Origin of the sequence: Megasphaera massiliensis (genome assembly GCF_000455225.1) — a bacterium.
GTDB lineage: Bacteria > Bacillota > Negativicutes > Veillonellales > Megasphaeraceae > Megasphaera > Megasphaera massiliensis.
In genome coordinates this window covers 733,844-791,514 of the sequence record NZ_HF954537.1, presented here as the reverse complement: position 1 = coordinate 791,514, position 57,671 = coordinate 733,844, and the positions used below count along the sequence as shown (strand labels likewise).

Sequence of the window (57,671 nt, the reverse complement as noted above, 5' to 3'; positions counted from 1 at the left end):
AGGATCATGGCTTCTTCCCGCTCCGTGCCGTTATAGCGGATGAAGGCCAGGCTTTCGCGCTGGAGTAAGGTGTTTACCAATCCTTGCGTACGATACCATTTATCCCAGATCTCTACGCGCTTGGCCAAACGCAGATCTGCCGTTTTACAGTGGGTGGCAAAGTCAAAATAAGGGTCGTTGAAAAATATATCTCTTGGCCGCAATTTGGTCATCATAATCATCCTTTCTTTCTATCTATTCATTATAACGTTTTCTGTAACGGATGTAAAAAAATATTCTTCAGGAAGTGCGGAGGCGAACAGGTACGTCGGAATTTTTTTTAGAAGGACAGAACTCATGTTTGCTATACCAAAAAAGAACTTGCAAAATAGAGGGGTTTGAATTATAATGAACCAGTAAATCAAATAAAGAACCATCAAGAGACGACGGAGGGACTGGCCCTATGATGTCGCAGCAACCTTCATAAGTGAAAGGTGCTAATTCCAGCAGTCTTATACTGGCAGATGGGGATTGGAAGCCCCTCTCATGACAGTCATGAATGAGGGGAATTTTTTTTAAGGAGGAAACCTCATGGTGAAAAATCGTGAATTCTTTACATCTGAATCCGTAACCGAAGGGCATCCGGATAAAATGGCTGACCAAATTTCTGACAGCATTTTGGATGCCATTCTTGCAAAAGATAAAAATGCCCGCGTTGCTTGTGAAACCTTAGTGACCACCGGGATGGTCCACGTCGTCGGTGAAATTTCGACGACGTGCTATGTCGATATTCCGCACATCGTTCGTGAAACCATTCGTTCCATCGGTTATACCCGTGCGAAATACGGCTTTGACTGCGATACTTGCGGCGTCTTGGTATCCCTCGATGAACAGTCGCCGGATATCGCCATGGGCGTCGACGATGCCCTCGAAAAGAAGGAAGGCAATACGGACCAGTTCGACACCATCGGTGCCGGTGACCAGGGGATGATGTTCGGCTATGCCACGAATGAAACGGATGACTACATGCCCCTTCCTGTTTCCTTAGCGCACCGTTTGGCACGCCGCCTGGCCAGTGTTCGTAAAGACGGAACGCTCTCTTATCTACGTCCGGACGGCAAGACCCAAGTCACCGTCGAATATGAAGACGGCAAACCGGTTCGCATCGATACTATCGTCATTTCGGCGCAGCACAGCCCGGAAATCACGCGTGAACAGATTGAAAAGGACCTCCTCGAATTCGTCATCAAACCGGAACTCCCGCAGGGCTTATTCGATGATAAGACGAAGCTCTTCATCAATCCGACGGGCCGTTTCGTCATCGGCGGTCCTCAGGGTGACTCCGGTCTGACCGGTCGTAAGATCATCGTCGATACCTATGGCGGCATGGCTCGTCACGGCGGCGGTGCTTTCTCCGGGAAGGATCCTACAAAGGTCGACCGTTCGGCCGCCTATGCCGCTCGTTACGTCGCTAAGAACGTCGTCGCTGCCGGCCTTGCCGATAAGTGCGAAATCCAGTTGGCATACGCCATCGGCGTAGCTCGTCCCGTTTCAATCCACGTTGAAACGTTTGGTACGGGCAAAGTCGAAAATGAAAAAATTGTCGGACTCATTGAAAAGAATTTTGACCTTCGTCCGGCTGGCATCATTGCCATGCTCGACTTACAGCGGCCGATTTACAAACAGACTGCTGCTTATGGCCACTTCGGCCGCAACGATCTCAACCTGCCTTGGGAACAGACCGATAAAGCGGATACGCTCCGTAAAGAAGCCGGCTTATAATTGAGATGCAGAGACTGCCGCAGGGACGGCAGTCTCTTTCTGTTTTTGGGCGTATGCCCTCGGACGGCAGCGACGAACTTCGGCTGCAGCCCTGATGAGGAGGTATGTCCGTGATTGCTGAAATTATCATTAATACGACGGCCAAACGGTTACAGCAGACCTTTTCGTATACCGTGCCGGATCACCTGGCCGTTCGCGTCGGAAGCCGCGTCATCGTTCCCTTTGGCTTTCGCCGGGAAGAGGGGATTGTCGTCGCCCTCCATGAGGCGCTGGACGAACCGGCCGACTTTACCTTAAAGCCCATTGAGGGCCTCCTGTCATCACAGACCGGATTTCGGGAAGAAATGATTGAAACGGCCCTTTGGATCCGCGACTACTACGTCTGTAATCTTTCCGATGCCCTGCGGCTGTTCATGATCGACAAGCGCGGTCTCGTCCGCCGGGAAGTCCTGTCCCTGGGACCGACACCGGCGACGACGGCAGAAGGCCGGTCGGTTCAGCTCTATGTCGCCGATAAGGGCAGGGTGGAAAAAGGAGCCCTCGGCCGTAAATTTGGTCGTGACCTCGTGTCTCGTCTCTTAGCCGAAAACGGTCTTTGCAGTGAGAGCTTTTTAAAGAATAAGATTGCCGATAAAATGGAGGACTGGCTGGCCTTTGAAAAGGATGACCTCGATGGTACCCTTCACGGCCGGCCTAAACAGCAGGCCTTATTGGCGGAACTGAAAGAAAAGAGAACGGCGCCGGCTGCCTACTTCCAGTCCAAGGGCTATACGCGTGACCTCATGCGCCGCCTGGCTGCGACGGGCCTTGCCCGTTGGGAGCAGCATCCGGCAGGGACGACAAACATCCTGCCGACGCTTGAACCGGATGAAGCCCTGCCGCTGACGGCGGAACAAAAAGATGCCCTCCATGTGATCGAAGGCGATGAAGGCGGAAAAACCTACGTCCTCCATGGCATTACGGGCAGCGGCAAGACAGAAATCTACATGCAGCTTGCCGAGAAAGTACTGGCTAAGGGACAGCAGGTCATCGTCTTAGTGCCGGAAATCGCCTTGACCGGTCAAATCGTGCGCCGCTTCCTGCGCCGTTTCGGCGACGATGTCGTCGTCATGCACAGCCAATTGTCTCAAGGCGAAAAACGAAATAACTGGCTGCGCATGCAAAACGGGACCAGTCATATCTGTATCGGTGCCCGATCGGCCGTCTTTTCGGCGGCCCGGTCCATCGGCCTGTTCATCGTCGACGAGGCCCACGACAGCTCATATAAGCAGGATGAGGCGCCGCGCTACCATGCCGTCGCCGTAGCCCGGAAACGAGCGGCTTACTATGGCTGTCCGGTCATCCTCGGCAGTGCGACGCCGGCCTTAGGCGATTATTATAAGGCCCTTCAAGGGGACTACGTCTTGGTGGAACTGAAGGAACGCGTCGGCCACCGCCCCTTGCCGGAAGTCACCGTTGTCGATATGAGGGAGGAATTGGCCCGCGGCAATTACCGCGTCGTGTCCGATTCCCTGTACGGACTGCTGAATGAAACCCTGGCAGCCCGTCAGCAGGCAATCATCCTCCTCAACCGGCGGGGGTATTCGACATTCATCATGTGCCGCAAATGCGGCTACGTCGTCAAATGCGATACCTGTGATGTGGCCATGGTCTATCACCGCCAGTCGTCCCATTTAAAGTGCCATTACTGTGATGCCGAAAAGCCCGTGCCGACGGTTTGCCCGTCCTGCGGCAGCAAATACATTAAATTTTTTGGCAGCGGCACAGAAAAGGTGGAGCTGCAGCTCCACGAGCTCTTCCCCGAGGCTCGTATCGTCCGCCTCGATCAGGATACGACGAGCCGCAAACACAGCGGCGACCGCATCATCGAAGCCTTCCGCCGCCATGAATACGATATCCTATTAGGGACGCAGATGGTCGCTAAAGGCCATGATTTTCCCGGTGTCAGTGCCGTCGGAATCTTGTCGGCCGACAGCCTGCTCAACCTGCCGGCTTACTGGGCCGGGGAACGGACCTTTCAGCTACTCACTCAGGCCGCCGGCCGGGCCGGCCGAGGCGACGTTCCCGGCCGCGTCGTCATGCAGACCTATGCGCCGGATCACTACGTCATCCAATGTGCAGCCCGCCAGGATTACCGCGCGTTCTATGATCAGGAAATCCAGTTTCGTAAAGAATTGGCCTATCCGCCCTTTCAGGAAATGACGAAGATCCTGGTCAGCGACAGCGACGAACAAGAAGTCTGGCGCAAGGCCAACGACGTGGCAGCGGCTCTTTCGAGCTGGAATAAGGATCACGGAGAGGCGGTTATTATCATCGGTCCTTATGAAGACGTCATCAAAAAGATCCGCAATAAATATCGCTTGGTCTTGTCGCTGACGGCGGCAGACCTGGGACCGATAAAGAAAGGGATGCGTCAGCTTCCGGCCTGTTGGCAGACCGGTGTCGTCATCGATGTCGATCCGTCGATGTAGCAGATTTTTAACTTTTTTTAAACATTTTTGACATAAAAGCCTGTGTGATGCCACACAGGCTTCGCTTTTTGCAGGGCTTTGCCGGGTCATAGAAAAGGGAAGCATCGCTGCCCCGGGCCTTGTATGAATCTGATATAATAGAAGGGGAAGGATTCTCTTTCTCACTCTTGGTGACGGTTAATTTGAATTCTTACAGTAGCCTTTTGGCTCTTTTTCCGCTATAATAAGACGGATAAGCGTTTTACTATAACAATGAGGTGAAAGATATATGGCATTACTCAAAATCATAAAAGCCGGAGATCCCGTCCTGAAAGCGACGGCAAAACCGGTTGCAAAAGTGAATAAACATATAAAGAAAATTCTCGATGACATGGCCGAAACGATGTATGCAGCCGACGGCGTCGGCTTGGCGGCGCCCCAGGTCAATGAATCGCTGCAGCTCATCGTCCTCGATGACGGCAACGGATTGATTGAACTCATCAATCCGGAAATCCTTGAAATGTCGGAAGAAACGAACATCGATACGGAAGGCTGCCTGAGCGTTCCTGGCTATTACGGTAAAGTTCAGCGGGCTTCTAAAATTAAGGTCCGTTCCTTGACGCGCCACGGCAAGACGGTCATTTATGAACCGGAAGGTTTCTTGGCCCGTATCTTCCAGCATGAAATGGATCATCTCTACGGCCATTTATTTATTGAAAAAGCGACGGATTTACAGAAAGTAGGGGAATAATGGAGAGCTTACGCATCGTATTCATGGGAACGCCTGATTTTTCCGTTCCGGCCTTAGCACAGTTGGCTCAATCGCAGCACGACGTAGTCGCCGTCTATTCTCAGCCGGATAAACAGCGGGGACGAGGGAAGAAGGTGACCTTTTCGCCGGTGAAGGAAAAAGCCGTCGAACTCGGGATTCCCGTGTTCCAACCCGATTCTATGCGAAGCGATGAAGTTATTTCTGAACTGAAAAGCCTTTCTCCGGACGTCATTATCGTCATTGCTTACGGCAAGATTTTGCCCAAGGCCGTTCTCGATATCCCAAAATACGGCTGCCTCAACGTTCACGGCTCCCTCTTGCCGAAGTATCGAGGAGCTGCGCCCATCCAGTATGCCATCAAAGAAGGCGAAGCTGAAAGCGGCGTTACCATCATGCTCCTCGACGAAGGGATGGATACGGGGAAGATGCTGAAAAAAGCCGTCATCCCTTTAGACGCCAAGGAAACGACGGGCACCTTGTTCGATAAACTGGCCTCTCTGGGGGCCTCAACCTTGATGACCGTCGTCGACGACCTGGATAACTATGAACGAAATGCCGTCGCCCAGGATGAAAGTCAGGCCACGTATACGGCGAAGATCACAAAAGAAGAAGCGGCCCTCGATTGGACGGCTGATGCCGTCGTCTTAGAACGGTTGATCCGGACCTTAGATCCGCATCCCGGTGCCTATACGGTGTGCCGCGACGGAAAACGGCTGAAAATATGGTCCGCCGACGTCGTCGAAGGGGCGGATGCCGTGCCGGGAACGGTCATTGCCGTGACTAAAAAATCCTTTACCGTCCAGACCGGAAAGGGCGCTCTTCGCATTACTGAAGTTCAGCCGGAAAGCCGCAAGCGTCTGATGGCGGCCCAGTATCTGCAAGGGGTTACGCTGACCGTCGGAGAACCGTTATAACCGGCATGCCGCATGCATGGCCATACGTTTTATTTAGGAGGATTCATGAACGTACGTGAAATTGCCTTTCAAAGCCTGCTGACCATTTGCAGGGATGAAGGGTATAGTAATATCGTCGTCTCGAAGGCGATACAGGCCCATAAATTTTCTGATCGGGATCGGAGATTTTATACGGAACTTGTTTATGGGACCCTGCGCTGTCTTAATTATTTGGACTGGATCATTTCCCAGCTCAGTACGCGCAAATTAAATAAGCTCGATCCGGTTTGCCTGGCCATCGTCCGCTTGGGGCTCTATCAGATTTTTGGCATGGATAAGGTGCCTGAATCGGCAGCCTGCAACGAGTCGGTCAAGATGGCGACGAAGTTTGGCAATAAGGGCATGGCAAAATTCGTCAATGCCATGCTGCGAAACAGCATTCGCAACCGCAATTCCTTCGTCATTCCGGATAAGGAAAAGGATATGACAGCCTACTTGGCCTTGACGTATCATCAGCAGGACTGGCTCATTCGCCGTTGGCTGAAAGATTACGGCCCGGAGGAAACGGAACAGCTTTGTCAGTATTTCGATACCATCCCGCCTCTGTGTCTTCGGGCCAATACGCCCCGTACCAGTCGGGATGAGCTTCTTAGAGACCTCATCGAACAAGGGATTCAGGCTCGTCCGACGCCGGTTTCGCCGGACGGCATCTACATCGACGGTCACTTGGGGATTCACGAACTGGAGTGCCTTAAAGACGGGCGGGCCATCATTCAAGACGAACCGTCTCAGCTCGTCGCCCATATCGTCGACCCTCAGCCCCATGAACTGGTCCTCGATGTCTGCGCTGCTCCCGGCGGAAAGACGACCCATTTAGCGGCTATCGGCGGTCCGTCGTGTATCGTCTACGGCGGCGACATCCATGAACATAAATTGAAATTGATTGACTATAATGCCCAAAAATTAGGCCTTAAAAACGTCCGCACCCTCTTGCAGAATGCCTGCACCATCGGTCAGAAGTACGGCGGTCGGGCAGACCGCGTCTTGATCGATGCGCCTTGTTCCGGTCTCGGAGTCCTGCGCCACAAGATCGACCTTCGCTGGCGCAAGCAGTTGAGCGATCTTCGTACTTTACCGGCCCTGCAGCGTCGCATTTTGGAAAGTGCGTCTCAGTGCGTGAAGCCCGGCGGCGTTTTGGTATACAGTACGTGTACTCTGAATGATGACGAAAACAGCGGCATCGTCAACGAATTTCTACAGAAGCATCCGGAGTTTCATGTTGAAAACGCTGCGGAGAAACTGGCCGTTCCGGGACATGAAGGCCCCTTTATCCAGCTTCTTCCTCAGCGTGACGGCATGGACGGGTTCTTCATTGCTCGCATGAAGAAGGAGTCTTGATATGATGAATCTATTCGATATGACAAAAAAAGACCTGCAGGACTTCCTCGTCGCCCAAGGGATGAAAAAATTCCGGGCCGATCAGATTTTTCATTATATATATAAGCAGTCGTTTTTTTCCTGGGATGACATGGTGCTCCTTCCGCAAAAGGATCGGGACCTTTTAAAAGAAGTCCTGCCTATTCAGATGCCCGACGTCGTGTCGCGCCTTGATGCACCGGACGGACGGACCGTTAAATTGCTTTTGCGCCTTAACGACGGGCAGACCGTTGAAACGGTGCTCATGATGCACGATTACGGAAATTCGATCTGCGTTTCGTCGCAGGTCGGCTGTGCCGTCAACTGTGCCTTCTGTGCTTCGGCGAAAAACGGTTTTGTCCGCAATCTGTCGGCTGGAGAGATGGTGGCGCAGTTATTGGCGTTCCGTCAACACGTGACACCGGAGCTGCACTCCATCGTCATCATGGGGACGGGAGAACCGCTGCTCAATTACGACAATGTCATCGCCTTCATGAAGCTCATCCACGAAAAGGATACCCTCTACTTAGGCTATCGCAATATGACCTTGTCGACGTCGGGCATCGTGCCTAAGATGTACCAATTGGCGAAAGAAGGGATGCCCATTACGTTGGCCGTATCCCTCCACGCTCCCAATGATGCTCTTCGTCGTCGTATCATGCCGATTACCGACAAGTATCCCCTCGATGCCGTCTTGACGGCGGCCCATCATTATTTTGAAGAGACAGGCCGGAAGGTTACCTATGAATATATTCTCATCAAAAATCTGACCTGCACCCATGCTTGTGCCAAAGAATTGGCCCGCCTTTTCAGTGGTAAAAATATTCTCATCAATGCCATTCCCATTAATGACAACTATGACGTCGGTCTCTATCGGCCTGATGATAAGTCAATCAGTGAATTCGTTACCTACCTCCAGCGCCACGGCGTGCCGGTCACGCTGCGCCGGGAAATGGGCAGCAAGATTCAGGCGGCCTGCGGCCAGCTGCGTATAAAACGTGAAAATATTTGACAGGTGACAGGGAATATGATATGAATTAATGTGTACCTATAACGAAACACCGTGAGAGGACGTGAGAATTTGGGCACATACGGTGAATCCAAAATCGGCCTGGTTCGGAAAGTAAATGAAGATTCTTTTTATATCAGCCATGAGCGAAACGTGCTGGCCGTAGCCGACGGTATGGGCGGCTACGTCGGCGGCGAAATCGCCAGTAAGACGGCGGTAGAAGCCATTGCTTACTATTTTAAGAACTTTAATTATGCGGCACCGGTGCAGCTGGAAAAGGCAATTCAGTATGCCAATTCCAGTATCATCAGCAAGACCTTGATCGATCCGTCCCTAAAGGGAATGGGGACGACCGTTTCCATGGTGACCCTGGCCCGGCATATGGCCTTTTGGGGCCACGTCGGAGACAGCCGCATCTATCTATACCGGGAAGGAGTCTTTTCACAGATTTCTGTCGATCATACGATTGTTCAGGTTTTACTCGATAAAGGTAAGATTACAGAAGAAGAAGCGCTGGATCATCCGCAGCGCCATGTACTGACCAGAGCGGTCGGTGTCGACTCCAATCTCATCGTCGATACCGGGGCTTTTGAAGTACAGCCGAATGACCGTATTCTGATTTGTTCCGACGGCTTGACCTCTTTCATTGGCAAGCCGGAACTTTGCGATGCCATCGGCGACTACGGCCGGACAGAACGGGAGATCATCAACGATCTCTTTGACCAGGTCTATGAAAATGGGGCCAAGGACAATGTCACGGCAATTTTAACAACCATATAATCGGGAACGACTATGAAAGTGGTGGAATAGTTAAAAATGATTGGTCATATCTTAGACAATAGATACAAGATATTGGAAAAAGTAGGCACAGGCGGCATGGCCAGCGTATATAAGGCCCAGGATATTCTCCTGGATCGTATCGTCGCAGTCAAGGTGCTTCATGCAAAATACGGCGACGACCACGATTTTGTCGTTCGTTTTCGGCAGGAAGCGCAAGCGGCTGCTAAATTGTCCCATCCCAATATCGTCAATATATACGACGTCGGCTACGATGAAAATGTCCATTACATCGTCATGGAGTTTGTACGCGGCGAGACGTTGAAAGAGTATATCGAAAAACACGGCCATTTGCCGATCAATACGTCGATACAGATTGCTTTCAATATCGGCGAAGCCCTTGAAAACGCACATGCTAACGGCATCGTCCACTGCGATATTAAGCCCCATAACATTCTGGTGACTGAAACGGGGCGTATTAAGGTCGCAGATTTTGGCATTGCCCGGGCTGTCAATTCCGTGGAAAACAGCGATCGCACCGTTCTCGGTTCGGTTCATTATTTTTCGCCGGAACAGGCCAGCGGCGGCCATATTGATGAGCGGACGGATATCTATTCCCTCGGCGTCGTCATGTATGAAATGATGACCGGCATCGTGCCTTTCGAAGGGGATACAGCTATCAGCATTGCCTTGAAGCACGTTCAGGACGACATTCCCCTGCCGACGAAGTACAATCGCCGCATTCCCCGGCTGGTCGAACAGGTAATCCTAAAGGCCATGTCCAAGAATCCCGACGACCGCTTTCAGTCGATTGGCGAGATGATGTCTGAACTTCGCCTGTCTCAGGGCTTTATCAACACCAATGGTGCCCGTCCGATTATCAGTAAGGGGACGTATAACTTTGGGACTCAAAAAATCCAGCCCATAAAGGAAAAAGAGCTGCCTGAAGAAGCGCCGAAAAAGAAGAAGAATATTTTTACTCGTTTCATGGATTCTATCAGTAATCATTCCCAAAAGACGATCATCATCGGTATGCTCGGTGTTTTTCTCGTCGCCTTCGTATGGGCCTTCTTTTCCTTTGGTAATTTTTGGAGCACTGAAGATATTACGGTTCCGAACGTAACGGGGAAACAGGTGGAAATCGCCCGAAAAATCCTCAAGGATAAAAAACTTGACGTATCGGTCAAGGAGGTAGAAAGCGAGGAAGTCCCTGTTGGCGAAGTCGTCGCCCAGACGCCGTCAGGCGGTGCCGTCGTCAAGGCCAACCGAACGATTTACCTGACCGTCAGTAAGGGCAATAAGGGTGAGCAGGTCTTAATGCCGGATCTGAGGAGCCTGACACTGGAAGAGGCTGAAAGCAAGTTGAAAGAAATCGGCTTGTCCGTCGGCAAGGTAACCTATAAGGAAAGTGCTCAGTATGCCGACGGGACGATCATCAGTCAGAGCCCGGCGTCGCCGAAGAAAGTTGACAAGGGGACGAAGGTCAACCTCGTCGTCTGCCGCAAGAGCGAGGCTGAAAAGGCTGCTGAAGCGGCTAACGAAGCTCCGAATACAAGCGGCATGACCCTCGAAGAGGCGGAAAAAGCCTTGGAAAGCGCCGGCTACTCCGTCGGCTCCGTCGCCAACCTCGATGCTTCGAAAGACAGCTCTCAGGCCGTCGTTACGGCTCAGGCCGCAGGAGACGGCAAAGTGGTCAATCTGACTGTCGAATATCCCGGCAGCCAAAATTCGCAGTCGACCGGCTCGGACGGCAGCGCCAATAACCAGGAACCGGCCGGTACGCCGCACTACGGAACGGTCAATATCAGTGTTCCTGCCGGCGCTTCGAACCAGCACGTTCAAATCGTCGTGTCCGATGATAATGGTTCGCGCGTCGTCTACGACCGCAATCAATCCGGCGGCGACAACATTTCAAAGAGCGTCAGTGGGACCGGTAAGACCCGGGTCAAAGTCTATATCAATAATTCGCTGGTACAGGATCAATATATCTAAGGAGGAACATGACAAAAGGACGCGTCATCAAGAACTATAATGGCTATTATTATGTCGATGTCGGAAGAGACAACCTCGTCGAATGCCGGCGTCGGGGCAAGCTGCTCAAGGCGAAAATCTTAGTCGGCGATGAACTGGAAATTACGGAACTGGAGAATGACAAGGGCGTCATCGAAGCCCAGCTGCCGCGGCGGAACCAAATCCGCCGGCCGGCGGTGGCCAATATCGATCAATTGATGGTCATCATGGCAGCCCAGTCACCGGATCCGAACCGTTTTCTCATCGACAAGATGCTCATGACCTGTGAATACAGCGGCATTCGGCCCATACTCTGCTTCAATAAATGTGATCTCGACCGGAACTTGGCTGAAAGCTACCGGGATTTCTACGAGCGCTGCGGCTATGACGTCTGCCTTGTATCAGCTCGTACCGGAGAAGGTCTCGACGAGCTCTATGAACGGTTGCCGCAGAAAGTAACGGCCTTTGCCGGCCCGTCCGGCGTCGGTAAATCGAGTCTTTTGTCCCGACTTTTGGGGCGCAAGGATTTATCCATCGGAGCCGTCAGTGAGAAGATTAAACGGGGCCGTCATACGACACGCCATTCAGAAATCATGCGCCTCGACAGCGACACCTATGTCGTCGATACGCCGGGGTTCAGCGCCCTCGATTTTGAACATCTTGATGCGCGGGACGTCCTGCCCTTATTCCCGGATATGGTGCCATACAGCGCAGGCTGTAAGTTCTCGTCGTGCCTCCACCTGTCCGAACCGGAATGTGCTGTAAAAGAGGCCGTTGCCGCTGGGCAGATTCAAAAAGAACGGTATGAAACGTACTGTAAAATCATCACCTCCATTGCAGAAAGGAAACGATAATCATGGTAACGATTTGTCCCTCTATATTGTCCGCTGATTTTTCGCGGTTAGCTGAAGAAATTAAAGACGTCGAACAGAAGGGGGCCGACTGTATCCATCTCGATTTGATGGACGGCCATTTTGTCCCCAATCTCACCTTCGGCGTGCCCGTCATCAAGGCTTTGCGCCCGGTTACGAAACTTCCCTTCGATGCTCATTTGATGGTGACCAATCCCGAAGCGTATGTCGACGGCCTGGCCGATGCCGGCGTCCAATATATGACGGTTCATCAAGAAGCCTGTGTCCACTTGGACCGGGTTCTGCAGCAAATCCATGAAGCCGGGATGAAGGCCGGCGTAGCCCTCAATCCGGCGACGCCTGTATCGACCTTGTCCTGTGTTGCCGGACAATTGGACCTCATCCTTATCATGAGCGTCAATCCCGGTTTTGGCGGTCAAAAGTTCATTCCTTATAGCCTTGACAAAATCCGCCAGGCCAAGGAACTCCTCCAGAATGCAGGAAATACCGATGCTGTCATCGAAGTCGACGGCGGCATCAACGATAAGACGGCTCAGATGGTCAAAGATGCCGGCGCCACCTTCCTCGTTGCCGGCAGTGCTGTATTTGGTGCGGCTGATCGAAAAGCCGCCATTGCGTCCTTGCGATAAGGACTTGTATTTCTCCTTTTCATGTGCTAAAATCGTACATGAAAAGAAGAATAGAAATAGTCTTTGAGGCAAGGTGAGAAAGCTGGGCTTTCAATTCCTGACCGGCGGTGACAGTCCGCTAACCCGCAAGGGTTGAACCGATGAAATTTCGGTACCGACAGTACAGTCTGGATGGGAAAAGACAGACGACAGTGTCTTTTTTTGTTGTGCTCAAAGGGCTATGGAGATTTTTCATCCATAGCCTTTTTTCGTTTTCCCGCCTGCAAATCCAAGAAGAAGGGAAGGAATATATTGGAACCGGCAGAGTATATGAGAAAAGCCCTGGAACTGGCAAAATCAGCTCTGGGTTATACGACACCAAATCCGGCCGTCGGCTGCGTCATCGTCAAAGATGGTGAAATCGTCGGCACCGGCTATCACCATAAGGCCGGCACCCCTCATGCCGAAGTGTGGGCGTTGAGAGAGGCCGGGGAAAAGGCCAAGGGAGCGACGGTTTATGTGACCCTCGAACCTTGCGCCCATTACGGCCGAACACCTCCGTGCGCGCGGACGTTGGCCGAAAAGGGCGTCGGCAAGGTCGTCATGGCCATGCTCGACCCCAATCCCCGCGTCTCCGGTAAGGGAGCGGCTATCCTGCGCAAGGCCGGTATCGCCGTTGAAGTGGGCCTGTTGTCGAAAGAAGCAGCCCAGCTCAACGAAGTATTTATCAAAAACATGATGGTCCAAAAACCTTTCATTGCCGTTAAACTGGCCCAAAGCCTCGATGGCCGCACGGCATCACGGACGGGCCATTCGAAATGGATTACCAACGAATGGGCCCGAAATTACGGCCACTATCTGCGCTCCATTTACGACGGCATTTTAGTCGGCATCAACACCGTCTTGGCGGATAACCCGCTGTTGACCTGCCGTATCGAACGAGAAGGTCAGGAGGCACCGCACCAGCCGGTGCGCATCGTCCTCGATGCTAAGGGACGGACGCCGCTGAAGTCCCTGGTCGTCACCGATAAGACGACGCCGACCATCGTCATGACGACGTCGGCCTGCCCCGTTGAAAAGATGAAGGCTTTGAAAAATGCCGGCGTGCGGGTCATTCTGGCACCCTTACTTCAAGACAATCAGTCCATCAATCTTCCGGAAGCCTTGAAACGACTCCATGAAGAAGGGCTGACCAGTATCCTTGTCGAAGGGGGAAGCACTGTTCAGGGCAGTTTCTTTGATGCCCGCCTCGTCGATAAAGTCTATGCCTTCATGGGCGATAAGATTATCGGCGGTGTCGGGGCCCTGCCGTCGGTCGGCGGTTATGGCGTCGATGAGCTCGATGAATGCCTGCCGCTTATCTACGATTCTGTAGAGATGCATGAAAATAACGTATTGCTTACGGCATATAATGCCAATAGGGAGGGTGCCTATGTTCACTGGCATCATTGAAGAATTAGGGGCTATTGCCCATATGGACCGCCGTCCCGACTCCATTCGGTTGACGATTGCGGCTCATAAAGTATTAGAAGGAACACAGCTCGGCGACAGTATTGCCGTCAACGGCGTCTGCCTGACCGTAACGGATTTGACGGATTCGACCTTTTCGGCTGACGTCATGCATGAAACGATGCGTCGTTCGTCGTTCAGCACGATTAAGAGCGGTTCTAAGGTTAACCTGGAACGAGCCATGCAGGTCGGAGGACGACTTGGCGGCCACATCGTCAGCGGCCACATCGACGGCGTCGGTCACGTAGCCCGCATTGCCAATGACGGCATTGCCCGGGTCATCACCATTTCCATTCCGAAAGATATGGAAATCTTCATCGTTGAAAAAGGGTCGATCACCATCGACGGCATTAGTTTGACCGTCGTTTCCGTCGGTAACAGTCAGTTCTCCGTTTCCATCATTCCCCATACGATGGCCAATACGACCCTCATGGATAAACATCCGGGAGCCATCGTCAATTTGGAAACAGATGTCATTGGGAAATACGTCCATCGATTCACAGTCGGTTCGCCTCAGTCCTCATCAGGCCTGACGTTGGACAAACTGCTGGAAAATGGATTTTAACTTCAATATATAATTTAGAATAGGAGTGTTGTTATTATGGCACACATTAAAGAAGGTCAATTAATCGGTTCTGGTGCGAAGTTTGGTATTGTCGTCGCTCGTTTCAATGAATTTATTTGCAGCAAACTGCTCGGCGGCGCCTACGATGCCCTCCATCGTCACGGCGTCAACGATGACGATATTACGACGGCCTGGGTTCCGGGAGCCTTTGAAATCCCCCTGATTGCTCAGAAAATGGCTGAATCGGGTAAATACGACGCCGTCATTTGCCTCGGTGCCGTCATCCGCGGTGCTACCAGCCACTACGACCTCGTTTGCGGCGAATCGGCTAAAGGCATTGCTCAGGCATCGCTGAAGACGGGCGTGCCCATCATGTTCGGCGTCATCACGACGGAAAACATCGAACAGGCCATCGAACGGGCCGGCACAAAAGCGGGGAACAAAGGCTTCGACGTCGCCACCGGTGCCATCGAAATGGTCAACCTCATCAAACAGTTATAAAAAGCCGGGAACATCCCGGATTGGAAAGGCTGTCCCGCCAATATCGGCAGGGCAGCCTTTTGCTGTCTGGCGTCTGTCCTGCCAATCCCTTGCGAAGTTAAGGAACCTTTGCTATAGTGAAACGAGAAAGATATTTATCGGAAGATGGGGATTATTATGACAGTCTACAGCATCTATGAAGAGCCTGTACAGCGCGTAAAAGAAGTGGTTTTGCAGCATTTCAAAGAACGAGATGTGCGCGTTTATCTCTTCGGGTCCTGGGCACGAGGAGAACAGAAGCGGAGCTCCGATATTGATATAGCCATCGATAGCCGGGACGATATTTCCTATGAAATTACGTTGCTGAGAGAACGATTGGAAGAATCTACGATTCCTCGTCACGTCGATGTGGTGGATATGCATCACGCCGGAGCCGCTTTATGCCGGCGAATTCGAGAGGAGGGCATTTTGTGGAAAGCATAACCGAACGGTATCGATTAGCCGTCAGGGCCTTGGAGAAATTTCACGAATTAGCCTCCCGTGACACCTTGAATGAAATTGAGCGGGACGCCTTGATTCAGCGGTTTGAGTTCTCTTTTGAACTGATTTGGAAATGTGCCAAGGAGCACCTCTATGTCCAAGACGGCATCGACGCCGCATCGCCGAAAAAGTGATCCGTGCCTGCCGGGAAACGGGCCTTTTGAGCGACGCAGAAGCGAAACAGGCCTTAAAAATGGTCGATGATCGGAATTTGACGACTTATACCTACGATGAGGCTTTCGTCGAAAGTTTGATGGGCCGCTTTCCTGAATACGACGCGGTCATGCATTCATGGCTGGAGAAATTGAAGTGACATGATGGCCTTGTTGAACGCTTTCATGAAACCTTACCGGTAAAAAGAGGCGGCTGTTCTGTGCAGCCGCCTCTTTTCTGTACTTTACCGGCCGGATGTGATAAAATATTACCGATATTGTTTAGCAGAGAGCCAATGATTTTAATCGTTGGATAAATGTTTTTTGTAGACAATATATTATATTTTATCTACAAATGTGTTATAATATAAACATGGAAACGATATATTTTAGAACAAAAACTACCGTGTCATTCATCAACTATCATTTTGTATTCTGTCCAAAGTATCGGCGCAAAATATTTCTTATTCCACAGTTAGAAATCGTTTCAAAGAACTGACTCGACAGAAATGTGAAGAACTCGGAATTGAGCTTCTTGCAATGGAGTGCCATATTGATCATGTGCATCTTTTTTTGAAATGCTGGCCAAAGCAGTCTCCTGCCGAAATCATGAAGGAGATAAAAGGAGCTTCTTCTCATGTTCTTCGTAACGAATTCCCAAAACTGAAAGGGATGTCCAGCCTTTGGACAAGAAGTTATTTCGTTTCGACTGCTGGCAATGTCAGTATCGATACTATCAAGTGGTATATTGATACACAGAAAACAAGGGGCTGAGTTTACAATGATAAAGACCTATAAATTTAAAGCTCTATACCGCAAAACGAAACAAAAAACTTCATCGGCAGATTAATGCCGCAGGCCTTGCCTACAATCATTGCATCGCACTCCATAAGCGGTACTGGCAGCTGTATCGTAAATCGCTGAACAAGTTTGCTTTGCAGCAGCACTTGACGAAGCTCAAAAAACTTAAGCGGTTTAGTTATCTCAAAGAAATAGGTTCACAGGCATTGCAGGATGTCACTGACCGCATCGACAGAGCGTACAATCTCTTCTGGACAAATCTCAACAATAAACGTAAGACCGCACCGCCAGGTTTTAAGAAAGTCCGCAAGTACAAGTCTTATACGCTCAAGCAAGCTGGCTGGAAGCTCGATGAGGAGCATGGCACCGTCTACATAGCCAAACAAAAATACCGCTACTTCAAGAGCCGCAACATCGAAGGCAGAATTAAGACATTCACGGTTAAGAGGGATACTTTGGGCGACATCTATCTCTACTTCGTCTGCGAACAGAAAATCACAGAGGTCAAACCACGAACAGGTAAAAGCGTCGGGTTCGATTTCTGCTTTAAAGATAAAATGCTCATTGCTCCAGATGAGGAAAATGATATTGCCGCGCCATCCTTCTTTCAGAAGAACCAGAAGGCTATCCGTACGGCCTGTCGAAATCTGTCGCGCCGTCAACTTCGCTCGAAGAACCGCCAGAAGTATCGTAAAGTATTAGCACGACTCTATCACAAACAAGCGAATCAGCGCAGAGATTTCCACTTTAAACTCGCCCAAAAGTTATGTCAGAAGTACGCAGTTATCTGTCTTGAAAGTCTCAGCATGAAGGCTATGCAGCAAAGTCACGGGAAAAAAGTCAACGACTACGGATTTGCTGCGTTCGAGAATATCCTAGAATATGTCGGTCGTCAGATGGGAACGAAAATTATTAAGGTGGATAAATTTTATCCGTCCAGTCAGCTTTGTCATGACTGTGGATATCAAAACAAAGAAGTCAAGGATATTTGTGTCCATGAATGGACTTGTCCTTCCTGCGGAATCCGTCACGACCGAGACCGCAATGCAGCTAGAAATATTTTGTCAGAAGGTCTGAGACTACTAACAGCATAAATTTGTATACGGGTGGGGCATCATCCGTTAGGAGAGAGAATGTAAGACCATCGCGAGATGCGCGGTTCTCGCTCGCATCCTAGAATCCCTCGACTTTAGCCGTGGGAGTATGTCAAAAGCTTAAGTATACCGAGAAAATGACCCTATTTTAAAGAAAAGAGGACGCGGCTCGTGAGCTCATTAGCAATCTTGATTTTGACGAAGAACGAAGAAGACAACATTGTCGACGTTGTTAAGAATGCGAAAAAATGTACCGATGACGTTATCATCATCGATTCAGGAAGTACGGATAAGACGGTGGCACTGGCCAAGGAGCAGGGCGCGACCGTCTGTTTTCGTGCCTGGACCGACGATTTTTCAGCGCAGCGCAACTTTGCCCTCGAGCAGACGACGGCCGACTGGGTGCTTTATCTCGATGCCGATGAACGCTTGAATGACGAACTCATTGCGGCAGTTAAAGACATTGCAGAACACGATTCCTTGAGTCATCAGTATTCGATGGAGCGGAAGTCCGTCGCCTTTGGAACGACCTTCAATCACGGTGTATTAAAGCCGGACCATGTAAAACGCCTCTTTCCGCGGACGACGGTCACCTGGGTGAATAAAGTTCATGAGCATCCGGAATGTGCCCTGCCGGTTCGGAATCTTCCCGGTCATTTAGAACACTATACTTATAAAAATTGGCATCACTGGGAAGGGAAGCTCTGCCAATATACGACCATATGGGCTGAAGACGCCTATAAGCGGGGAAAACGGATTTCCTTATCGGGGATTTTTTTCCATAGTTTAGGCGGGTTCTTCAAGATGTTCGTATCCCGGGCCGGCTTTTTAGACGGTTGGATGGGAACCTACATGTGCTTCAACCACTTCTTTTACACGATGCTGAAATATTTGAAATTATACGAATTGCAAAGAGCGGAGAAAAAATAATGCGGGTAGCTATTTTAGAGACAGTGAAGACACAAGGCGGGTTTGAACAGGAGTTCGATCGTCTGATTATCGATGAACTGAAGAAAGAAGGCCATGAGCCTGTTTTATACTTGCCGGAAAACAGCAGCCTGCCCGTTGATTTTGGGATTCCGATTGAATATATGAGCGGCGGTGAAATCGTCGATTATGAAGGCGCCGGCAAACTCAAAAAAATATGGCTGTCCATTCAGCGGGAACAGCGCCGTGTCCGTTGGTTCGATGCGGCCTATGAAAAGGCCTGCCGTCATGAAGTAGACGCCATTATACTGACGACGGCGACGTATCGATATTTACGATCGCTGCATAAAAGTAAACTGAAAGAGAGCCCCGTGCCGGTCATTTTTATTTTCTTGGGTGTCAATCCCCATGAAAAACCGAAATTTCTGAAACAGGCTCGGCGCTGCGAAGGCTATCAAAATATCAAGTTAAAAATTACGAGCCTCCGCAATGACTTTACAGAGGATCACGTCTCTAAGATTGAAATCATTCCGCCGCCGGTTCTGCTCCCGCAAGGTGTTTCGGTGACGGCAAACCTTACGTATCATGAACCGGTTCGTATCGGTTTCTTCGGCCACTACCGCAAGGGAGAAAAAGATATTGACGGTATTATTCAAGCCTTTTTGGACAGCCATTTGGAAGGGAAGGCGGAACTCGTCGTTCAAGCGGCGCCGACCGGCCCCGAAGATGCTGACGATATGGCGCGAATTATGACCAAATACGGCAGAGAATCGGCCGTTCGTTTCATTCAGGGCAAGGTACTGGGCATGGCCTGGTACGATTTGCTGCAAAGCGTAGATGTATTGTTTCTACCTTACAGCAATGAACGCTATCTGTATAATTGGAGCGCCGTCTATTTCAATGCCTTGGCCCTGTATAAGCCCGTATTGGCTACGGCTGTCTTGAATCCGGAAATGCTTAAGAACTATACTGTCGGACAAGAAGTGGACTTACAAGATCTGGGACGCCTCCGTCAGCAACTGGGACAGTTTTTGCAGTCCTACGAAGAGATGCTGCCAACCTATGAAAGGGAATTAAAACGAGTAAATCATGATTTCAGTACAGCCACGTTCTTAGAGAACGTTTTAAAATAAGCTGATGTAGAAGACGGGAAACGATAAGGGATATGCGATTACTGCTTTTTCCAAAGGGAAGAAACGGCAGCGTCTGGTTCTTGTCGTCGCTGTCGACATAAGGATGCCTTGCCGTCATGAAGGAGGAATAACAGGTGTTTGAACAGTTTTTTTTAGCAGTTCAACAAGATATTAAACTATGGATTTTTTTCCCGATTTTATGTGCTGTATTTCGGGCGATTTTCATTTATGTCCATAATCCTTATCCGGGATTTGCCGGCAAGCGCAACGCCTTATGGGAATGTTTTCGCTTCGGTTTCTGGTGGGGCATGGATTTAAATGCCTATGTTTTCGTCATCTCCCTGGTACTCGTTACCCTGCCAGGCCTGTTCATTGGACCTTGGCACCAGTACGGCGATTTGATCCGCATCGTGTTCGGTATGGTTTACAGCGTCGTACTGTATGTGGCCTTCGTCGGGAAAATGATTTTTTATGCCCAGTTTCACGATATTTTTAATAATATCATTTTCCTCGGCGAAAAAGCGGAGAAAAACAATCTTATCGATATCTTTTTCCACCAGTATAATGGGGCCCGCAAATTGGCACTGCTCATCCCCTACTTAGCCATCGTCTTTTTTATCCTCCAAGGCATGATGGCGACGCCGGTTATTCCCTATCCGGCTATCAGCGGTTGGCATTACTACCTTTTCAATACATCTGTTGTATTGTTCATAATTGGGGCTTTTTATTTTTTCCGTTATGGTGGAACTTTTAAGCATGATGATAAACCGGAATGGGATACGATTCCGGCCATTGTCAAGAGCGATCCCTTTTTGGCCAAAGCTACTGTTGACGACTTAATTGCTCTAAAGATGCTTCGCCATCGCCGCATGAGTGAGCGAATGCAGCGCAGTCCGGCAGAAAACCTTGCTTTCGTAAAGCCTTTCATTGAAGAACGGGGCGGCACGGTTGACTCTTTTAATGATGCCTTGAAGGCCGTCACTCATCATGCGAAAGGGCCTAAGATAAAGAGACCATCCCATATTTTCTTGGTTGTCGGCGAAAGTTATTCTCAGCCTTATTTTGATCCGGCCTTTGCCGACCTTCATATTGCCGATGAAGGGAAGAAGTTGATGAATGACGTCCATACGGCGTCGATTAATACAACTTTATCCAGTGGCATCATTTCTCGGCCCTCTATCGTCGGCCTCATGCTTGGGATCTTCGATGCCGGCATGGAACTGAATGAACGGGAGCCTTTTTGGGAGGGGACACTGCCTACGTCGCTACCGATACAGCTGCGAAAACTGGGCTATGAAACGAATTATTGGTACGGCGGCAGTTTATCCCATGGTAACTTCAATCATTTTGCGCCGGCCTGCGGATTTAATCATTCCTATTCCGGTACCGATATCTGTGACCCGAAAGCGCCTCGTTCCTGGGTCGGTGTCTACGATCACATTTTTCTAAATAAGGTGGCCGACATGATTCAGCGGCGAAGCGACGATGTGCCCCAGTTCCACTTTGTCTATACGACCTCGAATCATGGTCCCTATAAGATGCCCTTAAAAGATTTGGGCTTCGATGCTGAAAGTGTCATGAAAGTCCAGGACGATGTGTTGAAAGAGAAAATCATTCCTAAGGTCTTAGGTACCTTTTGGTATGCCGATAGAGCTATTAATGACTTTATCCAGAAGATGAAGTCGGCCTATCCGGATAGCCTGTTCATCGTTACCGGCGACCATGGCTTCCAGTGTTCGGAACTGCAGCATACGTCTTTCATGAGAAGAGAGTACACTTTTCGGGAACTCCACTCACCGGTCCTCATGTTCCATCATCCGGAAATCGATAAAAATTCACTGGTAGGCAATCGCATTGGTGGACACATGAATATTTTACCGACACTGTTTGAACTCATAGCTCCGGCGGGATTCACCTACTATTCTCTGTTTGAGTCATTGACCGAATCGGTTACGTCTTGTGTCACACCTTATCATTGGGTGGACCAGAAGGCAATTGGCGGTTGCGGAGAAACTCATTATCAACCTTTGACGGCGACATCCGGTGCGGATGTTATCCAGAAGCCTGCTCCTTATGACGATATTTGTGCCGCTGAAAAAAGTTTGACGGCTTATTTACTGCAGCGGCCTGAATTATTACGGCCGGTTGATGCCTGGCTTTGATAGGTGCAGCCGGTCAGAGTGGAGAACTATCTATGTCTTATTGGCGAACATTCGAACAAAATTATCTTCCGTACGTCCCTATCTTTTTATTGACCCTCAGCTGTGGTGCCGGATCGGGATCGCTGATGACGGCGTCTTTTTTGGCTCACTTGATCATTTGCAGAAAAGAAGGACGGCCCATGGCGGGGACGCTGTGGAAAGCTCCTCTCGTTTGGCAGACGGTCGTGACCATTGCGCTGTTTTTGGGAACATCGGCGCTTACGATTCCTTTTAATGATGGTAGGCCTGAGGTGATTTTAAAGTACGTCGAACGTCTGATTCCCCTTGTTTTGGTTATCCTTATGGTCCGACCAGGGAAGGGGACTTTTATTGCCGTTTGGCTCGGCATTTTCCTCTCTATTTTTTGGTATTTGGGTTTGGTTGGAGTCTATCCGATTTGGAGGGACAATCGTTTGTTTGGCCCTTTCAGCAGCCCTAATTCCTTGGCTAGCGTGATGTTGGTTCTGCTTCCGATCGTATTATTTGGCACTATCCGCTATCGTTCTCTTTGTCCTAAAACGTCATTTTTCATGGCGGTAGCTTGTGTTATTGCCTTTAGCATACTCCTTTGTACGGGATCTCGTAATGCCTACTTCGCTTTTTTTATCGTCTTTTTAGCCCTTTTGGTGTTCTGTTATCTGGGGAGGGAATGGCTGGCGTTAAAAATAATGGCCGGACTTCTCGTTCTGTCTTGTTTGATGATTGGCGTGGCAGCACCGCAGTTCATTTCTGACCGGCTTGACAGAGATCTTAGTCAGGATGGACGCGTTTATTTGACACAGGTGGCGGTTCAGCTCATTGAGGAAAAGCCTTACATCGGAATCGGCCTCGGTCGTTGGGGGGAAGTTTATCATGAACGCTTTGAAGCCGATAATCCTTTCCATGAAAAAAATATCCAGTCACCTCATAATATTTACTTGCAAATTTGGAATGAAACGGGACTCGTCGGCCTTAGTGGCTTTTTAATACTCATCTTATTCCAACTAAGAGTAGTCCTCCATTCACTCATCGCTTATTATCGAGGCCACGGTCCGGGATTTCCCTGGCTGGCCGGATTTTTCCTACCTATCTTAGCTATCTATCTCTTTGGCCTCTTTGACTATGATTTTTTTGGCCGCCATATGATGCATCTCTATTGGTTTTTCTGGGGGATGACTATCTACAGCTGCGAGTACTATAAAAAGGAGACGAACCTCTGATGGAGCTTTCATTGAGCATTATCATACCCGTTTACAATAATGAAATCTATTTGCAGAATACACTGAAGAGCGTACTGAATCAAAGCTATGAGGATTTTGAGCTCTTACTTGTGGATGATGGTTCAACTGACGGTAGCTTGTCTGTTTGTCAGACATTTGCTGTACAAGATGGGCGAGTGCGCGTCATTCATAAAGAAAACGGCGGTGTCAGTTCGGCCCGTAATCGAGGCCTTGATGAAGCACAAGGGAAATACATTGCCTTTGTTGACGGCGATGACTGTATCGATACTAAGATGTACGAAGTCATGATTGATATCTTAGAAGGCGAGAAGGCTGACCTCGTCAACTGTCGGGTTATTAAGGAAAGTTCATATGAGGACACTCCTTATGAAGTCGGGACCATCGAAGTCAGCGACTTACCTTTAAATTATCTGTCGAAAAAGGGCTATTTTATCGACAGCTCCTTAAATAAAGTCTATCGGCGAGAGCTCATCGGCGACACACGGTTCAATGAAACCATATCTTATTCAGAGGATAAGCTGTTTGTAACGGAAGTCATCTTAAAAGCAAGGACGATGGCCCTCGTATCCAACGCCTTTTACCACTATATCCAACATAAAGACAGTCTGTCTTGGAAAGATTCGGAAGACGTGTGGCTTGGAAATTTCAAGGTTCATCAACAAATCTATCAGCAGATGGAGGCTGGTGGTGTTATCGGAGCTACTTTAGACAGTGCCTTTCGAGGCTATGTTCGCTCCATCATTGCTCTCTTGCGCTATGATATAAAACATCGCCGAAAAGATGCGTACAATCAGACGCTGATGGAACATGAAGCGGTATTGAAACGATTTCTGAAAGTAACGCCTTTGCCATTGGGGAAAAAATTAGAATATCTGACCTATATAGCCTCTTATAATCTGGCCTCCTTGGTTCACTATTATCCTAAACGGAGGCGATCGTAATGCATCCGTGTCAGGCAGGGGACAATTCTTTTTTGAATCAGTCTGCCAGCGGGAAAAAAGTCTTGGTTATTGTCCCTCATGAAGATGATGAAATCAATGTAGCCGGCAGTTTGATGTACCATTACATTCAAAGTGGCGCAGAGGTCTTTTGTGCTTTTACGACCAATGGGGATTACTCCTTTGACGCAGTGACGCGGATGAAAGAAGCTTGGCGGTCGCTGCAGGTCTTAGGCGTAAGGAAAATCTTCTTTTTAGGTTATGGGGATACGTCCAATGCCTATGCCGGCGGTCATCTTTTCTATGCGACGGACAAGGCGGTGACGTCTCCGGCAGGGCATCAAGAAACCTACAGTTGTCATGATTTCCCTGATTACGCCTTTGTAAAGCGGGGACAGCACAGCTGCTACTGCCGTCAGAACTTCAAACAGGATTTAACGGACCTGATACTGGATATAAGGGCTGATCTCCTCGTCGTCGTAGACTGCGATGTCCACGCAGACCATCGGGCGGCTTCCATCGTCTTTGAGGACGCCTTGGGAGACATCCTTCGACAGCCCGGGAACTCATATCATCCGACGGTCTTAAAAGGCTTTGCTTACTGTACCTCTTTTGGGGCACCGAAAGATTTTTATGCAGATAATATTCGCTCGGTGCCCAAACCTTCACCCGGTGACGACATTTTCATCGATACGTCTCTTTATGAATGGGGGAGACGCCTTCGTTTTCCCGTACGGTCGGCCTGCAGAGGCGCTTATTTGCGCCGTAATATTCTGTACCGAGCCCTTTTTCAACATGCGTCCCAAAGTGCAGCCCTCCACGCCGTTCGGATTGCTAATGGCGATACTGTTTTTTGGCAGCGGCGGACGGATAATCTCGTCTTTCAGGCGACGGTTACGGCTTCTTCTGGAAATGCAGCAAAGGCTTGTGATTTCAAAATTATCGACACAGCAGATATTGATGTGAAAAAATTTGTTCCGGCTCAGTATCTGTGGAGTCCGGATAATCGGGATGCGAAACGATGCCTCCATTTTCAGTGGTCATCTCAGCAGGTCATTACGACAGTGAGTCTTGCCGGAAACATAGAAGACAGCGGACGGATTGAAAAAGTTCGCCTTTCCTTTAGCGATGGAACTTCCTATGATATCGGTCCTTTACCGACAAGAGGCCGTGTTCTTGAATACACCTTGCCAACTTCCAAGAGCGTATCGGCTTGTACCTTGAAGATTCTCGAAACTACAGGAGCGGCATGGGGATTAAGTGAAGTCGGAATCTTTTCTGAAGTCCATCCGAAGGGTATCATTCCCCCTTTTATAAAACTTCTCGTTGGGGATGACTTTGTTTATGATTATGTATTACCTCTGGAGCAAGAATGTTGTCCGTTGAACTTGTACCGCTGTCAGACATCGTCACCGGTTACCTACACCGTCGTTGATAGTGATGGAGCCGTTGTCGATTCACAGGGGGTGGTTTCTTTTTCAAAACAAGCCCGATATGCCGTCATTCGGGGGGAACTGGCCGATAACCCTGGCATATATGACCAAATTTATCTCCATCGGATGCGTCCTGCTTTTTTTGCAAAACGCAGGCTGCTTCAATGGCTGGAGGATAAACTGCTTACGTTTTATTTAAAAAAGTATCGAAAGTACACCCATATTCGTCATAAATATTTAAAACAGCTATAAGCACATAAAAAAATAATTGGTACTGGATAAGGAAATATAGTTTTTTGGGATTTTTTATAGTATAATAACGTAGGTTAAACATATAAGGCAGTTGGGAAGGTGTCCTATGGAGCAAAAAGGGTTATTATCGGTCATTGTGCCTGTATATAAGGTGGAAGCATATCTGCATCGGTGTATCGATTCGATCCGCAATCAAACGTATAAACAGTTGCAAATCATTCTAGTAGACGACGGTTCACCGGATGGCTGTGGGAAAATATGCGATGACTATACCCTCATCGATGATCGTATCATTGCCATCCATCAGGAAAATGAAGGCCTGAGTGGAGCGAGAAACAACGGACTTCTTTTTGCTAAGGGAGAATACATCGCCTTCGTCGACAGCGATGACTGGCTCCACCCTGAGATGTATGAACGTCTTATCGCGCTTATCGAAAAAAATGATCTCGATATGGCTCGCTGTTCCGTCATCGGTTCCGATGGGACTAAGGAAGAGGCTATTTTGCCGCATAAAAAGGGCTTGGGAAATCAGCTTATTACCGGCTCGGATGTTTTTGAATTGTATTTTACAGAATTTCTTTGCAAAGTTGTTTGGAATGCCGTCTATAAGCGGCATATTGTCATCGATATTTTATCGCCTGAACGCTGCCATTCACAGGATAATTACGTGTCGGGCCGCTACTTGTACCGCAGTCAACGGATGATGATTACCGATGAATGTTTATACTACTATTACAAAAACCCGACGAGCACGACCCATGGCGGGCACAAGCGGTTTTTGGACATCTGTATCTGCACTGAAAAATTGCGTGACGATTTGATTCATCAAGAACATATGCGTAACTCGTCGTATATTGATAGACTCAATAAAAAACTGGCTCGAGAGTTCTTTCATTTCGTTCGGGTCGAAGATGATCGGTATCGTCTGCAGTCTATGGAGCGGGAACAGAAGCGATTCATTGATGCGAACTTAGACTTCTTCCGTCGCCTCCGATTTGATTGGCTGCTGAGAAAGAAAAAGATATCCTTATATTAATGAAGCGAGGTTTGAAAATGGCAAATACATTTACGACGGAATATTTTGAAAATGCGACATTATATACCGAAAAACATGCCTTTGAATGGCTTCCGGAACATGATGAACGGCCGGCTATGCATATCGGCTTTAATATTAACGATCCCTTTTTTAAACCCTTGGGGGCAGAAATTACATCGATTTTAGAAACCAATAAAGACATCGCTTTTTCTTTCCATGTCTTTGTCGACAGCTACAGCCCGGAAAATAGGGATAATTTAGAAAAGACGGCTAAAAAATATGGCTGTAATGTCTATTTATATGTGATGGATATGAGCATCTATCAGAATTTTCATATCAAAGTTGCTCGTTTTTCTCGGGTTACGTATATTCGCATCGTTATGCCGTGGATTTTACGGAACTACACCGACCACTACTTGTACTTAGATTCAGATATGATATGTGTTGGCAGTTTAAAACAGTTTTTGACGACGGATTTAGAAGGCAAAGCTATCGGTGCCTTGACCTATCATACACCGGACCGGGTGGCCTTTTTGAAGATGAAGCAGGACGTCTACTTTTCAGACGGCTTGATGTGGATCGATGTCAAGGAATGGATTCGTGAAAAAATTACGGAACAGGTCTTTGCCTATCAAGGGGCCGATCCGCGGCGTTTCAAGGGACAGACTCAGGATTTGTTGAATCTTGTCATCGACGGGAATATGAAGCCGATTCCGAATTTATTCCATCACAAGAATAAAGATTTCAGCATAGAAGGAATCCTGATTCATTATTCCGGTCGGGACAAGCCTTGGGAATTAGTCCTTGATTCGGATGATGAATTGTGGCGCCACTACCTGGATATTTCCTTCTGGGACAGCATGAACGATCCCATGCCTCCCAGAGAACCGTCCTACTACCACAGCTTCAAACGGCTGGCAGAAGTCTATCAGGAAAAGGGCGAAACGTGGAAACGAATTCAATGCCTGTTTTGGTATAGCTGGCTGAAAATTCGCTATAAGTTATAATAAACGAGGCCCCGCAGTCCGTTGATCTATCCTTTTTGCGGGGTCTTTTTGGCATGCTTTTTATCGGTGGCACGACGGAGCTCGAATTTGCCGTGCTCGGAAGAAGAGAAAGTAGGGAATACATATGAGAATTGCTGTTGCCGGGACCGGTTATGTCGGTCTTTCAAATAGTATGCTGCTGGCTCAGCATAATGAAGTCATCGCTTTGGATATTGTTCCGGAAAAAGTCTCCTTGTTGAATCATCGTCAGTCGCCCATTGTTGACAGCGATATTTCGGCTTTTTTGCAGCGTGACGACCTGCACTTTAAGGCGACTCTTGATGCCAGGGAAGCTTTTACCGGGGCTGATTTCGTCATTATTTCGACGCCGACAAATTATGATCCCAAGCGGAACTTTTTTGATACGTCGTCGGTAGAAACGGTCATCGAGGAGGTTCTTACCATCAATCCTAAGGCCGTTATGGTCATCAAGTCGACGGTCCCTGTAGGCTATACGAAGTACATCAAGGATAAGTACCAGACAGATAATATTTTATTCTCGCCGGAGTTTTTGCGGGAAGGGAAGGCCCTTTGCGATAATCTTCATCCGTCGCGCATCGTCGTCGGTGAAGTGTCAGACCGGGCGAAAACCTTTGCCAATTTATTGGTCGAAGGGGCCGTCAAAGAAGATATTCCCGTCCTGTTTACGGGGTCTACGGAAGCGGAAGCCATAAAGCTCTTTGCCAATACCTATTTGGCCTTGCGCGTGGCCTACTTCAATGAACTCGATTCGTATGCCGAAATGCGCGGTCTTCGCACCAAGGAAATCATCAAGGGCGTCTGCCTCGATCCTCGTATCGGTGATTTCTATAACAACCCATCCTTCGGTTATGGAGGTTATTGCCTGCCGAAAGATACAAAGCAGCTCTTGGCCAACTATCAGGATGTGCCTCAAAATCTGGTTTCTGCTATTGTCGCCGCCAATCGGACGCGGAAGGACCATATTGCCGATATGCTCATCGCTCAAAATCCCCGCATTGTCGGTGTCTATCGACTGACCATGAAGAGTCACTCCGATAATTTCAGGGCTTCGGCTATTCAAGGGGTCATGAAGCGCATCAAGGCGAAGGGCATTGAAGTCGTCGTCTATGAACCGACGCTGAAAGAAGAAACCTTTTTCCATTCTCGCGTCATTCGAGACTTAGATGAATTCAAAGAGATGAGCGATATCATCATTTCCAATCGCTGGTCAGATAAATTGACCGATGTCAAGGATAAAGTATATACGCGGGATCTTTTTGACCGCGATTAAGAGGGGAGAACTGAATATGGCAAATTTTAAACCCTTTGATACAGCACAAAAAGTCCTTATTACCGGTGCTGCCGGATTTATCGGTTTCCACTTGGCCAAGCGGCTGCTGGCTAAAGGGGCGACGGTCCTGGGCTTCGACAATCTCAATGATTATTATGACGTCACGCTAAAAGACGCGCGCCTCGAAATTTTGCACCAGTTCCCGAATTTCACCTTTGTGAAGGGCGACTTAGCTGATGAACAGGCCGTAGAACAAATCTTTTCGTCGTTTCAGCCGGATATCGTCGTCAATCTGGCGGCTCAGGCCGGTGTCCGCTACAGCATCGACCATCCGCGGACGTATATCGATTCGAATATCATCGGCTTCTTCAATATCCTCGAAGCTTGCCGGCACCATAAGGTTACTCACCTGTTGTTTGCCTCCAGTTCGTCGGTCTATGGCAATCAGGAAAAGACGCCTTTTTCGACGACGGATAACGTCGATCACCCCATCAGCCTCTATGCAGCGACGAAGAAGTCAAACGAGCTCATGGCCTATACTTACAGCCATCTCTATGGGGTTCCGGCGACGGGCCTGCGCTTCTTTACCGTTTATGGTCCTTACGGCCGTCCGGACATGGCTTATTTCAAGTTTGCCAATAAGATCCGCAATGGGGAAGCTATTCAAATTTATAATCACGGCGACATGTACCGCGACTTTACCTACGTCGACGACATCGTCACCGGTATAGAGCACATGCTTTCCAATCCGCCTGTGGCCAATGAATCGGGCAATCGATACAAAGTCTATAACATCGGCAACCATAAGCCGGAACAGCTCATGCACTTCATTGAAGTTTTGGAACAAGCCCTTGGTAAGACGGCGGAAAAAGAATATCTGCCCATGCAGGCCGGTGACGTCTATCAGACCTATGCCGACGTCAGTGAATTGCAGCGTGATTTCGATTTCAAGCCGGAAACGACGATTGAAGAAGGACTGGGGCAATTTGCCGAATGGTACAGATCGTACTACGGTTTGTAATGAGCAAGATAGGAGAATATGTATGTACTATACGACGAGTTATGCTTCGCCTTTAGGGGCTATGACCTTGGCTGCCAATGAAACGGCCTTGGTCGGCCTTTGGTTTGACGGGCAGAAATATGATAGGGACGGATTGAAGGGGGCTGCGGTGACGGCGAAAGAAACGCCGGTCCTCAAGAAGGCCGTCCGTTGGCTTGACGACTATTTTGCCGGTCGCATGCCGGCTATCATGAGTCTGCCACTGGCGCCGGAGGGTAATGAATTCCGCCGCCGCGTATGGAGCCTCCTCTGTCAGATTCCCTATGGGCAGACGACGACCTATGGCGAGTTGGCCAAAGCCGTGGAAGCCCAGACGGGGAAGACGATGTCTCCGCAGGCCGTTGGCGGAGCTGTCGGTCACAATCCTATTTCGGTTATCATTCCCTGCCATCGCGTCTTAGGGGCCAGGGGTAAGGCAACGGGATATGCCGGCGGCATCGATAAAAAAATAGCCCTCCTTCATTTGGAGGGCTTGCTTGTCAAAGAATGATGTCTTACGTTTTTGTCAGGGCTTCGATGAATTGACCGGCAATACTGGACAGGTAGCGATGTTTGGCGGTGATGACGGCTAGGCGCGTGCAGAGCCGGGGTTCGTCGAGGACTTTCATTTGGAGCGTCGTCAGCCTTGACGGTGAGAGGGCTGAGGCCGGGACGACGGCATAGCCTAATCCGGCTTCGGCCCAAAGGAGTGTCGTCCGGGCATCATCGTTTCGACAGAGGATGGACGGTGTAAGGTTGTGTCCTTCGCAGACGTCGAGGAGGAGCTGATTGAAGCGGCGGTAGACGATGAGGGGCAGGCCGTCTAAATCAGGGATGGTCAAGGTCTCTTTTTCAGGGTTCGGGTCTTTTCCGGCATAAGCCAAGACCATCGGTTCTTCCGGTAAAAAGGTGCAGTCGAAGGCGTCCTGCTTAAAGGGCGTGCGGACGATGCCGATTTCAATCAGGCCTTTTCGCAGCATATCCAGAATATGGAAGGTGTTGCCGTCGTAGATTTCAAAGCGGATGCCGCGGTGGCTGTCGTGAAATTGCCGAAGGGCCGGCCGCAGGATGACACTGCCTGAGGACGAGACGGTGCCGATGGATAAGGTGCCCCGCAGGCCGCTTTTAAAGTCGCCGATTTCGCGGCGCGTCGAATCAGCCAGGGTGATGAGCTGGCGGGCCCGGCGGTATAGGATTTCTCCGGCATCGGTCAAGGTGACGCTGCGCGGTTCCCGCTGGAAGAGTTCGACGCCCAGTTCTTCTTCGAGGGCTTTCATTTGCTGGCTCAAAGGCGGCTGGGCCATGTTCAGGCGCCGAGCAGCTGCCGTAATCTGGCCTTCTTCGGCGATGGCCAGGAAGTATGTGAGTTGACGAAGGTCCATAGTCTCTCCTTTTTTGTGGTATATGATTTACGTATATTATAGCAATGATACAAATATTTTCAATATAGATATACCTATGGTATACTAGCCATGTAAAAAAATCCCTTTAATTTTCAGAAAGGATGAATCTCATGGATCTTGTCACACCGAAACGAGACGCCCATTTTTATTGGACGCTCTTCAAATCGACTTTTTTAATCAGTGCCTTCACCGTCGGCGGCGGCTTCGTCATCATTCCGCTCCTCAAGGGGAAGTACGTCGACGAATACCATTGGATCAGCGATAAGGATACCCTCGATATGGTCGCCATTGCCCAGTCCATGCCGGGCGTCGTCGCCGTCAACAGCGCCGTCATCCTCGGCTACCGCATGGCAGGGGTTCTCGGAACCTTGGTGGCCCTTGTCGCCACGGTCCTGCCTTGTTTGATTACGTTGACCATTATTTCTTACAGCTATGATTATTTTATTCAAAATGCCTATATTAAAATGGTTCTCCGCGGCATGCAGTGCGGGGCAACGGCCCTCATCGTCAATGTCGGCATCGATCTCTTGGTCAAACAAGGAAAAAAGAAGCTGATACTACCGATGCTGATTATCATTGGTACCTTTGTGGCCAACTTGTTCTTCGATACCAATATCATGGTGCTCATCCTCATCGACGGCATCATCGGCTTCTTGTTCATGCGCGATGCGCAATATAATTAGGGGGTGCCGTCATGATTTATGCTTTGCTCTATTGGGAATTTTTTAAAGTCGGCATCTTCTGTGTCGGTGGCGGCTATGCCTCTATGCCCCTTATTCAGGCCAGCGTCGTCGATACCTTCCATTGGCTGACCATGAGTGAATTCGTCGATATCTTTACGATTTCGCAGATGACGCCGGGGCCGATCGGCATAAACGCGGCGACCTTCGTCGGGACCCGCATCGCAGGTCTTGGCGGTGCCGTCGTAGCGACGCTGGGCTTTGTAACGCCGTCCTTTTTCTTGGGTATCTTTTTAGCCCGCATCTTTTTGAAGTACGGCGATATCGGACCGATTCGCGGTATCTTGAACGGCCTGCGTCCGGCCGTCGTAGCTCTTATCTGCGTAGCCAGCCTGAGCTTCATCCTCTTGGCTTTATGGAATACGGAAGAGCTGCCCTCTGATTGGCTGGCCTTCAGCAGCGGCGGACTCGTCATCCTCATCGCCGCTATCATTGCAACCCGTAAGGGAATCGGCGTCATCAAGGTCCTCCTCGGTTCCGGCGTCTTAGGTCTGGTACTGGGGATGGCCGGCCTTATCTGATTTCATCTAAATGCGGACAGGATACTCCGACCTCTTAGGTCGGAGTATCCTGTCCGTTTTGTCTCACTTTCTTAAAATACTAGAGTTTTAGTAACATATATGATATGGTGGTCTTAAGGGAAGCCATATTTTCAGAAGGGCAGGTGAGAAAAAAGTGTCCGACCTAACTAAAACGATAAAACTTCGCATCCATGGTTCTCCGGAACAAGAGATTCTGTTTCGCCAAATGACAGAGCATTATCGTCAGGCTTGTAATTTTGTGTCGCAATACATCTTCGGTAATCAGTTTAACTTGGCTTACCAAAGCCTCAATAAAGCACTATACAGCGACCTTCGTCTGTTGTTTGGCTTAAAGTCGCAACTTGCACAATCGTCCATCAAGACGGCTATAGCTCGTTATAAGACGGTCAAGCAGCAGTTATTCCAAAAACCATACAAATACAAGGACGAAGATGGAAGCTGGAAATACATCACGAAAACGCTCGAATGGCTTTGGAAGCCCATCTTCTTCAAACGCCTGCAAGCCGATTTGGTTCGTAACCGTGATTACAGCTTCGTGGATAACGGACAAAGCCTGTCTATCAACACCCTTGGCAAACGAACCCGGTGCACCTTTGAAAGCGAGCCATTTTTGGAATATCTGGACGGCTCATGGACTCTTGGCACGGCAAAGTTAGTTGAACTCAACGGCCTGTGGTATCTGCATATTCCCGTCACCAAAGCGGTTGAAGATTTCCAAAAAGAAAATGTCCGTCACGTTGTCGGGATTGACCGTGGCTTGCGATTTCTGACGGTCAGTTACGATGAAGAAGGTAAAACCGAATTTGTTTCCGGGCGAAAGATTGCAGCCAAACGACATAAGTTCCTCAAAGTCAGACAGCAGCTCCAATCCAAAGGCACAAAATCGGCAAAGCGCAGACTCAAAGCCCTTTCCGGACGAGAGAACCGTTGGATGTCCGATGTAAATCATCGGATTTCTAAGACACTCGTTACGAAATACGGCAAGGATACGCTGTTCGTGCTGGAAGATTTGACGGGTGTCAGCTTTGAAGAATCGAATCTCTCCCAAACTGCAAAGCAGAACTATGACCTGCGGAGCTGGACTTTCTATCAGCTTGAGCAATTTCTGACCTACAAGGCTCATGAAAATCGCTCGGAAGTATTGAAAGTATCGGCCAAATACACTTCTCAGCGTTGCCCGAAGTGCGCCACTATCTATAAGGAAAACCGTAAGCCTCACAAACATCTGTATAGCTGCCAGTGCGGATACCAATCCAACGATGACCGTATCGGAGCTATGAATATCCAGCTTCTTGGTACGATGTGGATTTCTGGAGACAATCACCCTCGTTACGAGAGAAAAACAACTGCCTCGGAGTACATCTCCTTGGCAAAACGGGCATCGTCAACTGCCCGATGATGTAGGCAGAATTAGGGTGATGTTGTTCTCAGCATCGCTACCACCTATGCTTCTCTGACTTACAAGCCCCCGCTTCTATAAGTGGGAGTCGTTGACAGTAATCATCGGTGATACCATGCAGGAATCGGCTCGGCTGATAGCTCTGCCGGGCATACCCTTGGTGCCAGCTCAGATACAGCCTCTTTTTTGCACGCGTCATGGCGACATAAAAGAGGCGTATTTCTTCTTGTATACTTCCCTTTTGTCGGGACCAATAGGTCGGGAAGACATGGTCTTCTAAACTGGCCATAAAGACGTAGTCGAATTCAAGGCCTTTGGCTTGGTGAATGGTGATGATCGGTATTTTCGGGTCTTTGGACAGCATGCTGTCGAGTTCGCTGTTGGAAAGGGCCGTCATCTTGAGAAATTCGGTCAGGGCGTCGCGCGGATTCTGGCCGGGATCGTCTGTTTCTTTGGCGATGCGGTAGAGCTTGCGGATGTTTTCCAGCCGGTCGATGTGATTGGCTGCATCGGAGGTATCGCGATGTGTTTGATACCAGGCTTTGACGCCGCTGTCGTTCATGACGGACGTAATGACTTCGGTGGGCCGGGCCTTATAGGACAAGCGCCGCAAGGCGTCCATTTCTTGGCTGAAGGGGGCAAAGAGGGGGAGATAGATGGCCATCGCGGCTCGTCGTGCCCCTTCCGTCGGGCGGATCTTCTCGTTTATGGCATAGACCAGGAGCCCGGCTGTGGCCAGAATGTCGTCAAAGGCGTCGTGCGTCGGTTTATGGCCAATGGGAAAGTGGTGGCTCAAGGTGTCTAATTTATGGTTGATCAAGTTCGGATAAAAACGGCGGTAGATGTCAAGGGTATCGTAATAGGGAAAGTCTGCCCTTTCGGAAATGCCCAGGCGCTGGAGTTCGCTGTGGAGGATGGACAAGTCATAGGTGACGTTGTGGCCGACGATGACGGCGTCTTTGGCAAAGGCCAAGAACTTTGTCAGGGCTTCTTGCGGCGGAATTCCTTCAGCGGCCAGTTTTTCGTCGCTGATGTGGTGGACGTAGTATGCCGTGCCGACGGAGCGGCCGGCCTTTACATAGGTGTTGAACTTATCCTTTACCTGCCCCTTGGCATCGAGGCGAATGGCGGCGATCTGGATGATTTCATCCTGCGTCGTGTCCGTACCCGTACTTTCGACGTCGAAGACGACCAGCCGTTCCTCGGCTAAGGCCGTCAGCAACAGCCCATAAGGGTCGCCCGCTTGGTGGGACAGGGAATCGATGAAATCGCTGAGCATGAGGCCGACCTTTCGATAGGAATCGCTTTCAATGGTCTCCAATGTACGCCGGCCGATGCGGGGGACGAAGCGTTGGACGATTCGCTTCAGGCTGAGGTTGTCGTGTTTATTGAGCGAGAGTCTAAGGTAGGCCAGGACGTCCTTACATTCCTGCCGTTTGAACAAGTGAAACTGGTCGATGCAGGTAACCGGCAGCTGCTGGTTTTGGGGGAGCTTTTGGTTGTGCGAGGTAATGCCCATCCAGATCAGCTTAGCCTGGCGGTTGTCGCGGACGAGAATGCAGGTCTTCAGTTGTTCTTCCGGTGGCAGGGCCTTGATTTCCCGGAAAATCCAGCGGGCTTCCTCCATCCAGGTGTCGGCTTTATGAAGGACGATGGGTTCGCCGCGTTCTTTTGACGCGGAGATGCCCGGCCGGGTATAGATTTTCTGGACGGTCGCCAGCCCCATGCCGCGGAATAAGAACGTCTGAGCGGCATCCAGCAGGAGTTGGGTAGATCGGTAATTTTGGATGAAGGTAATTTCCCGGGGATGATAACCGGCTCTAAATTCTTTCCAAATGTATTCGGGATAGGAGCCGCGCCATTCGTAAATGGTTTGGAAGTAGTCGCCGCAAAGGAGGATGTTGCGGCCCGGGAAGAGACGGCTGATGACGGTGTACTCGACTTCGCTCGTATCCTGCATTTCGTCGACCGAGATGAAGCGGAACTTTTCCCGCCAGCGGCGGCAGATGGCATCGTCTTGGAGAAATTCATAGGCACCGGTAATGAGGTCGGTAAAATCGATGGCGTGGTTTTCGGCAAGGGCGGCGTCGTACTCCCAGACAAGGTCTTCGCCGTAGTCCGCGAGCCACCCTTTGAGGTCATCCTGAATATTGGTAAAATCGCGCAGGCCGGGGAAGACTCGTTTCTTTTTTTCAAATTCGATGAAGGTCTGAAGTTCCTGTAATGCCGGACGCGGTGTCGTTTGTGTAAGCTCTATGGCGCCGATAATCTGTTTACAGTCTTCATCGTCATAAATCAGGAAATCGTTGTAGCGGTCGCTTTGCCGCTTGGTCTCTTCTTTGATGAGGCTGTAGCAAAAGCTGTGGATGGTCTTTACGGTGACGGCGAACCCTTCTTCCAGAACCGTTTCGATGATACGGTTCTTCAGTTCCTTGCAGGCCCGATTGGTAAAGGTCAGGCATAAGATTTCCGAACCTTCGGCTTTCTTTTTTTCTATGATATTGGCAACCCTCGCTGCCAGGACCCGGGTCTTGCCGGTCCCGGCCGGGGCATTGAGTAAAATGGACTCTGACAGCTCTTGTACGACTTGCTGCTGCTCGGCGTTTAAATTCATGGATATTCCTCCGTTCGATCGCGTCTTTGTTTTATTGTAACACAGTCCCCGATAGGGGGATACTGTCTTACCATTGAAAGGCGGTTTTTCATTGACAGGCAGGTGTGTTTTTGATAGAATCAAAGTGTGTTTGATAAATATTTTAATCAATAAGGAGACGCACTATGACAAAATGTTTATGGACAGGTTTTTATGCCGTTTGTAAACAGTCTCCGTGTATCTAACTGAAAGCCCAAAGGTGATTTCTGTCACTTTTGGGTTTTGTTATTCCTAAGGAGGGGTCTCTGATGAAGGTAGCTTTAATTATGGGAAGCGACTCTGATTTTCCCGTTATGAAAAAAGCAGTAGCTATTTTTAAAGAATTTGGGGTAGACTATGAAGTCTTATTGGCATCGGCCCATCGGACGCCGGCAGCGGTTCGTGAATTCGTCACGACAGCTGAAGAACGCGGTATCGGGGCTTTTGTCGTCGGCGCCGGTATGGCAGCTCATTTGCCCGGTGTCGTAGCCAGCTACACGACGCTGCCGGTCATCGGCGTTCCTTTGGAAAGCGGCAGTTTGCAGGGCATGGATGCCCTCTTGGCCATCGTTCAGATGCCGTCGGGGATTCCCGTTGCGACTGTCGCCATTAACGGCGCAAAGAATGCGGCCCTTTTGGCTGTTCAGATCGGCGCTGTCAGCGATGCCGAATTAGCGAAGAAGTACAAGGCTTATCGCGAAAACATGGCCAATGAAGTCATGGCTAAGAACCAGAAATTACAAGAAGACGTAAAAGCCCTGTAAGGGGATTGCGTCCTATTTTTCTCAATAACAGGAGGTTTAATTCATGTTTTACGATCCGATTTGGGATAAGCAGCATGAAGAATGTGGCGTCTTAGGGATTTTTGATAAACACCTTGATATTCCCCGCTACGTATATTGGGGGCTCTTTGCCCTGCAGCACCGCGGCCAGGAAAGCGGCGGCATTGCCTTGACTGACGGCCAGGATATCCATACCTACCGCGGCATGGGGCTCATCAGCACGGTCTTTGCCGACGGCGTACCGGAAGAAGAAGGGGGGCCTGTCGGTATCGGCCACGTCCGCTACTCGACGACCGGTTCCAATAACCCGCGCAATATCCAGCCCTTGGCGGTATATACACCGATGGGACAGTTGGCTCTGGCTCATAACGGCAACCTGACCAATACCCGGGCTCTCCGCGAAGAACTCGACCGCGGCGGCGCTGCTTTCCAGACGACTATGGATAGTGAAATCATCGTCAACCTCATCAGCCGCAGCCAGAAATCTACCATTGAAGAACGTATCATGGAAAGCATGAACCGCATTCAAGGTGCCTACTCTTTGGTTCTCATGACCAAAGACACCCTTTATGGCGTCCGTGACCCTTATGGTTTCCGTCCGTTGTGCATCGGCCGTACCGATGAAGGCGGTTGGGTCCTGGCTTCGGAAACGTGTGCCCTCGACGCCATTGGCGCTAAATTCGTCCGCGACGTCCATCCCGGCGAATTCGTTCAGATCAATGAAAACGGGGTCAAATCGACGATCTTCGCCAAGGCACCGCGCAAGCAGGTATGTTCTTTTGAATACATCTATTTTGCCCGTCCCGACAGCGTCATCGACGGTCAGGACGTCTATCAGGCCCGCCTGAACATGGGTCGTGAAATGTGGAATGAAACCCAGTACGATGCGGATATCGTCATCGCTGTCCCCGACAGCGGCAATACGGCAGCCATCGGCTACTCCCAGGCTTCGGGCATTCCTTTCAAACATGGTCTCATCAAGAACCGCTACATGGGCCGTACCTTTATTAAGCCGAATCAGAAACAGCGTGAATTAGCTGTCCGCATGAAACTCAACGTCGTTAAATCCGTCGTAAAGGGCAAGCGCATCGTCATGGTCGACGACTCCATCGTCCGCGGCACGACGAGCGGCATCATCTGTAAGCTCCTGCGGGAAGCCGGTGCCAAGGAAGTCTATATGTGCGTTTCGGCACCGCCTATCAAATATCCCTGCTTCTACGGCATCGATACGTCGGTCCGCAAGGAACTCATTGCGTCGACCTTCAGTCAGGAACAGATTCAAAAATACATCGGCGTCGACAAGCTGCACTTCATTTCCATCGACGGCCTGAACCGGGCGATTGAACACATTCCTCAGGAAGATATGTGCTTAGCTTGCTTCAATGATGATTATCCTACGGATACGCCGCAGACGAACGAGGAAGGAGAAAAATATGCTCTCGAACACAAATAAAGGTTTGACCTATGCCGATGCCGGTGTCGATATCGACGCAGGCAATAAAGCCGTCGAATTGATGAAAGATTCTGTAAAAGCTACGTACCGTCCCGAAGTCCTTGGGGACCTCGGCGGTTTTGGCGGCCTCTTTTCGCTGATGGACAGCGATATTAAAAAGCCAATCCTGGTCAGCGGTACCGATGGTGTCGGTACGAAACTGCGCCTGGCCATCCTGATGGACAAGCACGACACGGTCGGTCAGGACTGCGTGGCCATGTCCATCAATGACGTCCTCGTTCAAGGTGCGGAACCCTTGTTCTTCCTCGATTACATCGCCGTCGGCAAGCTCGATCCGGTTCAGGTTGCCTCCATTGTAAAAGGGGTCGCCAATGCCTGCAAAGAATCAGGCTGCGCTCTCCTCGGCGGTGAAACGGCAGAAATGGCCGGCTTCTATGCTAAAGACGACTACGATTTGGCCGGCTTTGGCGTCGGCATCGTCGACCGCGACAAAGTCATTACCGGCGAAACGATCAAGGCCGGCGACGTCCTCATCGGCTTGCCGTCGACGGGGGTTCATTCTAACGGTTTCTCCTTGGTCCGTAAGATCGTCTTTGAACGCCAGCAGATGAAACTCGACCAGTACGTCGATGAATTGGGCATGACCATCGGTGAATGCCTGCTCACGCCGACCCGCCTCTATCCGCGTCCGTGCCTGCCGATCATCAAAAACTTTACCGTCAAGGGCATGGTCCACATCACCGGCGGCGGCTTCTATGAAAATATTCCCCGCGTCCTGCCAAAAGGCGTCGGCGTCGATATCGACGTCACGTCGTGGCCGCAGTTGCCGATTTTCTCGCTCCTCCAGCAGTGGGGCGGCGTCGATGCCAAGGAAATGTATCGCACCTTTAACATGGGCATCGGTATGATCATGATCGTCGACGAGAAGGATGCCGACAGCATTCTTAAGAATTTGGCTGACCGCGATGAAAAAGCTTATGTCATCGGCAAGGTCACAGACTCGGACGTACCCGTTACCTTGCGGGGAGGCGTGTTCCATGACTAAGAAAAAGATGGTCATTTTTGCCTCAGGCCGCGGCTCCAATGCCATTGCTCTCCACGATGCCGTCGAAGCCGGTACCATCAAGGCTGATATCAAGGCCTTGGTCTGCGATATCCCCGGCGCACCGGTCATGGATCGGGCCCGCGAATGGGGGATACCGGTCATCTTAGCCGACCGCAAGGCCTTTGATTCGAAAGAAGCTTTTGAATCATATATCCTCGAAGCCATTGCTCCTTATGAAGCAGACCTTATCTGCCTGGCCGGCTTCATGCGTCTCTTGAGCAGCGACTTCATCGCTCATTATGAACACAAGATGCTCAATATCCATCCGGCTCTCTTGCCGTCCTTCCGCGGCCTCCACGCTCAGCGTCAGGCCATTGAAGCCGGGGTGAAGATTGCCGGCTGCACGGTTCACTTCGTCGTGCCTGATATGGATGCCGGCCCGATTATCCTACAGTCTTCCGTGCCGGTTTATGAAGATGATACGGAAGATACGCTGGCAGCTCGTATCCTTACTAAGGAACATCCGACTTACATTAAGGCAGCGGCACTCTTTTGTGACGACAAACTGACGGTTCGCGGTAATGTCGTCCTGGGAACTCAGGAATAGGAGGAAGGTTAGCATGAAGGTAAAACGCGCACTCATTAGTGTATCTGATAAAACGGGCGTCGTCGAATTGGGCAAGGCCTTGGCAGCTCTCGGCATTGAAATCATTTCGACGGGCGGTACCATGCGTACGTTAAAAGAAGCAGGTGTACCGGTCATTGCCGTTCAGGACGTAACGGGCTTTCCGGAAATGATGGACGGCCGCGTCAAGACCCTGAACCCGAAGATTCACGGAGCTATTTTGGCTGTCCGCGATAATCCGGAACACGTCAAAGCTATGAAGGATCACGACATTACGCCAATCGATTTGGTCGTCGTCAACCTCTATCCGTTCCAGCAGACCATTGCCAAACCGAATGTCACCTTGGCCGAAGCCATTGAAAACATCGACATCGGAGGTCCCTGCATGGTTCGTGCTTCGGCGAAGAATAACAAATATGTCGCTATCGTAACCAATCCCGACAAGTATAGTGAAATCATTTCCATCCTCCAAAAAGACGGTGCCTTTTCCGATGAATATCGCTTAGAATTGGCACAGGAAGCCTTTCATCATACGGCTGTCTACGATACGGCTATCGCAGCGTATCTCGCTGAACAGGTTGAGAAGGGAGCTGCAAAATAATGAAGGTAGCAGTCATCGGCGGCGGCGGCCGCGAACATACTCTGGCTTGGAAATTAGCTCAGAGCCCGAGTGTCGATGCCTTGTACGCCATTCCCGGCAGCGCCGCTATGGCGGATATCGCCAAATGCGTCGATATTTCCTTAGCTGACCTCGAAGGCATTGCCGATTATGCCGTTTCGGAAGGCATCGACATGCTCGTTGTCGGTCCGGAAGTACCCCTTACGGAAGGCTTGGCTGATGTGGCTCAGGCTAAAGGACTAGCTGTGTTCGGCCCCAATAAAGCAGCGGCTCAGATGGAAGGCTCCAAGGTCTTTGCCAAGAATCTCATGAAGAAATACCGGATTCCGACGGCAGCCTATGAATCCTTTACCGACGGCGATGCCGCCAAAGCCTATATTCATGAACAAGGCGCACCCATCGTCGTCAAGGCTGACGGTCTGGCTGCCGGCAAGGGCGTCGTCGTAGCCCAGACGGAAGAAGAAGCTATTGCAGCTGTCAATGCCATGATGGAAGACCACATTTTCGGCGCTTCCGGCGGCCGCATCGTCATCGAAGAATGCATGGTCGGGGAAGAAGCGAGCCTGCTTGCCTTCGTCGACGGAAAGACGATCGTGCCCATGATTTCGGCTCAGGACCACAAGCGTATCTTCGATAACGATGAAGGACCCAATACGGGCGGCATGGGGGCTTATGCACCGGCTCCGGTCTTTACGCCGGCTATTCAAAAAGTCGTAGAAGACACGATCTTACGGCCCGTCGTAGACGGCCTTAAGGCCGAAGGCATTACCTATCAGGGCTGCCTCTACGCCGGCCTCATGATTACGGCAGACGGTCCGAAAGTTGTCGAATTCAACTGCCGTTTCGGCGATCCGGAAACGCAGGCTGTCCTGCCGCTTCTTGACGGCGATTTGGCGCAGATCATGTATGCCTGCACGAAGGGTACCTTGTCGGCTGATATGGTTCACTGGAAAGATGCTTCGGCCTGCTGCGTCATCATGGCCTCTGCCGGGTACCCGGCTTCGTCTCATAAGGGCGATGTCATCAGCGGCCTCGACGGTATCGACAGCGACGATACGATGGTCTTCCATTCGGGAACGGCCAAACAGGATGGGGACTATGTGACCCATGGCGGCCGTGTTCTCGGTGTAACGGCGGTGGCACCGGATCTTAAAAGTGCCATTGAAAAGGCTTATGACAAAGTGGATAAAATCCACTTTGACGGCCAGCAAGTTCGCCGCGATATCGGTGCTAAAGGATTGAAACATTTGTCGTAATCGATTACGATTCACAAAGCCCCTTTATGGTAAAGGGGCTTTCTTTCTAACAGTCAAAAGGTTTGTATCAAAGCGACAGGAGGGGAACCGATGGTACAATTTATCACGCCTTATGAGGCGGCGCGATTGGTCCGTGATGACACGACCCTGGCTGTCAGCGGCCAAGCCGGATTCGGTACACCGGACGGGTTGTTCAAAGCTTTGCATGATCGATATGCCGAAGAGGGGCATCCGCGCAGTCTGACGTTAGTGAAAATTGCCGGGACGAGCGACGGTTGGGGACGCGGCGGTGATCGTCTGGCAGCCGACGGCCTTTTGGGGACGATCATTACCAGCCATTTCGGTGCGGAAAAGAAATTAGCCGACAAGGTGACAAAGAATAGCTGCCTGGCTTATACCGTACCGGCGGGAACCCTGTTGGACTTGTATAGAGCCTTGGCTGCCGGACGAAAAGGTGTTTGGACCGATATCGGACTCCATACCTTGGCCGACCCGCGCCTCGATGGCAGCAAGGCCAATGACAAGACGATGGCCGAAGGAAAGGATATCGTTCGCCTGGCTCATATCGAGGGAGAAGAGTACCTCTATTATCCTGCCTTTCCCCTCGATATTTGCTTCATTCGCGGCTCTTTAGCCGATGAAGACGGTAATATTTCCCTTGAGCGGGAAGCCATGATCGGCGAGCAGTTTGAAGTCGCCGCAGCGACGCGCCAGTCAAAGGGGATCGTCGTCGTACAGGTAGAAGATGTCGTACCTCGGGGACGCCTTGACTCGCGATTAGTGAAGATTCCTCATTTTCTCGTCGACTACATCGTCGTGCCCCGTCCGAAATATCACGTCCAAAGCTTTGCCGCCAGGGGCTATCGGCCCGAACTGAGCGGTGAAAAACGGGTGGTTATCCAATCTTTGCCGCCTCATCCCTTGGATAACCGAAAAATCTGTGCCCGCCGGGCGGCGATGGAACTGAAAAAGGGCGACGTCATGAATCTTGGTATCGGCATTCCCGAAATCATCGGTGCCGTCGCCGCCGAAGAAGGCTTCGGCCCCGGTCTGACGCTGGCGTCCGATTCGGGCATCATCGGCGGTATTCCCTTATCGGGCCTCGATATGGGGGCTGCCATCAATGCCGAAGCCGAATTAAAACAAGCCGACATGATCAATATCTGTCATGGCGGCGTCCTCGATATTTGTGCCTTGGGATTGGCTGAAGTCGATGCGGCGGGAAATGTCAATGTATCGAAATTCAACGGCCGCATTACCGGTCCCGGTGGCTTCATCGACCTTGCGCAGCACACGAAAAAGTTGATTCTCATGGGGACCTTTACGGCCGGTCACTTGCGGGAACACTGTGAAGACGGAAAATTAATCATCGACCATGAAGGAAAATATAAAAAATTCAAGAAGAGCGTCGAACAGATTACCTTTTCCGGGACCTATGCTGCCGCGCGGAATCAGGACGTCCTGGTCGTGACCGAACGGGCCGTGTTCCGCCTGACCGCCGATGGCCTGATGCTGACCGAAGTAGCGCCCGGCATCGATATCGAACGGGATATCATAGCCCAAATGGAATTCAGACCACTCATGGCAGCGGACTTAAAAACGATGGATGCTCGTATTTTTTATCCGTCTGCCATGGGAATTTAAAGGAGGATACTATGGAATATCGTATTGAAAGAGACTCGATGGGAGAGATTAAGGTCCCGGCAGACAAACTCTGGGGCGCTCAGACCCAGCGGAGCTTTGAAAACTTTAAAATCGGAACGGAAAAGATTCCTGCCGAAATGGTCACGGTCTTTGCCTATTTGAAAAAAGCAGCCGCCCTGACCAATAAGGAACTGGGCGTCGTCGATGCCGATAAGGCTGATGCCATTGCAATGGCCTGCGATGAAATCTTAGCAGGGAAACTCGACGGTAATTTCCCCCTGGCCGTTTGGATGACCGGAAGCGGGACCCAGTTCAACATGAACGTCAATGAAGTCGTAGCCCATCGGGCAGCGGCTATCCTTAAAGAGGCGGGCAAGGAACAGGGCGTCCACCCAAACGACGACGTCAATCATTCACAGAGCTCGAATGATACCTTCCCGACAGGCCTTCACATGGTCGGCGTCCTGCTCCTTGAACAGCAGCTGTTTCCGGCCATGGATGCCCTCTATCAGGCCTTGCATGATAAAGAAGAAACCTTTAAGGATATCGTAAAAATCGGCCGCACACACCTGCAGGATGCGACTCCCTTGACCCTGGGACAAGAATTCAGCGGCTGGGCCCGCATGATTGAACGCAATAAGGAAATGCTTCGCTGCGGCGTCGATTTTCTCCGCGATTTGGCTATGGGCGGCACGGCTGTCGGTACGGGCATTAACTGTCCGAAAGGCTATGACCGCCGCTTTGCGGAAATCGTCAGCGAATTGACGGGGACGACCTTTCATACGGCGCCGAATAAATTCCAATCCTTGACCAGTAAAGATGAATTAGTCGTCGTTCACGGCATGCTGAAGGGCCTTGCCTGCGACCTCATGAAAATCGCCAATGACATTCGCTGGCTGTCATCGGGACCGCGCTGCGGGATCGGCGAAATCCGCATTCCCGAAAACGAACCGGGCAGCTCCATCATGCCCAGCAAGGTCAACCCGACGCAGTGCGAAGCCGTGACCATGGTTGCCGTCCAGGTCATGGGCAACGATGCGACCATGGGTATCGCCGCCAGCCAGGGCAATTTTGAATTGAACGTCTTTATGCCGGTCATTGCCTACAACCTGATCCAGTCGATCCGCTTGTTGTCGGACAGTATGGAATCCCTGCGTAAACACTGCATCGTTGGCATTGAACCGAATGAAGAACGAATCGAGACTAACCTTTACAATTCTCTGATCCTGGTCACTGGCCTTGTACCCTTAGTCGGCTACGATAAGGCCTGCACCATTGCCAAAACGGCGGCGAAAGAAGGCTTGACCCTAAAAGAATCAGCCCTGAAACTGGGATGGGTTACGGCCGAAGACTTCGACAAAGCTATGGACCCGGCAAAACTGGCCGGTATCCGTTGACAGTCATTTTCTAATTTTATTACAGCATAAGAAATAATTTGTACTAAATTTCTCCAAAACCTTTTGCACTTTTTGAGAAGTAGTGATAGAATAGATGTACCAATATCTCATCATTATATTTTGAATAGGAGTGGATAGCATGGGTTTTATTAAAGAATTTAAAGAATTCGCCATGCGGGGGAATGTCCTTGATATGGCAGTCGGTGTCGTTGTCGGCGGTGCTTTTGGCAAGATCGTTACGTCTCTTGTCAACAACATCATCATGCCGCCAATTGGTGTACTCCTCGGCGGAATCGATTTTTCTGACTTCTTCATTCCTTTGAGCATGAACGGCGAAAAGGTAGAAACTTTGGCTGATGCCAAAGCAGCCGGTATCCCGGTTATTGCTTACGGCTCTTTCCTCAATACGATTCTTGAATTTTTAATTATTGCCTTCGCTATTTTTATCGTCATCAAGCAGCTTAACCGTTTGATGCCCAAACCGGCACCGGTTGCAGATCCGCGCCTGTGCCCCTTCTGCCGCCAGCCAATCGCGGACGATGCGACGCGCTGCCCGCACTGCACCAGCGAATTGCCGGCTGCCAACAACTGATTTACGGTATATCTGTTTTATGCTATGCTGGAAACAGCCTGCTGTCTGAGACGGCAGGCTGTTTTTTATCAGCCGACAGTTGTCGGTAACGGCCTTTTCAGTTGATTTTTTTGCAAAAGATTTGCTACAATAGAAAAACAAAGGGAAAGGGGGATCCTTCTTGCAGTTTTATACGTATGCTTACCTGCAAAGCCAGGCTCAGGTCAGTTACTTATTTCAATACGGACTGATTTTCTTTATTTTAGTAGCCTTGGTCATTATCACTGCCAAATACATGCGCAACCGCCTGCAGTCGAAGTACCGTGATTTGAGCATCATCCTGCTCTTGATCGGCTTATTTTTAATCGGTTCCAATTGGGACAGTTACAGCCGCCAGCGGGAAACGAGGGAAAACACGTCGCGGATGATGCAGTTTCTCGATACCTTCAGCGACAATATGACCTTATCGGAGTCGGATATTGCCGTTAATTCATTGCGCCTGCAGGACGGGATGCTGATTAAGATCCGTGACGATTACTATCGCATCGATTTTAACAGCAGTTATACAGCCTACCGCATTAACCGAGTCTATTTAATTCAAAAAGACGTCAAACTCGTCGACGTTCCGCACTAGGAGGGGCCATGTTTCCGTATTCTATGATTTTTGCTAAACTGGGCTTGGGACTGTTGGCCCTTATTTTACAGATTAACCTCTTGGGCAAGCGCAATCTGGCGCCGACGTCGGCCTTGGATCAGATACAGAATTACGTTCTCGGCGGCATTATCGGCGGCGTCATTTATAACGATACGATCAGTATTTTTCAGTTTCTCATGATCATGGTCGTCTGGACGATTTTGGTCATGATTTTGAAATACTTAAAATCTGTCAGCCGCCTTATTCGCATCCTCGTCGACGGCAAGCCGGTCATCCTCATCGAACAGGGCGAACTGCAGACGGAAACTTGTCTGCGCTCGGGCATCCAGGCTTTTGAGTTACAGATGAAGCTGCGAGCCATGGGGGTCCAGCGTATTCAGGATGTCAAGCGGGCCGTCCTCGAACAGAATGGTCAGTTGACGGTCGTTCAAATGGGGGAAGACAACATCCGTTTTCCCATCATTGCCGACGGTCAGATCAATACCGATGTCTTGGTGCTGATCGACAAGGATTCGGAATGGCTCACGCAGGAATTGACCCGCCATGGCTATGAACCGCGGGATATCTTTTTAGCCGAATACCTCGACGGAGAGGTCATCCTCTACCCCTATCCGCCCAATTCCCATGATTAAGAGAAAGCACGATGGTTCTGATTTTGGCCGTCGTGCTGATTTTTTTGCCGATTTTTGATTATGGATGCCTTAAGCCTATTGACTTTTTGGATCCCTGGATTATAATAATAAAGTAGTTTGAATTGCAACTATTTAGTTTGAATTAAAACAAATGAAGGAGAGCCTGACATGGATCAAGAAGCCCTGCATATTTTATTATTAATCGGATTTCATCGCTCGAATCGGGAAATCAGTCACTATATCAAACAAGAAGGCCTCATGCCCGGTCAGCCTAAGATTTTAGAATACTTATGGTTCCATGATGGGGCCAGTCAGAAAGAAATCGGACAAGAATGCATCATCGATAAGTCGACGGTGACGAGCCTTTTGAAGCGGATGGAAAAACTGGAACTCATCCGAAAAGAACCCCGTCCCGATGATCAGCGCGGCGTCTCTATTTTCATGACCGAAAAGGGCCGGGAAAAAGCTAAGCGTATCCGCGAAATCATCTATGGTCTCGACGACTTCATGTGGCAGGGCATTGAGCCGGAAGAACGGCAGCGATTCATGGAAACCTTTCGTAAAATCATTAAAAATCAAAAGAAATGGGGAGATTAATTTTGCGTCACATGCACTATAAAGGAATTCGGATTCCCGTATTTATCTTAAGTATTTTAATCAACGCCTTGGGCATCGACCTCATTATCGTTGCCGGATTCGGGTCATCGCCCATATCAAGTGTCCCTATCGTCATCAGCCTGTATTCGAATTGGACCTTTGGTCAGATAACTTTTTTTGCGAATATCTTGTTTATTGCTGCTCAAATCGCTTTGTTGCGGCGGCAATTCCATCCTATAGAAGCCCTTCAGTTGGGTATCAGCGTTATTTTCAGCGTTGCCCTCGACCTGTATATGCCTTTTTTGTCGGTGCTTCAGGGCCATTCCTGGCCTCTGGCAGGAGTGATCCTGCTCATCGGTTGTGCCGTCCTGGCCTTCGGCATCTGCCTGGAAGTGGCCTCGCAGGTTCTCATGGTTCCCGGTGACGGCATCGTAAAAGCCATTGCTCAAACTGCGAATATCCGCATGGGTACGGCCAAAGTGGCCTTCGATTCGACACTGGTCGCCATGGCCTTAGGCCTATCCCTTTTCTATGGCGGTGCTCAGACCTTTGCGGCTATCGGAGTTGGGACCATCGTATCGGCCATGACCGTTGGGAGACTCGTTAATTTCTTCAACCGCCGCCTGTTCTTTATTGAACGGTTGGCCCGTCTGTCGTTAGAAGATCAAAACGAAAGTCCCGTGGCCTTGGCCAAAGAAGCTTCGTAAGGCATGACGGGAGTTACGCAAGGCGAAGCCATTTCCACAACGTAAAAAAAGAGGCTCGGCACCATGAGGATGGGACGAGACTCTTTCTTATATGGAGGATTTTGGTTATTCATGTGCTGTTTCTGACGACGTTTTTTGAGGAACGCTTTCTCGGACAATCAGCTCGGTCCCCGTGGCTACGTTGCGCGGCGTCGCCTTCGGGTTGCGGATTCGCCAGCGGAGGGTTTCCACGGCGGATTTTCCTAAGTTTTCACAGGGGACTTCGATGGAACTCAGAGGCGGCTGCGCATATTCGGCCAAGGGAATGTTGTCGAAGCCGATGATGGAAATGTCTTCCGGAATGCGCAGACCTCGTTGCTGCAGGGCACGCATCGCTCCCAAGGCGATGAGGTCATTGTCGGCGATAAAGGCTTCGGGAAGGGCGCCGCCTCGTTCTAAAACAGCATTCATATCTTGTTGAGCTGCTTCGAGGGATGGCGACAGTTCATAGACCTTAGTGGCGTCCAGTTTTTGATGGAACTGATTCATCGCGTAGGTATAGCCCAGGTAGCGCATTTCAAAATTCGTGATCGGAACCGAGCTGCGCAGGTAGCCGATATCCTTCAGTCCTTGGTCATGAAGGTAGTGAACGGCCTGCCATACGCCGTCTAAATTATGGATGGAGACCATATCGAGAGGGGAAGCCGTCAGTTCATTGTCGAGGACGACGATGGGAAGGGGGGCGTCCTTGACGATAGGCAAGTCGTCATGTTCCATTTCAGTACCCAGCATGACGATACCCGACGACTGAGCGGCTGCCGCTTCGGCAATGCACGACGCCAGTTGATCCTGACCGTCGCAGTAGGTGATGGTCAAGGTGTAGTGATGGGCCCGGGCCGCTTTTTCGACGGCGACGACGAGGCGGGTGAAGAATTGGGTACTGGTGATGATGCTGCCTGATTTACGGTAGATTAAAAAATTGATGACGCCTTGAGGGGCAGCGGCCTTTTTGCTCGTCGTGCCGCGGTACCCGAGGCGGTTGGCCAGGTTCAATACGGCAAGACGCGTTTCTTCGTTGACGCCGGGGCGTCCGTTTAAAGCAAGAGAGACCGTGGCCGGAGAAACTCCCAGTTGTTCTGCAATGTCTTTGATGGTCACTGTTGCCATTTTATACCTCCTGCTTTTGTAAGAATTTATGCATATCTGTTTAAATTATAAATCGATTCAATTAAAAGTGTAGCACGTCATAAAATGATAGTAAAGTCAGAAATAGACTTTAGACAGAAAAAGAGCCTTTCTTCCGGGTGGTACCTCATCCAGTCTGCATATGGCAGCTGTTTAGGAGGCGACCGGCGGAGGATAGGCTCTTTTTTGTTATGCCTGAAGGAGTTCGACGTAGCGGATGATCAAGTCAGCGGCCTTGTCGAGGGAGATTTTTGAGGCATTGATGGACAAGGAATATTTTTCAGGCTGTCCCCAGCGCTCTCCCGTATAGTATTCGTAATAGTCGGCCCGTTTCTGGTCTTCGGCCTTGATTTCTTGGAGGCTCTTACCCTCATATTCCGTACGGCCGCGCTCGGTGCGAAAGTCGTCGTCGGCGCAGATAAAGAAGGAATAGTGTTTGGAAAAGTCTCTCAGGACGAAGTCGCCGCAGCGGCCGAGGATGATGCAGGACCCGGCTTTGGCCAATTGACGGATGATTTTCGATTCAGCGACGAACATGCTCGTGTCCGACGGCCCCTCATCGGCACCGATGGAGTAGAAAGGGATGAAGCCGAGGGGAGCCGGTTCGCTCGTTTCGAGGGCTTTTAACTGCTCTTCCGTCCAGTTGCTGATGCCGAGTTCTTTGGCCGCCGAATCGATGATTTGGCGGTCATACAGATGGAACCCCGTCTTTTTAGCGAGAAGCTGGGCGACTTCACGGCCGCCGCTGCCGTATTGACGACTGATGCTGATGATCGTTCTTTTATCCATGGGTAGAAATCCTTCCTTTCATAGCGTGATTGGGTTTAATTAGCCTGTTCGGCCTGGGCATACAAGCCGGCCAATTCCAAGTGAATTTTACGAACGGCTGCTTCGTCGAGGTCGTACTGGTTGAGGAAGTAATAGCTGATGACGTGGCAGGCGATGGGGAGGGCTGCCGTAATAGCCAGGATGCCGCTGGCGACGGCCGGGGTAATGGCGGCACCAGGCTGATAGCTGACGAAAGTCAGGATCAGGCCGATGCCGGCACCGACGAGGCTCATGGCAAATTTCTGGGAGAAGAGGGCGACGGCACCGAGGACGCCGGCCATCTTCTTGTTGAATTTAAGCTGGCACATGTCGGCACAGTCTGCCGGCAGGGCCCAGTAGACGACGATACCGAGTTCACCGAAGAAGGTCGACAAAATGAGGAACAGTGAGGACAGGAGATAGTGTTCCGGCGGAACGATGAGAATCGGAACGGCCGTTATGGCAGCGCCTAAGGTTGCGACGCGGAGCATGGCCAGTTTGTTGAATACTTTTTTGCGAATGAGCCACATAGAGACAATCGGAGCGACGATGCCAGCAATGGAGAAGGCCGACAGGAGACCCGTTAAATAGGCATCGTTCTGGGCCAAATAATACTTGGCGTAATAGATGGCGGAGCTGCCTTTAAAGGTGAAGGCGGCCTGAGTCAAGGCAAAGAAGATGTAGAAACTGCGGAGCGTTCGGGTCTTAGCAATGATTTTAATTTTAGAGAAGAGAGTGTCGTTTTCGTCTTTGACGATAAGCGGATGGCTGCGTTCTTTCGTACCGAAGAAGCAGGCTAAGGTACAGCAGGCGGCGAGGATGCCGATGATGATCATGGCGTGGCTGTATGCCTGGGCTTCGTGGGCTTTGTCGTACGTTGCAACGAACATGGGGACGACGGCCGAGCAGAGTAGGAAGGCCGATTTTGCCAAGGGGAAGCGGTAGGAGTTGATAGACAAGCGTTCTGCCGGATTATCGGTCAAGACCGATAGCAGGCCGACATAAGGTACGACGGTGCTGGCATACATCAGGATCAAGAAAATATAGGTTACAAAGGCGTAAATCAATTTCCCTGTATACGATAAGTCGGGAGCCAAAAAGACCAAGAAGCAAGATAATCCGTAAGGGATGGCTAAGTACAGTAAGAAGGGACGGTAATGACCGTGTTTCGTTTCGTGGCGGTCGGCAAAGTTGCCGATAATCGGATCCGAAAAGGCATCGACTAAACGAGCGATGAGGAATAAGGCCCCCATGGCGCTGGCCGTCAAGCCGACGACGTCGGTGTAGAAATAGGGAAGAAACATCATGGTCATACCGAAGAAGATGTTGGCCGAAGAATCTCCGAGGCCGTAACAGATTTTTTCGCGGATACTGATGTGATCAGCTGCAGGTTGCATATGTATCGCACTCCTTTTAAAATAATTAAAACCGTTAGTTAAACTATATGCTAAATATTACCATTAAATTTAATTAAAATCAAGAGGATTATATCGGAAAATCATTTAAATTTCGATGTATTATCGGCATAAATGACGCTATATAATGAATTTTATTATATATTACATGTGAAAGCCTTGAAAACAATCGGGAAAATTTTTATTTAAACTATTGAAATTTTTAATTAAATAATTTATAATGGGTTCAAGAAGTTTAAGAACACCAACACCTATGCCCAAGCTTAAAGGAGGCTTTATCATGACTACGATTAAATTAGGTTATGCACCGACCCGGCGCAGCATTTTCAGTGCCCCCGATGCCGTCAAGTATCGAGGACTGACGAAACAGAAGCTGGAAGAGTTGGGAATCTCCTTCGTCGATATCGATGATATCAATGAAGAAGGCCTGCTCTATGATGAAAAGGACCGGCTGAAGATTGTCGAAAAGTTCAAAGCAGAAAAGATTGACGGCCTGTTCCTGCCGCACTGTAATTTCGGAACCGAATATGAATGTGCCCGCCTGGCCAAAGACTTGAACGTCCCCGTCCTCTTGTGGGGCCCCCTCGATGAACGGCCTGATGAAAAGGGGATCCGCCTGCGCGATACCCAGTGCGGCCTCTTTGCTACCGGCAAGGTACTGCGCCGTTTCAGAGTGCCCTTTACCTACATGACCAACTGTCGCCTCGATGATCCCGTCTTTGAACGGGGAATCAAGGATTTCCTGGCAGTCTGTAACGTCGTCAAGACCTTCCGCAACATTCGTATCCTGCAGATCGGTCCTCGTCCTTACGATTTCTGGTCGACCATGTGCAATGAAGGGGAACTCTTAGAAAAGTTCAACATTCAACTGGCTCCGATTCCGATGCCGGAACTGACAGAAGCCGTCGCCGAGGCCAAAGCCGAAAAGACGGAAGTTGACAAGGCCGTCGCCTACATCCGCTCCCACATGGATGTCCGCATTAAAGATGACGAAGTCGAAAATGTCGCCGGTCTGTACGTAGCCATGAAAGGGCTGATGGAAAAATACGGCTGTAATGCCGGTGCCATCCAGTGTTGGAACGCCCTCCAGGGTGAACTCGGCGTCATGCCCTGTGCAGCCAATGCCATGCTCAATGAAATAGGCATTCCCATGGTCTGTGAAACGGATATCCACGGTGCCATTACAGCCCTCTTGGTAGAAGCGGCCGCTCTCGACGGAACGCGATCCTTCTTTGCCGATTGGACCATCCGTCATCCCGATATCGAAAACGGGGAACTCCTGCAGCACTGCGGCCCTTGGCCTATTTCGGTAGCCAAAGAAACGCCGAAGCTGACGTATCCCTTAGCCTTCGACTATCCGGGCAGCCTGACGGCCGAAGCTAAGCACGGCGATATCAGCCTGGTTCGCTTCGACGGTGACAACGGCGAATATTCCCTGCTGTTAGGCAACGCTAAAGGCGTCGACGGACCGGCCGGCATGGGGACCTACCTCTGGGTCGAAGTGGACAACATCAAACGGTTGGAAGCGAAAATTGTAGAAGGACCGTACATTCACCACTGTGTCGGCATCCATAAGGACGTCGTCCCTGTATTATATGAAGCTTGTAAGTATATCGGCGTCGCTCCGGATCTCTATGATCCTATTGAAGAAGACGTCAAGGCATATTTGAGAGGAGAATAAAAATGGATCTTCGCGAAAAAGCAATTGATATCCGCAAAGATATCGTCAATCTGATTCACCACGCCGGAACGGGCCACATTGGCGGCGACCTCAGCGTTACCGACATCTTGGTCGACTTGTATTATAAACAGATGAACGTCGGACCCGACAAGGTAGACGATCCGGACCGCGACCGCTTCGTCCTTAGTAAAGGCCATTGTGTCGAAGCCCTGTACACCATCCTGGCTGACAAGGGATTCTTCCCGAAAGAAGAACTCCAGTCTTATTCCCAGTATTTGTCGAAATTTATCGGCCATCCCAACAACAAGATTGCCGGGATCGAAGTCAACAGCGGCTCCTTGGGTCACGGCCTTTCCGTCGCCATCGGCATGGCTTTGGCCGCGAAAATGGATCAGCGTCCTTATCGGACGTACGTCGTCTTAGGCGACGGCGAATGTGATGAAGGTTCCGTTTGGGAAGGGGCTATGGCAGGTCCCCAGTATGGCCTTGACAACCTCACGGTCTTTGTCGACCGCAACCGCCTCCAGATTTCCGGCACGACGGAAGAAGTCATGGGCCAGGACAGCGCTGAAGAACGGTGGGCTTCCTTTGGCTAGGAACGTCTTGTCCATTCCGGGCAACGACATGGATGCCATCGATGCAGCCGTTGATCTTGCCAAACGGACGAAGGGCAAACCGACGGTCATCATCGCCAATACGACGAAGGGCTGCGGCGTATCCTTCATGGAAGATCAAGCCGGCTGGCACCACAAAGTCCCGACAGCCGATCAGGTTGCAGCAGCTATGAAAGAACTCGACGAAAGGAAGGCAGCATTATGAGCAAAGCCATTAAGAAAGTAATCGCAGAATTCCTCAGTGAGGAAGCCAAGGTAAATAAAGATATCGTCGTCCTTTGCAGTGATTCCCACGGCTCCGGCGCTCTCGGCCCCTATGCCGAAGAACACAGCGACCAATTCGTAGAAGTCGGCATTGCCGAACAGAACCTGGTCGGCATCAGTGCCGGTCTGGCCTCGGCCGGCAAGCGTCCCTTTGCCGTATCGCCGGCAAGCTTCCTTTCGACGCGCAGCATGGAACAGGCGAAAGTCGACGTCGCTTATTCCCATACCAATGTCAAACTCATCGGCATCAGCGGCGGCGTCAGCTACGGTGCTTTGGGCATGACCCATCATTCGGCGACGGATATTGCCACCATGGGCTCTATTCCCGGCCTTCGGGTATATTTCCCGAGCGATCAGTATTTGGCAGAGGCTTTGATGAAAGAATTCGTCACCGACAGTGAACCGGCCTATATCCGCATCGGCCGCAATGCCGTCGAAGACGTCTATGACGAAGGCAAACTCGACTTTACCATGGATAAGGCTGTTACCGTGCAAGATGGGACGGAACTGACCATCATCGCCTGCGGTGAATTGGTCTATGAAGCAAAAAAAGCAGCTGAAATGCTGGCTGCAGAAGGTAAATCGGTCCGCGTCCTCGACATGTACTGCTTGAAACCCCTCGATACGGAAGCCGTTCTCAAGGCTGCCAAAGAAACGAAGGCGATCTTGACGGTCGAAGAACATTCTCCCTACGGTGGCCTCGGTGCTATGGTCGCCCAACTTACGGCTGCGGAATATCCGACGAAAGTCCGCAGTCTGACGCTGCCTGATGCGCCGGTCGTCACGGGGAACTCGGCTGATATCTTCCATCATTATGGACTCGACGCTGAAGGTATCGTCAAAGCTGCCAAGGAGCTGCTTTGATATGAAGTCTTACATTCTCGGCATCGATCAGAGTACACAGGGCACCAAAGTGCTGCTCTTCGACGAGGCCGGGACCATCTGCTACAAGGCGGCTAAGTCCCATAAGCAGTATATTGACGAAAAAGGCTGGGTCGAACACGATTCCGATGAAATCTGGCGTCATTTGAAGGATTTAATCCGCGATATGCTGGATAAGACCGAGATTAATGGAAAGGCCATCAAGGCTGTCGGCATCAGTAATCAGCGTGAAACGGCCATGGCCTGGCATCGTCAGACCGGAAAGCCCGTCTATCGGGCCATCGTCTGGCAGTGTGCGCGGGGCGCGGCGATTTGTGAAGAACTTCGCCGCAAAGGCCTTGACTCTTTGATTAAGAATACGACGGGACTACCCTTGTCGCCCTATTTTTCAGCGGCTAAATTGGCTTGGATCCTGCGCCGCGTCGAAGGCGCTAAGGAACTCATGGACGAAGGAAATCTCTGTATGGGGACCATGGACAGCTGGCTCGTCTACTGTATGACCAAAGGGCAGGTATTCCGCACCGATTTTTCCAACGCTTCACGGACTCAGCTCTTTGACATCGGGCGGTTGACTTGGTCCGATGATGTCTGCCGGGCTTTCGGTATCGACCGCCGTGCCTTACCGGAAGTGACTGACTCCAACGGCTTCTATGGAAAAACGGATTTCGACGGCATCCTGCCGGAAGCCATTCCCATCCATGCCGTCTTCGGGGATTCTCATGCGGCCTTATTCGGCCAAGCCTGTCATCATCCGGGAATGGCCAAGGCTACCTACGGTACGGGTTCTTCGGTCATGATGAATATCGGCGATAAGCCCGTGTACAGCCAGCACGGCTTGGTGACGTCTCTGGCTTGGAGCCTGTCGGGGAAGGCAACCTACGTCCTTGAAGGCAATATCAACTATACGGGAGCTGCCATTACCTGGCTCAAAGATGATTTACAGCTTATCCGGTCACCGGAAGAAACGATGGCCTTAGCCCAGGCGGCCAATCCGAAAGACCGCAGCTATTTCGTGCCGGCCTTTACAGGTCTCGGCGCCCCGTATTGGGAAAGTCAGGCGACGGGCCTTTATACGGGCGTTACCCGCGTAACCGGGAAAAAAGAAATGGTTCGAGCCGTCCTCGATGCCATCGCCTATCAGATTAACGATGTAACGACGCTGATGCAGAAGGAGTCGGGGTACAAACTGCCGTCCCTTCGCGTTGACGGCGGCCCTACGAAAAATGCCTACCTCATGCAGTTTCAAACGGATCTTATCGGTTGTCCCGTCGACGTACCGGAAGCGGCTGAACTTTCGGCCATCGGTGCCGCTTATGCCGCCGGCCTTGCCGTCGGATTGTACGATAAGGATGCCTTGTTCAAGGATATGAAAGGCATTTCTTATGAACCGGCCATGGCTGGGGACCGACGCCGTGAATTAATCGGGGGCTGGCAAAAGGCCATCTCCCAGACCTTAGCAGCGACTCATCAAGGAGCCTGACTGCAGCACTCGTGAAAGGACGTGTTTTCATGAAGAAAAAAGGAATCATCCATGGCCAATTGGCCGGCGCCTTAGCCGCCTTGGGACATAAAGACCGGTTTCTCCTCTGTGATGCCGGCATGCCTATTCCCAGCGGGGTACCCATCATTGATTTAGCCGTCGTCGGCGGTGTACCGACGTTCCGTCAAGTATTCGACGCCATCATGGACGAAATCGTCGTCGAAAAATATGTACTCGCTGAAGAAATCAAAGAAACGAATCCCGTAATCTTAGAACATTTACGGGATACTTTGAAAGATGCCGAAGAAGACTTTATTCCCCATGTGGATTTAAAGAAAGAATCGGCGCACGTTAAATTTGCCGTACGGACCGGTGAATTTTCCTACTATCCCAACGTCATTTTGCAGGCCGGCGTCTGCTTTTGATGATGATATAAAAAAACTTCAGGAACAGATAAGTCTAAAAAACCTCCGAAAGTT

General features: G+C 50.3%; 54 protein-coding genes, 2 pseudogenes and 2 riboswitches (1 of these 58 cut by a window edge). Of the genes and pseudogenes, 50 read left to right on the top strand and 6 right to left on the bottom strand.

Annotation, left to right across the window (positions count from 1 at the left end):
- Window positions 1-215 carry the beginning of a hypothetical protein gene (locus TX77_RS12990; RefSeq protein WP_154651877.1) on the bottom strand. 1,396 nt of this gene lie to the left of the window's left edge, so the window shows 215 of its 1,611 coding nt (coding positions 1-215); its start codon is at window positions 213-215; the stop codon falls past the left edge of the window.
- 194 nt (window positions 216-409) lie between these two features.
- Window positions 410-510, top strand: a riboswitch (SAM riboswitch).
- Window positions 511-570: 60 nt separating this feature from the next.
- On the opposite strand from TX77_RS12990, the gene metK reads away from it, so the two are divergent.
- The 28 genes and pseudogenes from metK to TX77_RS06915 all read left to right on the top strand — a co-directional run bounded on the left by metK (window position 571) and on the right by TX77_RS06915 (window position 30,697).
- The gene (gene metK, locus TX77_RS07045; protein WP_044504063.1) at window positions 571-1,761 is read left to right on the top strand and encodes a methionine adenosyltransferase; all 1,191 of its coding nucleotides are present in this window, start codon (window positions 571-573) and stop codon (window positions 1,759-1,761) included.
- A 110-nt stretch (window positions 1,762-1,871) separates the two neighbouring features.
- Complete coding sequence (gene priA, locus TX77_RS07040; protein ID WP_049917322.1) at window positions 1,872-4,232, top strand: replication restart helicase PriA; 2,361 nt, start codon at window positions 1,872-1,874, stop codon at window positions 4,230-4,232.
- 268 nt (window positions 4,233-4,500) lie between these two features.
- Window positions 4,501-4,962 carry a peptide deformylase gene (gene def / locus TX77_RS07035; protein WP_044504061.1) on the top strand — a complete coding sequence of 154 codons (462 nt, stop codon included), beginning with the start codon at window positions 4,501-4,503 and terminating at the stop codon, window positions 4,960-4,962.
- A complete protein-coding gene (fmt, locus tag TX77_RS07030; protein ID WP_044504060.1) occupies window positions 4,962-5,897 on the top strand; it encodes a methionyl-tRNA formyltransferase in 936 nt (311 codons plus the stop codon). Before def ends, fmt begins: the two co-directional genes overlap by 1 nt.
- Before the next feature lie 45 nt (window positions 5,898-5,942).
- The gene (rsmB, locus tag TX77_RS07025; protein ID WP_044504059.1) at window positions 5,943-7,274 is read left to right on the top strand and encodes a 16S rRNA (cytosine(967)-C(5))-methyltransferase RsmB; all 1,332 of its coding nucleotides are present in this window, start codon (window positions 5,943-5,945) and stop codon (window positions 7,272-7,274) included.
- 1 nt (window position 7,275) lies between these two features.
- Window positions 7,276-8,304, top strand: coding sequence for a dual-specificity RNA methyltransferase RlmN (rlmN, locus tag TX77_RS07020; protein ID WP_044504058.1), 1,029 nt, complete (start codon window positions 7,276-7,278; stop codon window positions 8,302-8,304).
- Window positions 8,305-8,373: 69 nt separating this feature from the next.
- Window positions 8,374-9,081, top strand: coding sequence for a Stp1/IreP family PP2C-type Ser/Thr phosphatase (locus tag TX77_RS07015; RefSeq protein WP_044504057.1), 708 nt, complete (start codon window positions 8,374-8,376; stop codon window positions 9,079-9,081).
- A 36-nt stretch (window positions 9,082-9,117) separates the two neighbouring features.
- Window positions 9,118-11,070 (top strand): Stk1 family PASTA domain-containing Ser/Thr kinase, encoded by a 1,953-nt coding sequence (pknB, locus tag TX77_RS07010; protein WP_044504056.1) that lies wholly within the window; start codon window positions 9,118-9,120, stop codon window positions 11,068-11,070.
- A gap of 8 nt (window positions 11,071-11,078) precedes the next feature.
- On the top strand, window positions 11,079-11,942 hold the full coding sequence (gene rsgA, locus TX77_RS07005; RefSeq protein WP_044504055.1) for a ribosome small subunit-dependent GTPase A: 864 nt from the start codon (window positions 11,079-11,081) through the stop codon (window positions 11,940-11,942).
- A 2-nt stretch (window positions 11,943-11,944) separates the two neighbouring features.
- Entirely contained in the window at window positions 11,945-12,589 is a 645-nt protein-coding gene (gene rpe, locus TX77_RS07000; RefSeq protein ID WP_044504054.1) for a ribulose-phosphate 3-epimerase, read from the top strand.
- Window positions 12,590-12,644: 55 nt separating this feature from the next.
- Window positions 12,645-12,776, top strand: a riboswitch (FMN riboswitch).
- A gap of 104 nt (window positions 12,777-12,880) precedes the next feature.
- Complete coding sequence (gene ribD / locus TX77_RS06995; RefSeq protein WP_044504053.1) at window positions 12,881-14,020, top strand: bifunctional diaminohydroxyphosphoribosylaminopyrimidine deaminase/5-amino-6-(5-phosphoribosylamino)uracil reductase RibD; 1,140 nt, start codon at window positions 12,881-12,883, stop codon at window positions 14,018-14,020.
- Window positions 14,001-14,642, top strand: coding sequence for a riboflavin synthase (locus TX77_RS06990; RefSeq protein ID WP_044504052.1), 642 nt, complete (start codon window positions 14,001-14,003; stop codon window positions 14,640-14,642). The genes ribD and TX77_RS06990 overlap by 20 nt, the downstream gene beginning before the upstream one ends.
- Before the next feature lie 36 nt (window positions 14,643-14,678).
- Window positions 14,679-15,143: a 6,7-dimethyl-8-ribityllumazine synthase gene (gene ribH / locus TX77_RS06985; RefSeq protein ID WP_044504051.1), complete on the top strand. Its 465-nt coding sequence runs from the start codon at window positions 14,679-14,681 to the stop codon at window positions 15,141-15,143.
- 156 nt (window positions 15,144-15,299) lie between these two features.
- Window positions 15,300-15,605, top strand: coding sequence for a nucleotidyltransferase family protein (locus tag TX77_RS06980; RefSeq protein WP_044504050.1), 306 nt, complete (start codon window positions 15,300-15,302; stop codon window positions 15,603-15,605).
- A pseudogene (locus tag TX77_RS14275) lies at window positions 15,563-15,975 on the top strand (HI0074 family nucleotidyltransferase substrate-binding subunit). The gene TX77_RS06980 and the pseudogene TX77_RS14275 overlap by 43 nt, the downstream one beginning before the upstream one ends.
- Before the next feature lie 212 nt (window positions 15,976-16,187).
- Window positions 16,188-16,588 (top strand): annotated as a pseudogene (tnpA, locus tag TX77_RS13245) (IS200/IS605 family transposase).
- Window positions 16,589-16,608: 20 nt separating this feature from the next.
- Window positions 16,609-17,709: an RNA-guided endonuclease InsQ/TnpB family protein gene (locus tag TX77_RS06970; RefSeq protein WP_044504049.1), complete on the top strand. Its 1,101-nt coding sequence runs from the start codon at window positions 16,609-16,611 to the stop codon at window positions 17,707-17,709.
- Between the two features lie 171 nt (window positions 17,710-17,880).
- Window positions 17,881-18,639, top strand: coding sequence for a glycosyltransferase family 2 protein (locus TX77_RS06965; protein ID WP_044504048.1), 759 nt, complete (start codon window positions 17,881-17,883; stop codon window positions 18,637-18,639).
- Window positions 18,639-19,769, top strand: a complete 1,131-nt coding sequence (locus TX77_RS06960; RefSeq protein WP_044504047.1) for a glycosyltransferase family protein — start codon at window positions 18,639-18,641, stop codon at window positions 19,767-19,769. The genes TX77_RS06965 and TX77_RS06960 overlap by 1 nt, the downstream gene beginning before the upstream one ends.
- A 134-nt stretch (window positions 19,770-19,903) precedes the next feature.
- Window positions 19,904-21,931 (top strand): LTA synthase family protein, encoded by a 2,028-nt coding sequence (locus tag TX77_RS06955; RefSeq protein WP_044504046.1) that lies wholly within the window; start codon window positions 19,904-19,906, stop codon window positions 21,929-21,931.
- A 179-nt stretch (window positions 21,932-22,110) separates the two neighbouring features.
- Complete coding sequence (locus TX77_RS06950; RefSeq protein WP_044504045.1) at window positions 22,111-23,169, top strand: O-antigen ligase family protein; 1,059 nt, start codon at window positions 22,111-22,113, stop codon at window positions 23,167-23,169.
- The gene (locus TX77_RS06945) at window positions 23,169-24,131 is read left to right on the top strand and encodes a glycosyltransferase family 2 protein (RefSeq protein ID WP_049917319.1); all 963 of its coding nucleotides are present in this window, start codon (window positions 23,169-23,171) and stop codon (window positions 24,129-24,131) included. Before TX77_RS06950 ends, TX77_RS06945 begins: the two co-directional genes overlap by 1 nt.
- Window positions 24,131-25,813, top strand: coding sequence for a PIG-L family deacetylase (locus TX77_RS06940; RefSeq protein ID WP_044504044.1), 1,683 nt, complete (start codon window positions 24,131-24,133; stop codon window positions 25,811-25,813). Before TX77_RS06945 ends, TX77_RS06940 begins: the two co-directional genes overlap by 1 nt.
- Window positions 25,814-25,919: 106 nt before the next feature.
- Complete coding sequence (locus tag TX77_RS06935) at window positions 25,920-26,849, top strand: glycosyltransferase (RefSeq protein ID WP_049917318.1); 930 nt, start codon at window positions 25,920-25,922, stop codon at window positions 26,847-26,849.
- Window positions 26,850-26,866: 17 nt separating this feature from the next.
- On the top strand, window positions 26,867-27,856 hold the full coding sequence (locus TX77_RS06930) for a glycosyltransferase family 8 protein (protein ID WP_049917317.1): 990 nt from the start codon (window positions 26,867-26,869) through the stop codon (window positions 27,854-27,856).
- Window positions 27,857-27,980: 124 nt separating this feature from the next.
- Window positions 27,981-29,147, top strand: a complete 1,167-nt coding sequence (locus tag TX77_RS06925) for a nucleotide sugar dehydrogenase (RefSeq protein WP_044504043.1) — start codon at window positions 27,981-27,983, stop codon at window positions 29,145-29,147.
- Window positions 29,148-29,163: 16 nt separating this feature from the next.
- Window positions 29,164-30,168: an NAD-dependent epimerase gene (locus TX77_RS06920; RefSeq protein ID WP_044504042.1), complete on the top strand. Its 1,005-nt coding sequence runs from the start codon at window positions 29,164-29,166 to the stop codon at window positions 30,166-30,168.
- A gap of 22 nt (window positions 30,169-30,190) precedes the next feature.
- Complete coding sequence (locus TX77_RS06915) at window positions 30,191-30,697, top strand: methylated-DNA--[protein]-cysteine S-methyltransferase (protein ID WP_044504041.1); 507 nt, start codon at window positions 30,191-30,193, stop codon at window positions 30,695-30,697.
- A gap of 4 nt (window positions 30,698-30,701) precedes the next feature.
- Here TX77_RS06915 and TX77_RS06910 read toward each other — a convergent pair whose 3' ends face one another.
- Window positions 30,702-31,568 carry a LysR family transcriptional regulator gene (locus TX77_RS06910; RefSeq protein WP_044504040.1) on the bottom strand — a complete coding sequence of 289 codons (867 nt, stop codon included), beginning with the start codon at window positions 31,566-31,568 and terminating at the stop codon, window positions 30,702-30,704.
- Between the two features lie 131 nt (window positions 31,569-31,699).
- On the opposite strand from TX77_RS06910, the gene TX77_RS06905 reads away from it, so the two are divergent.
- The 3 genes from TX77_RS06905 to TX77_RS06895 all read left to right on the top strand — a co-directional run bounded on the left by TX77_RS06905 (window position 31,700) and on the right by TX77_RS06895 (window position 34,270).
- Window positions 31,700-32,272 carry a chromate transporter gene (locus TX77_RS06905; RefSeq protein WP_230198078.1) on the top strand — a complete coding sequence of 191 codons (573 nt, stop codon included), beginning with the start codon at window positions 31,700-31,702 and terminating at the stop codon, window positions 32,270-32,272.
- A gap of 11 nt (window positions 32,273-32,283) precedes the next feature.
- Window positions 32,284-32,850 carry a chromate transporter gene (locus TX77_RS06900; RefSeq protein WP_044504038.1) on the top strand — a complete coding sequence of 189 codons (567 nt, stop codon included), beginning with the start codon at window positions 32,284-32,286 and terminating at the stop codon, window positions 32,848-32,850.
- Window positions 32,851-33,004: 154 nt separating this feature from the next.
- Window positions 33,005-34,270 (top strand): RNA-guided endonuclease TnpB family protein, encoded by a 1,266-nt coding sequence (locus tag TX77_RS06895; protein ID WP_044504037.1) that lies wholly within the window; start codon window positions 33,005-33,007, stop codon window positions 34,268-34,270.
- A 37-nt stretch (window positions 34,271-34,307) separates the two neighbouring features.
- Here TX77_RS06895 and TX77_RS06890 read toward each other — a convergent pair whose 3' ends face one another.
- Window positions 34,308-36,884, bottom strand: coding sequence for a 3'-5' exonuclease (locus TX77_RS06890; protein WP_044504036.1), 2,577 nt, complete (start codon window positions 36,882-36,884; stop codon window positions 34,308-34,310).
- A 287-nt stretch (window positions 36,885-37,171) separates the two neighbouring features.
- Between TX77_RS06890 and purE the strand changes: the two genes are divergently transcribed.
- From purE to TX77_RS06825, 13 genes are all read left to right on the top strand, one after another.
- The gene (gene purE, locus TX77_RS06885; RefSeq protein WP_044504035.1) at window positions 37,172-37,666 is read left to right on the top strand and encodes a 5-(carboxyamino)imidazole ribonucleotide mutase; all 495 of its coding nucleotides are present in this window, start codon (window positions 37,172-37,174) and stop codon (window positions 37,664-37,666) included.
- A 43-nt stretch (window positions 37,667-37,709) separates the two neighbouring features.
- Window positions 37,710-39,137: an amidophosphoribosyltransferase gene (gene purF / locus TX77_RS06880; RefSeq protein ID WP_044504034.1), complete on the top strand. Its 1,428-nt coding sequence runs from the start codon at window positions 37,710-37,712 to the stop codon at window positions 39,135-39,137.
- Window positions 39,118-40,182, top strand: coding sequence for a phosphoribosylformylglycinamidine cyclo-ligase (purM, locus tag TX77_RS06875; RefSeq protein WP_044504033.1), 1,065 nt, complete (start codon window positions 39,118-39,120; stop codon window positions 40,180-40,182). Before purF ends, purM begins: the two co-directional genes overlap by 20 nt.
- Window positions 40,175-40,789 (top strand): phosphoribosylglycinamide formyltransferase, encoded by a 615-nt coding sequence (gene purN / locus TX77_RS06870; protein WP_044504032.1) that lies wholly within the window; start codon window positions 40,175-40,177, stop codon window positions 40,787-40,789. The genes purM and purN overlap by 8 nt, the downstream gene beginning before the upstream one ends.
- A 13-nt stretch (window positions 40,790-40,802) precedes the next feature.
- On the top strand, window positions 40,803-41,408 hold the full coding sequence (locus tag TX77_RS06865; protein WP_049917316.1) for a hypothetical protein: 606 nt from the start codon (window positions 40,803-40,805) through the stop codon (window positions 41,406-41,408).
- Window positions 41,408-42,682, top strand: a complete 1,275-nt coding sequence (purD, locus tag TX77_RS06860; protein WP_044504031.1) for a phosphoribosylamine--glycine ligase — start codon at window positions 41,408-41,410, stop codon at window positions 42,680-42,682. Before TX77_RS06865 ends, purD begins: the two co-directional genes overlap by 1 nt.
- Window positions 42,683-42,772: 90 nt before the next feature.
- Entirely contained in the window at window positions 42,773-44,326 is a 1,554-nt protein-coding gene (locus TX77_RS06855) for an acyl CoA:acetate/3-ketoacid CoA transferase (protein ID WP_044504030.1), read from the top strand.
- A gap of 11 nt (window positions 44,327-44,337) precedes the next feature.
- The gene (gene fumC / locus TX77_RS06850) at window positions 44,338-45,723 is read left to right on the top strand and encodes a class II fumarate hydratase (RefSeq protein ID WP_044504029.1); all 1,386 of its coding nucleotides are present in this window, start codon (window positions 44,338-44,340) and stop codon (window positions 45,721-45,723) included.
- A 139-nt stretch (window positions 45,724-45,862) separates the two neighbouring features.
- Entirely contained in the window at window positions 45,863-46,315 is a 453-nt protein-coding gene (gene mscL / locus TX77_RS06845) for a large conductance mechanosensitive channel protein MscL (RefSeq protein ID WP_044504028.1), read from the top strand.
- Window positions 46,316-46,475: 160 nt separating this feature from the next.
- Window positions 46,476-46,928, top strand: a complete 453-nt coding sequence (locus tag TX77_RS06840; RefSeq protein ID WP_044504027.1) for a DUF3290 domain-containing protein — start codon at window positions 46,476-46,478, stop codon at window positions 46,926-46,928.
- 8 nt (window positions 46,929-46,936) lie between these two features.
- Complete coding sequence (locus TX77_RS06835; protein ID WP_044504026.1) at window positions 46,937-47,581, top strand: DUF421 domain-containing protein; 645 nt, start codon at window positions 46,937-46,939, stop codon at window positions 47,579-47,581.
- A 168-nt stretch (window positions 47,582-47,749) separates the two neighbouring features.
- Entirely contained in the window at window positions 47,750-48,178 is a 429-nt protein-coding gene (locus TX77_RS06830; protein ID WP_044504025.1) for a MarR family winged helix-turn-helix transcriptional regulator, read from the top strand.
- Between the two features lie 11 nt (window positions 48,179-48,189).
- Complete coding sequence (locus TX77_RS06825) at window positions 48,190-48,885, top strand: YczE/YyaS/YitT family protein (protein ID WP_044504850.1); 696 nt, start codon at window positions 48,190-48,192, stop codon at window positions 48,883-48,885.
- A gap of 105 nt (window positions 48,886-48,990) precedes the next feature.
- On the opposite strand, the gene TX77_RS06820 is transcribed toward TX77_RS06825, so the two are convergent.
- The 3 genes from TX77_RS06820 to TX77_RS06810 all read right to left on the bottom strand — a co-directional run bounded on the left by TX77_RS06820 (window position 48,991) and on the right by TX77_RS06810 (window position 52,253).
- A complete protein-coding gene (locus tag TX77_RS06820) occupies window positions 48,991-50,031 on the bottom strand; it encodes a LacI family DNA-binding transcriptional regulator (protein ID WP_044504024.1) in 1,041 nt (346 codons plus the stop codon).
- A gap of 207 nt (window positions 50,032-50,238) precedes the next feature.
- Window positions 50,239-50,838 carry a cytidylate kinase-like family protein gene (locus TX77_RS06815; protein WP_044504023.1) on the bottom strand — a complete coding sequence of 200 codons (600 nt, stop codon included), beginning with the start codon at window positions 50,836-50,838 and terminating at the stop codon, window positions 50,239-50,241.
- Window positions 50,839-50,873: 35 nt separating this feature from the next.
- Window positions 50,874-52,253: an MFS transporter gene (locus TX77_RS06810; RefSeq protein ID WP_049917314.1), complete on the bottom strand. Its 1,380-nt coding sequence runs from the start codon at window positions 52,251-52,253 to the stop codon at window positions 50,874-50,876.
- Between the two features lie 298 nt (window positions 52,254-52,551).
- Between TX77_RS06810 and TX77_RS06805 the strand changes: the two genes are divergently transcribed.
- From TX77_RS06805 to rbsD, 6 genes are read left to right on the top strand one after another with little or no spacing between them, the layout of a single operon-like run.
- The gene (locus tag TX77_RS06805; protein ID WP_044504022.1) at window positions 52,552-53,952 is read left to right on the top strand and encodes an L-fucose/L-arabinose isomerase family protein; all 1,401 of its coding nucleotides are present in this window, start codon (window positions 52,552-52,554) and stop codon (window positions 53,950-53,952) included.
- A gap of 2 nt (window positions 53,953-53,954) precedes the next feature.
- Window positions 53,955-54,548 carry a transketolase gene (locus tag TX77_RS06800; protein WP_268257935.1) on the top strand — a complete coding sequence of 198 codons (594 nt, stop codon included), beginning with the start codon at window positions 53,955-53,957 and terminating at the stop codon, window positions 54,546-54,548.
- Window positions 54,541-54,771, top strand: a complete 231-nt coding sequence (locus TX77_RS14245) for a thiamine pyrophosphate-dependent enzyme (RefSeq protein ID WP_268257934.1) — start codon at window positions 54,541-54,543, stop codon at window positions 54,769-54,771. Before TX77_RS06800 ends, TX77_RS14245 begins: the two co-directional genes overlap by 8 nt.
- A complete protein-coding gene (locus tag TX77_RS06795) occupies window positions 54,768-55,694 on the top strand; it encodes a transketolase family protein (RefSeq protein WP_044504021.1) in 927 nt (308 codons plus the stop codon). Before TX77_RS14245 ends, TX77_RS06795 begins: the two co-directional genes overlap by 4 nt.
- 1 nt (window position 55,695) lies before the next feature.
- Window positions 55,696-57,192 (top strand): FGGY-family carbohydrate kinase, encoded by a 1,497-nt coding sequence (locus tag TX77_RS06790; RefSeq protein ID WP_044504020.1) that lies wholly within the window; start codon window positions 55,696-55,698, stop codon window positions 57,190-57,192.
- A 29-nt stretch (window positions 57,193-57,221) separates the two neighbouring features.
- On the top strand, window positions 57,222-57,617 hold the full coding sequence (rbsD, locus tag TX77_RS06785) for a D-ribose pyranase (protein WP_044504019.1): 396 nt from the start codon (window positions 57,222-57,224) through the stop codon (window positions 57,615-57,617).
- Window positions 57,618-57,671 lie beyond the last annotated feature (54 nt).

Bases quoted from the DNA above. Each gene is read 5' to 3' on its own strand.
- metK (WP_044504063.1), top strand. From the start codon at position 571: ATGGTGAAAAATCGTGAATTCTTTACATCTGAATCCGTAACCGAAGGG.
- def (WP_044504061.1), top strand. From the start codon at position 4,501: ATGGCATTACTCAAAATCATAAAAGCCGGAGATCCCGTCCTGAAAGCG.
- fmt (WP_044504060.1), top strand. From the start codon at position 4,962: ATGGAGAGCTTACGCATCGTATTCATGGGAACGCCTGATTTTTCCGTT.
- rsmB (WP_044504059.1), top strand. From the start codon at position 5,943: ATGAACGTACGTGAAATTGCCTTTCAAAGCCTGCTGACCATTTGCAGG.
- rlmN (WP_044504058.1), top strand. From the start codon at position 7,276: ATGATGAATCTATTCGATATGACAAAAAAAGACCTGCAGGACTTCCTC.
- pknB (WP_044504056.1), top strand. From the start codon at position 9,118: ATGATTGGTCATATCTTAGACAATAGATACAAGATATTGGAAAAAGTA.
- rsgA (WP_044504055.1), top strand. From the start codon at position 11,079: ATGACAAAAGGACGCGTCATCAAGAACTATAATGGCTATTATTATGTC.
- rpe (WP_044504054.1), top strand. From the start codon at position 11,945: ATGGTAACGATTTGTCCCTCTATATTGTCCGCTGATTTTTCGCGGTTA.
- TX77_RS06990 (WP_044504052.1), top strand. From the start codon at position 14,001: ATGTTCACTGGCATCATTGAAGAATTAGGGGCTATTGCCCATATGGAC.
- ribH (WP_044504051.1), top strand. From the start codon at position 14,679: ATGGCACACATTAAAGAAGGTCAATTAATCGGTTCTGGTGCGAAGTTT.
- TX77_RS06980 (WP_044504050.1), top strand. From the start codon at position 15,300: ATGACAGTCTACAGCATCTATGAAGAGCCTGTACAGCGCGTAAAAGAA.
- TX77_RS06960 (WP_044504047.1), top strand. From the start codon at position 18,639: ATGCGGGTAGCTATTTTAGAGACAGTGAAGACACAAGGCGGGTTTGAA.
- TX77_RS06950 (WP_044504045.1), top strand. From the start codon at position 22,111: ATGGCGGGGACGCTGTGGAAAGCTCCTCTCGTTTGGCAGACGGTCGTG.
- TX77_RS06945 (WP_049917319.1), top strand. From the start codon at position 23,169: ATGGAGCTTTCATTGAGCATTATCATACCCGTTTACAATAATGAAATC.
- TX77_RS06940 (WP_044504044.1), top strand. From the start codon at position 24,131: ATGCATCCGTGTCAGGCAGGGGACAATTCTTTTTTGAATCAGTCTGCC.
- TX77_RS06935 (WP_049917318.1), top strand. From the start codon at position 25,920: ATGGAGCAAAAAGGGTTATTATCGGTCATTGTGCCTGTATATAAGGTG.
- TX77_RS06930 (WP_049917317.1), top strand. From the start codon at position 26,867: ATGGCAAATACATTTACGACGGAATATTTTGAAAATGCGACATTATAT.
- TX77_RS06925 (WP_044504043.1), top strand. From the start codon at position 27,981: ATGAGAATTGCTGTTGCCGGGACCGGTTATGTCGGTCTTTCAAATAGT.
- TX77_RS06920 (WP_044504042.1), top strand. From the start codon at position 29,164: ATGGCAAATTTTAAACCCTTTGATACAGCACAAAAAGTCCTTATTACC.
- TX77_RS06915 (WP_044504041.1), top strand. From the start codon at position 30,191: ATGTACTATACGACGAGTTATGCTTCGCCTTTAGGGGCTATGACCTTG.
- TX77_RS06910 (WP_044504040.1), bottom strand. From the start codon at position 31,568: ATGGACCTTCGTCAACTCACATACTTCCTGGCCATCGCCGAAGAAGGC.
- TX77_RS06905 (WP_230198078.1), top strand. From the start codon at position 31,700: ATGGATCTTGTCACACCGAAACGAGACGCCCATTTTTATTGGACGCTC.
- TX77_RS06900 (WP_044504038.1), top strand. From the start codon at position 32,284: ATGATTTATGCTTTGCTCTATTGGGAATTTTTTAAAGTCGGCATCTTC.
- TX77_RS06890 (WP_044504036.1), bottom strand. From the start codon at position 36,884: ATGAATTTAAACGCCGAGCAGCAGCAAGTCGTACAAGAGCTGTCAGAG.
- purE (WP_044504035.1), top strand. From the start codon at position 37,172: ATGAAGGTAGCTTTAATTATGGGAAGCGACTCTGATTTTCCCGTTATG.
- purF (WP_044504034.1), top strand. From the start codon at position 37,710: ATGTTTTACGATCCGATTTGGGATAAGCAGCATGAAGAATGTGGCGTC.
- purM (WP_044504033.1), top strand. From the start codon at position 39,118: ATGCTCTCGAACACAAATAAAGGTTTGACCTATGCCGATGCCGGTGTC.
- purN (WP_044504032.1), top strand. From the start codon at position 40,175: ATGACTAAGAAAAAGATGGTCATTTTTGCCTCAGGCCGCGGCTCCAAT.
- TX77_RS06865 (WP_049917316.1), top strand. From the start codon at position 40,803: ATGAAGGTAAAACGCGCACTCATTAGTGTATCTGATAAAACGGGCGTC.
- purD (WP_044504031.1), top strand. From the start codon at position 41,408: ATGAAGGTAGCAGTCATCGGCGGCGGCGGCCGCGAACATACTCTGGCT.
- TX77_RS06855 (WP_044504030.1), top strand. From the start codon at position 42,773: ATGGTACAATTTATCACGCCTTATGAGGCGGCGCGATTGGTCCGTGAT.
- fumC (WP_044504029.1), top strand. From the start codon at position 44,338: ATGGAATATCGTATTGAAAGAGACTCGATGGGAGAGATTAAGGTCCCG.
- mscL (WP_044504028.1), top strand. From the start codon at position 45,863: ATGGGTTTTATTAAAGAATTTAAAGAATTCGCCATGCGGGGGAATGTC.
- TX77_RS06835 (WP_044504026.1), top strand. From the start codon at position 46,937: ATGTTTCCGTATTCTATGATTTTTGCTAAACTGGGCTTGGGACTGTTG.
- TX77_RS06830 (WP_044504025.1), top strand. From the start codon at position 47,750: ATGGATCAAGAAGCCCTGCATATTTTATTATTAATCGGATTTCATCGC.
- TX77_RS06825 (WP_044504850.1), top strand. From the start codon at position 48,190: ATGCACTATAAAGGAATTCGGATTCCCGTATTTATCTTAAGTATTTTA.
- TX77_RS06820 (WP_044504024.1), bottom strand. From the start codon at position 50,031: ATGGCAACAGTGACCATCAAAGACATTGCAGAACAACTGGGAGTTTCT.
- TX77_RS06815 (WP_044504023.1), bottom strand. From the start codon at position 50,838: ATGGATAAAAGAACGATCATCAGCATCAGTCGTCAATACGGCAGCGGC.
- TX77_RS06810 (WP_049917314.1), bottom strand. From the start codon at position 52,253: ATGCAACCTGCAGCTGATCACATCAGTATCCGCGAAAAAATCTGTTAC.
- TX77_RS06805 (WP_044504022.1), top strand. From the start codon at position 52,552: ATGACTACGATTAAATTAGGTTATGCACCGACCCGGCGCAGCATTTTC.
- TX77_RS06800 (WP_268257935.1), top strand. From the start codon at position 53,955: ATGGATCTTCGCGAAAAAGCAATTGATATCCGCAAAGATATCGTCAAT.
- TX77_RS06795 (WP_044504021.1), top strand. From the start codon at position 54,768: ATGAGCAAAGCCATTAAGAAAGTAATCGCAGAATTCCTCAGTGAGGAA.
- TX77_RS06790 (WP_044504020.1), top strand. From the start codon at position 55,696: ATGAAGTCTTACATTCTCGGCATCGATCAGAGTACACAGGGCACCAAA.
- rbsD (WP_044504019.1), top strand. From the start codon at position 57,222: ATGAAGAAAAAAGGAATCATCCATGGCCAATTGGCCGGCGCCTTAGCC.